General features: G+C 73.1%; 51 protein-coding genes, 1 tRNA gene and 1 pseudogene (2 of these 53 running past the window's edge). 34 read left to right on the forward strand and 19 right to left on the reverse strand.

Going from position 1 to position 57,157, the window contains the following annotated elements; translation table 11 throughout:
* The 5 genes from trpC to ACQUFX_RS03240 all read left to right on the forward strand — a co-directional run.
* A protein-coding gene (gene trpC / locus ACQUFX_RS03220; RefSeq protein WP_211271943.1) for an indole-3-glycerol phosphate synthase TrpC crosses the window boundary here: on the forward strand, positions 1-371 show its 3' portion. It extends 433 nt beyond the left edge of the window; the window shows 371 of its 804 coding nt (coding positions 434-804); its start codon lies beyond the left edge, outside the window; its stop codon occupies positions 369-371.
* A 43-nt stretch (positions 372-414) separates the two neighbouring features.
* Entirely contained in the window at positions 415-1,665 is a 1,251-nt protein-coding gene (gene trpB, locus ACQUFX_RS03225; protein ID WP_428964550.1) for a tryptophan synthase subunit beta, read from the forward strand.
* 138 nt (positions 1,666-1,803) lie between these two features.
* Entirely contained in the window at positions 1,804-2,607 is an 804-nt protein-coding gene (trpA, locus tag ACQUFX_RS03230; protein ID WP_428964551.1) for a tryptophan synthase subunit alpha, read from the forward strand.
* A gap of 248 nt (positions 2,608-2,855) precedes the next feature.
* On the forward strand, positions 2,856-4,028 hold the full coding sequence (lgt, locus tag ACQUFX_RS03235; protein WP_428964552.1) for a prolipoprotein diacylglyceryl transferase: 1,173 nt from the start codon (positions 2,856-2,858) through the stop codon (positions 4,026-4,028).
* 18 nt (positions 4,029-4,046) lie between these two features.
* Positions 4,047-5,228 (forward strand): FAD-dependent oxidoreductase, encoded by a 1,182-nt coding sequence (locus tag ACQUFX_RS03240; protein ID WP_428964553.1) that lies wholly within the window; start codon positions 4,047-4,049, stop codon positions 5,226-5,228.
* A gap of 30 nt (positions 5,229-5,258) precedes the next feature.
* Here the strand turns inward: ACQUFX_RS03240 and ACQUFX_RS03245 are convergent, their stop codons facing one another.
* A complete protein-coding gene (locus ACQUFX_RS03245; protein ID WP_428964554.1) occupies positions 5,259-6,104 on the reverse strand; it encodes a GNAT family N-acetyltransferase in 846 nt (281 codons plus the stop codon).
* Positions 6,105-6,248: 144 nt separating this feature from the next.
* Between ACQUFX_RS03245 and gltB the strand changes: the two genes are divergently transcribed.
* Positions 6,249-10,949 carry a glutamate synthase large subunit gene (gene gltB / locus ACQUFX_RS03250; RefSeq protein ID WP_428964555.1) on the forward strand — a complete coding sequence of 1,567 codons (4,701 nt, stop codon included), beginning with the start codon at positions 6,249-6,251 and terminating at the stop codon, positions 10,947-10,949.
* Positions 10,942-12,450, forward strand: coding sequence for a glutamate synthase subunit beta (locus ACQUFX_RS03255; protein WP_428964556.1), 1,509 nt, complete (start codon positions 10,942-10,944; stop codon positions 12,448-12,450). The genes gltB and ACQUFX_RS03255 overlap by 8 nt, the downstream gene beginning before the upstream one ends.
* A 563-nt stretch (positions 12,451-13,013) precedes the next feature.
* Here the strand turns inward: ACQUFX_RS03255 and ACQUFX_RS03260 are convergent.
* On the reverse strand, positions 13,014-13,559 hold the full coding sequence (locus ACQUFX_RS03260) for a pyridoxamine 5'-phosphate oxidase family protein (RefSeq protein WP_428964557.1): 546 nt from the start codon (positions 13,557-13,559) through the stop codon (positions 13,014-13,016).
* Positions 13,560-13,690: 131 nt separating this feature from the next.
* Here ACQUFX_RS03260 and ACQUFX_RS03265 point away from each other — a divergent pair, with 131 nt between their 5' ends.
* The 3 genes from ACQUFX_RS03265 to ACQUFX_RS03275 all read left to right on the forward strand — a co-directional run bounded on the left by ACQUFX_RS03265 (position 13,691) and on the right by ACQUFX_RS03275 (position 18,063).
* Entirely contained in the window at positions 13,691-14,491 is an 801-nt protein-coding gene (locus ACQUFX_RS03265) for an SGNH/GDSL hydrolase family protein (RefSeq protein ID WP_428964558.1), read from the forward strand.
* A gap of 126 nt (positions 14,492-14,617) precedes the next feature.
* A complete protein-coding gene (locus ACQUFX_RS03270; protein ID WP_428964559.1) occupies positions 14,618-17,155 on the forward strand; it encodes an FtsK/SpoIIIE domain-containing protein in 2,538 nt (845 codons plus the stop codon).
* A gap of 2 nt (positions 17,156-17,157) precedes the next feature.
* Positions 17,158-18,063 carry a hypothetical protein gene (locus ACQUFX_RS03275; RefSeq protein WP_428964560.1) on the forward strand — a complete coding sequence of 302 codons (906 nt, stop codon included), beginning with the start codon at positions 17,158-17,160 and terminating at the stop codon, positions 18,061-18,063.
* A 37-nt stretch (positions 18,064-18,100) separates the two neighbouring features.
* Here ACQUFX_RS03275 and ACQUFX_RS03280 read toward each other — a convergent pair whose 3' ends face one another.
* The 4 genes from ACQUFX_RS03280 to ACQUFX_RS03295 form a co-directional block, all read right to left on the reverse strand.
* A complete protein-coding gene (locus ACQUFX_RS03280; RefSeq protein WP_428964561.1) occupies positions 18,101-19,087 on the reverse strand; it encodes an FAD-dependent oxidoreductase in 987 nt (328 codons plus the stop codon).
* 130 nt (positions 19,088-19,217) lie between these two features.
* Entirely contained in the window at positions 19,218-19,718 is a 501-nt protein-coding gene (locus ACQUFX_RS03285; protein WP_428964562.1) for a hypothetical protein, read from the reverse strand.
* Entirely contained in the window at positions 19,718-20,590 is an 873-nt protein-coding gene (locus tag ACQUFX_RS03290; protein WP_428964563.1) for a hypothetical protein, read from the reverse strand. The genes ACQUFX_RS03285 and ACQUFX_RS03290 overlap by 1 nt, the downstream gene beginning before the upstream one ends.
* Positions 20,587-20,844, reverse strand: coding sequence for a hypothetical protein (locus ACQUFX_RS03295; RefSeq protein WP_428964564.1), 258 nt, complete (start codon positions 20,842-20,844; stop codon positions 20,587-20,589). Before ACQUFX_RS03295 ends, ACQUFX_RS03290 begins: the two co-directional genes overlap by 4 nt.
* Before the next feature lie 269 nt (positions 20,845-21,113).
* Here ACQUFX_RS03295 and ACQUFX_RS03300 point away from each other — a divergent pair, with 269 nt between their 5' ends.
* The 4 genes from ACQUFX_RS03300 (at position 21,114) to ACQUFX_RS03315 (ending at position 23,136) form a co-directional block, all read left to right on the forward strand.
* The gene (locus tag ACQUFX_RS03300; RefSeq protein WP_428964565.1) at positions 21,114-21,332 is read left to right on the forward strand and encodes a winged helix-turn-helix domain-containing protein; all 219 of its coding nucleotides are present in this window, start codon (positions 21,114-21,116) and stop codon (positions 21,330-21,332) included.
* 148 nt (positions 21,333-21,480) lie between these two features.
* Entirely contained in the window at positions 21,481-21,744 is a 264-nt protein-coding gene (locus ACQUFX_RS03305) for a DUF6244 family protein (protein WP_428964566.1), read from the forward strand.
* Between the two features lie 363 nt (positions 21,745-22,107).
* The gene (locus ACQUFX_RS03310) at positions 22,108-22,557 is read left to right on the forward strand and encodes a hypothetical protein (RefSeq protein WP_428964567.1); all 450 of its coding nucleotides are present in this window, start codon (positions 22,108-22,110) and stop codon (positions 22,555-22,557) included.
* A gap of 81 nt (positions 22,558-22,638) precedes the next feature.
* The gene (locus tag ACQUFX_RS03315) at positions 22,639-23,136 is read left to right on the forward strand and encodes a hypothetical protein (protein WP_428964568.1); all 498 of its coding nucleotides are present in this window, start codon (positions 22,639-22,641) and stop codon (positions 23,134-23,136) included.
* Between the two features lie 44 nt (positions 23,137-23,180).
* Here the strand turns inward: ACQUFX_RS03315 and ACQUFX_RS03320 are convergent, their stop codons facing one another.
* Positions 23,181-23,861 (reverse strand): hypothetical protein, encoded by a 681-nt coding sequence (locus ACQUFX_RS03320; protein WP_428964569.1) that lies wholly within the window; start codon positions 23,859-23,861, stop codon positions 23,181-23,183.
* A 373-nt stretch (positions 23,862-24,234) separates the two neighbouring features.
* Between ACQUFX_RS03320 and ACQUFX_RS03325 the strand changes: the two genes are divergently transcribed.
* From ACQUFX_RS03325 to ACQUFX_RS03335, 3 genes are all read left to right on the forward strand, one after another.
* Positions 24,235-25,029, forward strand: coding sequence for a TerC family protein (locus ACQUFX_RS03325; protein WP_428964570.1), 795 nt, complete (start codon positions 24,235-24,237; stop codon positions 25,027-25,029).
* Between the two features lie 489 nt (positions 25,030-25,518).
* The gene (locus ACQUFX_RS03330; protein WP_428964571.1) at positions 25,519-27,735 is read left to right on the forward strand and encodes a M48 family metalloprotease; all 2,217 of its coding nucleotides are present in this window, start codon (positions 25,519-25,521) and stop codon (positions 27,733-27,735) included.
* A gap of 44 nt (positions 27,736-27,779) precedes the next feature.
* Complete coding sequence (locus ACQUFX_RS03335) at positions 27,780-28,223, forward strand: effector-associated constant component EACC1 (RefSeq protein WP_428964572.1); 444 nt, start codon at positions 27,780-27,782, stop codon at positions 28,221-28,223.
* A gap of 100 nt (positions 28,224-28,323) precedes the next feature.
* Here ACQUFX_RS03335 and ACQUFX_RS03340 read toward each other — a convergent pair whose 3' ends face one another.
* Positions 28,324-29,319 carry an SEC-C domain-containing protein gene (locus ACQUFX_RS03340; RefSeq protein ID WP_428964573.1) on the reverse strand — a complete coding sequence of 332 codons (996 nt, stop codon included), beginning with the start codon at positions 29,317-29,319 and terminating at the stop codon, positions 28,324-28,326.
* 264 nt (positions 29,320-29,583) lie between these two features.
* Complete coding sequence (locus ACQUFX_RS03345) at positions 29,584-30,441, reverse strand: aldo/keto reductase (protein ID WP_428964574.1); 858 nt, start codon at positions 30,439-30,441, stop codon at positions 29,584-29,586.
* A gap of 242 nt (positions 30,442-30,683) precedes the next feature.
* Between ACQUFX_RS03345 and ACQUFX_RS03350 the strand changes: the two genes are divergently transcribed.
* The 4 genes from ACQUFX_RS03350 (at position 30,684) to ACQUFX_RS03365 (ending at position 34,534) form a co-directional block, all read left to right on the forward strand.
* Positions 30,684-31,049 carry a YciI family protein gene (locus tag ACQUFX_RS03350; protein ID WP_428964575.1) on the forward strand — a complete coding sequence of 122 codons (366 nt, stop codon included), beginning with the start codon at positions 30,684-30,686 and terminating at the stop codon, positions 31,047-31,049.
* Positions 31,050-31,601: 552 nt separating this feature from the next.
* Entirely contained in the window at positions 31,602-33,050 is a 1,449-nt protein-coding gene (pyk, locus tag ACQUFX_RS03355; protein ID WP_067369939.1) for a pyruvate kinase, read from the forward strand.
* Entirely contained in the window at positions 33,047-33,931 is an 885-nt protein-coding gene (locus ACQUFX_RS03360) for an acyl-CoA thioesterase (protein WP_067369942.1), read from the forward strand. Before pyk ends, ACQUFX_RS03360 begins: the two co-directional genes overlap by 4 nt.
* A gap of 132 nt (positions 33,932-34,063) precedes the next feature.
* Positions 34,064-34,534, forward strand: coding sequence for an RrF2 family transcriptional regulator (locus ACQUFX_RS03365; protein WP_428964576.1), 471 nt, complete (start codon positions 34,064-34,066; stop codon positions 34,532-34,534).
* Between the two features lie 78 nt (positions 34,535-34,612).
* On the opposite strand, the gene ACQUFX_RS03370 is transcribed toward ACQUFX_RS03365, so the two are convergent.
* Positions 34,613-36,061, reverse strand: coding sequence for a pyridoxal-dependent decarboxylase (locus ACQUFX_RS03370; protein ID WP_428964577.1), 1,449 nt, complete (start codon positions 36,059-36,061; stop codon positions 34,613-34,615).
* 220 nt (positions 36,062-36,281) lie between these two features.
* On the opposite strand from ACQUFX_RS03370, the gene ACQUFX_RS03375 reads away from it, so the two are divergent.
* On the forward strand, positions 36,282-38,600 hold the full coding sequence (locus ACQUFX_RS03375; RefSeq protein ID WP_428964578.1) for a rhamnogalacturonan lyase family protein: 2,319 nt from the start codon (positions 36,282-36,284) through the stop codon (positions 38,598-38,600).
* 339 nt (positions 38,601-38,939) lie between these two features.
* Here the strand turns inward: ACQUFX_RS03375 and ACQUFX_RS03380 are convergent, their stop codons facing one another.
* Both ACQUFX_RS03380 and ACQUFX_RS03385 read right to left on the reverse strand, forming a co-directional pair.
* Positions 38,940-39,962 carry an LLM class flavin-dependent oxidoreductase gene (locus tag ACQUFX_RS03380; protein WP_428964579.1) on the reverse strand — a complete coding sequence of 341 codons (1,023 nt, stop codon included), beginning with the start codon at positions 39,960-39,962 and terminating at the stop codon, positions 38,940-38,942.
* A 39-nt stretch (positions 39,963-40,001) separates the two neighbouring features.
* Positions 40,002-40,481 carry an Lrp/AsnC family transcriptional regulator gene (locus tag ACQUFX_RS03385; protein ID WP_428964580.1) on the reverse strand — a complete coding sequence of 160 codons (480 nt, stop codon included), beginning with the start codon at positions 40,479-40,481 and terminating at the stop codon, positions 40,002-40,004.
* Between the two features lie 102 nt (positions 40,482-40,583).
* Here ACQUFX_RS03385 and ACQUFX_RS03390 point away from each other — a divergent pair, with 102 nt between their 5' ends.
* Positions 40,584-41,744: a trans-sulfuration enzyme family protein gene (locus ACQUFX_RS03390; protein WP_428964581.1), complete on the forward strand. Its 1,161-nt coding sequence runs from the start codon at positions 40,584-40,586 to the stop codon at positions 41,742-41,744.
* A gap of 122 nt (positions 41,745-41,866) precedes the next feature.
* On the opposite strand, the gene ACQUFX_RS03395 is transcribed toward ACQUFX_RS03390, so the two are convergent.
* Positions 41,867-41,952, reverse strand: a tRNA-Leu gene (locus ACQUFX_RS03395).
* A gap of 81 nt (positions 41,953-42,033) precedes the next feature.
* Between ACQUFX_RS03395 and ACQUFX_RS03400 the strand changes: the two genes are divergently transcribed.
* From ACQUFX_RS03400 to polA, 8 genes are all read left to right on the forward strand, one after another.
* Positions 42,034-42,654, forward strand: a complete 621-nt coding sequence (locus tag ACQUFX_RS03400; protein WP_067372183.1) for an ANTAR domain-containing response regulator — start codon at positions 42,034-42,036, stop codon at positions 42,652-42,654.
* 99 nt (positions 42,655-42,753) lie between these two features.
* Complete coding sequence (locus tag ACQUFX_RS03405) at positions 42,754-44,007, forward strand: hypothetical protein (protein ID WP_428964582.1); 1,254 nt, start codon at positions 42,754-42,756, stop codon at positions 44,005-44,007.
* Positions 44,008-44,259: 252 nt separating this feature from the next.
* The gene (locus ACQUFX_RS03410) at positions 44,260-45,423 is read left to right on the forward strand and encodes a branched-chain amino acid ABC transporter substrate-binding protein (protein ID WP_428964583.1); all 1,164 of its coding nucleotides are present in this window, start codon (positions 44,260-44,262) and stop codon (positions 45,421-45,423) included.
* A gap of 97 nt (positions 45,424-45,520) precedes the next feature.
* A complete protein-coding gene (locus ACQUFX_RS03415; protein WP_067372176.1) occupies positions 45,521-46,471 on the forward strand; it encodes a branched-chain amino acid ABC transporter permease in 951 nt (316 codons plus the stop codon).
* Positions 46,472-46,503: 32 nt separating this feature from the next.
* Positions 46,504-47,622 (forward strand): branched-chain amino acid ABC transporter permease, encoded by a 1,119-nt coding sequence (locus tag ACQUFX_RS03420; RefSeq protein ID WP_428966845.1) that lies wholly within the window; start codon positions 46,504-46,506, stop codon positions 47,620-47,622.
* Complete coding sequence (locus ACQUFX_RS03425) at positions 47,615-48,550, forward strand: ABC transporter ATP-binding protein (RefSeq protein WP_428964584.1); 936 nt, start codon at positions 47,615-47,617, stop codon at positions 48,548-48,550. The genes ACQUFX_RS03420 and ACQUFX_RS03425 overlap by 8 nt, the downstream gene beginning before the upstream one ends.
* Entirely contained in the window at positions 48,540-49,250 is a 711-nt protein-coding gene (locus ACQUFX_RS03430; protein WP_428964585.1) for an ABC transporter ATP-binding protein, read from the forward strand. Before ACQUFX_RS03425 ends, ACQUFX_RS03430 begins: the two co-directional genes overlap by 11 nt.
* A gap of 146 nt (positions 49,251-49,396) precedes the next feature.
* Entirely contained in the window at positions 49,397-52,096 is a 2,700-nt protein-coding gene (gene polA, locus ACQUFX_RS03435) for a DNA polymerase I (protein ID WP_428964586.1), read from the forward strand.
* Positions 52,097-52,147: 51 nt separating this feature from the next.
* On the opposite strand, the gene ACQUFX_RS03440 is transcribed toward polA, so the two are convergent.
* From ACQUFX_RS03440 to ACQUFX_RS03460, 5 genes and pseudogenes are all read right to left on the reverse strand, one after another.
* Positions 52,148-52,612, reverse strand: a complete 465-nt coding sequence (locus tag ACQUFX_RS03440) for a MerR family transcriptional regulator (RefSeq protein WP_428964587.1) — start codon at positions 52,610-52,612, stop codon at positions 52,148-52,150.
* A gap of 53 nt (positions 52,613-52,665) precedes the next feature.
* Positions 52,666-53,415 carry an SDR family NAD(P)-dependent oxidoreductase gene (locus ACQUFX_RS03445; protein WP_428964588.1) on the reverse strand — a complete coding sequence of 250 codons (750 nt, stop codon included), beginning with the start codon at positions 53,413-53,415 and terminating at the stop codon, positions 52,666-52,668.
* Positions 53,416-53,478: 63 nt separating this feature from the next.
* Positions 53,479-53,820 (reverse strand): annotated as a pseudogene (locus ACQUFX_RS03450) (DUF3140 domain-containing protein); the annotation flags it as partial.
* Entirely contained in the window at positions 53,807-54,025 is a 219-nt protein-coding gene (locus ACQUFX_RS03455) for a hypervirulence associated TUDOR domain-containing protein (protein WP_428964589.1), read from the reverse strand. The gene ACQUFX_RS03455 and the pseudogene ACQUFX_RS03450, both read right to left, overlap by 14 nt.
* Positions 54,026-54,084: 59 nt before the next feature.
* Positions 54,085-54,393: a hypothetical protein gene (locus ACQUFX_RS03460; protein WP_428964590.1), complete on the reverse strand. Its 309-nt coding sequence runs from the start codon at positions 54,391-54,393 to the stop codon at positions 54,085-54,087.
* A gap of 406 nt (positions 54,394-54,799) precedes the next feature.
* On the opposite strand from ACQUFX_RS03460, the gene ACQUFX_RS03465 reads away from it, so the two are divergent.
* A complete protein-coding gene (locus ACQUFX_RS03465; RefSeq protein WP_428964591.1) occupies positions 54,800-55,393 on the forward strand; it encodes a hypothetical protein in 594 nt (197 codons plus the stop codon).
* 124 nt (positions 55,394-55,517) lie between these two features.
* Complete coding sequence (locus ACQUFX_RS03470) at positions 55,518-55,856, forward strand: hypothetical protein (RefSeq protein WP_428964592.1); 339 nt, start codon at positions 55,518-55,520, stop codon at positions 55,854-55,856.
* Between the two features lie 6 nt (positions 55,857-55,862).
* Here ACQUFX_RS03470 and ACQUFX_RS03475 read toward each other — a convergent pair whose 3' ends face one another.
* Positions 55,863-56,393, reverse strand: coding sequence for a helix-turn-helix domain-containing protein (locus ACQUFX_RS03475; RefSeq protein ID WP_428964593.1), 531 nt, complete (start codon positions 56,391-56,393; stop codon positions 55,863-55,865).
* A 569-nt stretch (positions 56,394-56,962) separates the two neighbouring features.
* Between ACQUFX_RS03475 and ACQUFX_RS03480 the strand changes: the two genes are divergently transcribed.
* Positions 56,963-57,157, forward strand: the beginning of a protein-coding gene (locus tag ACQUFX_RS03480; protein ID WP_428964594.1) for an IS701 family transposase. 1,038 nt of this gene lie beyond the right edge of the window; the window shows 195 of its 1,233 coding nt (coding positions 1-195); the start codon lies at positions 56,963-56,965; the stop codon falls past the right edge of the window.

Genomic DNA, 57,157 nt, shown 5'->3' on the forward strand with positions numbered 1-57,157 from the left:
TGCTGGTCGGCCTCCTGGAGCGGATCGAGTCGCTGGGCATGACCGCGCTGGTCGAGGTGCACACCGAGGAGGAGGCCGACCGGGCCCTGGAGGCCGGTGCCCAGGTCATCGGGGTCAACGCCCGTGACCTGCGTACCCTTCAGGTGGACCGGTCGGTGTTCGAGCGGATCGCGCCCGGCCTGCCGAGCAACGTCGTCAAGATCGCCGAGTCGGGCGTGCGGGGTCCGCACGACCTCATCCGGTACGCCTCGGCGGGCGCGGACGCGGTGCTCGTCGGCGAGGGTCTGGTCACCCAGAAGAGCCCCCGGGAGGCGGTGGCCGAGCTGGTCAACGCCGGCAACCACCCGGCCACGCCCCGGCCGGTGCGGTGAGCGTGCACCGGACCGCGACGACCGAGAGGATCAGGAGCACCCGATGAGCGCCGACGTGCCCGCCGCAGCAGCCGAGACCACCGCGCAGCCCGACGGCACCGGTCACTTCGGCCGCTTCGGCGGCCGGTTCGTGCCGGAGGCGCTGGTCGCGGCGCTGGACGAGCTGGGTGAGGCGCACCGGACGGCGATGGCCGACGAGTCCTTCCGGGCGCAGTTCGGCGCGCTGCTGCGGGACTACGCCGGCACCCCCTCGCTGCTCTACACCGCCGAGCGGCTCTCCGCCCGGGCCGGCGCGAAGGTCCTGCTCAAGCGGGAGGACCTGAACCACACCGGGGCGCACAAGGTGCGCAACGTCCTCGGCCAGGCGCTGCTCACCCGGCGGATGGGCAAGCGTCGGGTGATCGCCGAGACCGGGGCCGGGCAGCACGGCGTCGCCACCGCCACCGCCGCCGCCCTGTTCGACCTGGAGTGCGTCGTCTACATGGGCGAGGTGGACACCGAGCGGCAGGCGCTCAACGTGGCGCGGATGCGGATGCTCGGCGCCACCGTGGTGCCGGTCACCACCGGGTCCCGCACCCTCAAGGACGCGATGAACGAGGCGATGCGGGACTGGGTCGCCAACGTCGACGAGACCCACTACCTGATCGGCACGGCGGCCGGGCCGCACCCGTTCCCGGCGCTGGTCCGTGACTTCGTCCGGGGCATCGGTGACGAGGCGCGGCAGCAGTGCCTGGACCTGACCGGGGCGCTGCCGGACGCGGTGACCGCCTGCGTCGGTGGCGGCTCGAACGCGCTGGGCATCTTCCACGCCTTCGTCGGCGACCCCGACGTGCGGCTGTACGGCTTCGAGGCCGGCGGCGACGGGGTGGAGACCGGCCGGCACGCGGCCAGCATCACCGGTGGCACCTCCGGCGTGCTGCACGGCGCCCGGACGTACGTGCTCCAGGACGCCGACGGGCAGACCGTCGAGTCGCACTCGATCTCCGCCGGGCTGGACTACCCGGGGGTCGGGCCGGAGCACGCCTGGCTGCACGACACCGGCCGGGCCACGTACCTGCCGGTGACCGACGCCGAGGCGATGGCCGCGTTCGAGCTGCTCTGCCGGACCGAGGGGATCATCCCGGCGATCGAGAGCGCGCACGCCCTCGCCGGCACCCTGAAGATCGCTCCGAAACTCGCCGCCGACCTGGGCCGGGAGCCCACCATCGTGGTCAACCTCTCCGGCCGGGGCGACAAGGACGTGCACACCGCCGGCGAGTACTTCGGCATCCTCGACAAGGAGGAGAACGCGTGAGCGAGTCCGGCGAGCGGACCGTCGTGGTCGTTGTCCACGGCGACGCCGAACGCAGTGAGGTGGCGGCGTGAGCGAGTCTGGCGAGCGAACCGTCGTTGCCGTCGTCCACGACGACGCCGAACGCAGTGAGGTGGCGGCGTGAGCCGGATCGGGGTGGCGTTCGACAAGGCGCGGGCCGACGGGCGGGCGGTGCTGGTCGGCTGCATGCCGGCCGGGTTCCCGACGGTCGAGGGCAGCATCGCGGCGATGACCGCGATGGTCGAGGCCGGCGTCGACGTCATCGAGGTGGAGATCCCGTACTCCGACCCGGTGATGGACGGCCCGGTGATCCAGAAGGCCAGTGACATCGCCCTGGCCGGCGGGGTCCGGACCCGGGACACCCTGCGCATCGTTGAGGCGGTCGCGGCCACCGGCGCGCCGGTGGTGACGATGACCTACTGGAACCCGATCGAGCAGTACGGCGTGGACGCCTTCGCCCGGGACCTGGCCGCCGCCGGGGGCACGGGCCTGATCACCCCCGACCTGATCCCCGACGAGGCCGACGAGTGGCTGGCCGCCTCGGACGCCCACCAGCTCGACCGGACGTTCCTGGTCTCGCCCTCCTCCACCGACGCCCGCCTGGCGATGACCGTCGAGCACTGCCGGGGCTTCGTCTACGCGACCGCGGTCATGGGTGTCACCGGGGCCCGGACGCAGACCTCCTCCGCCGCGCCGACCCTGGTCTCCCGGGTCCGCGCCGTCACCGACCTGCCGGTCGGGGTGGGGTTGGGCGTCGGCACCGGCGCGCAGGCCGGCACGGTCGCCGGGTACGCCGACGGGGTGATCGTGGGCAGTGCCCTGATCCGCTGCCTGCTCGACGCCCCGGACCAGGCCAGCGGCGTGGCCGCGCTGCGGACGTTGAGCGCCGAGCTGGCCGAGGGCGTGCGCAACCCGCACCGCTGACCCGAAAGCCCTGCATCAGGGACGAGAACCCCGCGTCGGGCGGCATGCCACCGCATCGGGCAGTCCGTCCTGCCCTGGACAGGTGGGCCCGCACCGGCGGAGATCGCCGCGCTGTTCGCCGTCCGTTCGCCGTCCGGTCGCCGGCTGGACCTGCGGTGGTCGGCGGGGCGTCGGGGAGCGGTCGGTGGAAGACGAGCGGGCCTACCGGGGTGCCGCCGGGGCGTCGGGCGACGGTAGCGTGTTGACCCGTGACTCTCGCCTCGCTGACTCCCCAGGCGGCCCTGCCCAGCCCCAGCACCGCTGTCTGGCAGATCGGCCCTGTGCCGCTCCGGGCGTACGCGCTCTGCATCATCCTCGGCATCGTGGTGGCCTGCTGGGTCACCGAGCGGCGGCTGCGCCAGCGCGGCGTCGCGCCGGGCGCGGTGCTGGACATCGCGGTGTACGCGGTGCCCGCCGGCATCATCGGCGCCCGGATCTACCACGTGATCACCTCGCCGGACAAGTACTTCGGCGCCGGTGGGGAACTCATCAAGATCTTCTACATCCACGAGGGTGGGCTCGGCATCTGGGGCGCGGTCGCCGGTGGCGCGGTCGGCGCCTGGTTCGCCGCCCGCCAACTCGGCATCCCGTTCGCGGTGGTGGCCGACGCGCTCGCCCCCGGCCTGCCGCTGGCCCAGGCCGTCGGTCGGATCGGCAACTGGTTCAACAACGAGCTGTACGGCGGGCGGACCACGCTCCCGTGGGGCCTGGAGATCCACCGGATGGATCCGCAGAACCCGGGCCACGCGCTCCGCGACGACCAGGGGCAGCCGATCCTCGAACCGGGCCTGTACCACCCGACCTTCGCCTACGAGGCGCTGTGGAACGTCGGCGTCGCCGTCCTGGTGCTGCTGCTCGACCGGCGGCTGCGCCTCGGCCGGGGCCGGGCCTTCGCCCTGTACGTGATGGGCTACACCGTCGGCCGATTCTGGATCGAGATCATGCGGACTGACGAGGCCAACCGGATCCTCGGCGTCCGGCTCAACGTGTGGACCGCCGCCCTGGTCTTCCTCGGCGCGCTGATCTACTTCCTCCGGGTCCGCGGCCCCCGGGAGTACGTGATCCCGGTCGGCGCCGGCGCGGCGCCCGTGCCCACCGGCCCCAGCGGCGACGTCTCCCAGCTCGACCTCTCCCAGCGGGAGGAGAAGCCGTCCGCCGCCCCGGAGGGGTACCGGGTGGTCACCGAGGACGAGTTCCGCGCGTACCAGGAGACCGGCGCCGTGCCCGACGAACCGGACCGGGCGCGCGGGGCCGACCCGGCGTCGACCGGGCCGGACGCGCCGACGGAGAGCGGCGACGCGCCCGCCGCCGACGGGTCGACCGCCGACGCGGGGGCTCCCGCCGAGGGTGGCACCGGCCGGCGCGCCGAACGCGACAGCTGAGCGGGAGAGGCGGCAGCGATGCGTAGCGCGGTGGTGGTGGGGGCCGGACTCGGTGGCCTGGCGGTGGCCGGCGCGCTGGCCGGCTCCGGCTGGCGGGTCACCCTGCTGGAGCGGGCCGACCGGGTCCGCCCGGAGCCCACAGCCGTCGTGCTCTGGCCCAACGGGGTCCGCGCGCTGCGGGCGCTCGGCCTCGACACCGCCCTGGCGACGATCTCGACCCCGCTGGCCGACGGTGGGGTCCGCCGCCCCGACGGGCACTGGCTGGTCCAGCCCCGGCCGGCGGCGGCCGAACGCACCCCCGTGATCGTGCACCGGGAGGACCTGCACGACGCCCTGATCGCCGGCCTCGGCGACCGGGTGGAGCTGCGCACCGGCGTGACCATCCGGACGGTGCGGGCGACCCCCGACGACCGGCCGGCGGTCGGCGACGGCCGCCAGATGTTCGCCGCCGACCTGGTCGTCGCCGCCGACGGCACGGACAGCGTGGTCCGCCGGCACCTCGCCCCCACCTCCAGCGTGGTCAGCTCCGGCTGCGCCACCTGGGCGGCGGTGGTCCCCTGGTACCGGGCGCCGCAGGCGGCCGTGGACCACCCGAGCGGCGGGGAGGTGCTCGGCGCGGGGTACCGCTTCGTGGTGGCCCCGCTGGGCGAGCACGGCTCGACCCGGCGCGGCGGCGTCTACTGGGCCGCGACGGCGGCCGGCGCGCCCCGGCCGGAGCCCCCGGAGACCCAGCTCACGCTGCTGCGCCGCTGGTACGCGGGCTGGCCCAGCCCGATCGACGACCTGCTCGACGCCACCGACCCGAGTGCGCTGGTGCAGCACGAGATCCGTGAGCTGCGCCCGCTGCCCCGCACGTACGCCTTCCCGGCCGGCCCGGGGGGCGTGGTGTTGCTCGGTGACGCCGCCCACGCCATGCCGCCGCACCTCGGCCAGGGGGCGTGCCTCGCCTTCGAGGACGCGGCGACCCTGCAGAGCCTGGTCCGGGAGATCAGCCTGCCGGACGCCCTCGCCCGGTACGACCGGGCCCGGCGACCCCGGGCGGCGACGGTGGTCCGGCAGACCCGCCGGATGTCGGCGGTGCTGCGGACCCGGGGCCGGCTGGCGTTGCGGGCCCGGGACGCCGCGCTCGGCGCGATCACCCCGAGGCTGCTCGGCAACGCCGCCGAGGCCGCCGCCCGCTGGCAGCCGCCCACCCCCTGACCCGCCCCGCCGGCTCGCCGGGCGGGCGGGTCAGGGCCGGCCGGCGGTGGGCTCGGCGAGGCAGGCGGTGCCGATCCGGCGGAAGCCGACCCGCAGGTAGACCCGGGCGATCTCCGTGCTGCCGGCGGAGAGGAAGACCACCGAGGCGCCGGTGGCGAGCAGTTCGCGGGCCAGCGCGGCGGTGACCGCCGCGCCGAGCCCCCGTCGCCGGGCCGCCGGCAGGGTGGCCACCCCGGCGATCTCCGCCACGTCGCCCACCCGCATCGCCATGCCGCTGGCCAGGGCGCCCTGGCCGGGTACCTCCGCCAGGACGGAGAGCCGCCGGCCGTCGGCGACCCGGACCGCCTCCTCCTCCAGGGCGGCGACGTCCAGTTCGGTGACGGCGGCGTCACGGGCGGCCGGGCCGGCCTCGCCCCGGGCCGTTCCCGCCGCCGAGAATCCCACCGCCGCGACGGCGCGGCGCGCGGCCACGTCCCCGGCGAAGTCCGGCGCGTCGGGTGTGAGCAACCGCACCGGCACGTCGCTGAACACGCCCGGATCGGGCCGACTGTCCGGGTCCAGCACCAGCAGCGGCGCCTCCAGCACGGCCAGCCCCGCCGATCGGGCGACCGCGAGCAGCCCGGGATCGTGCTCGTGCACCCACTCGAACGCCTCCGGCAGTCCGAGGGCCCGCTGCCGGTGACGTACCGTGGTGATGTCGGCCGCCGACGGTGGCGCGGTGGCGTCCGGCGCCGGGCGGGCGTAGAACGGCCATCCGGGGCCTTCCCGGACGAACAACACCAGGCCACCGTGCTTCTCCGCACGGGCCGCGTCGCGGGGCACCGCGTCGTAGAACGACTCGATCCGGTCGAGCAGTCCCGCCTGTACCAAATCCACCGCGCGAGATTACCGTCTCAACTACTGGAAGTGTGATCAATCCGAACTGGCCTTGCGCGCCAGCCCCTACCGTAGACTCAATAGACCCTCTAGGGCCGACGTCGTCCCGACCGTGATCCAACCTGAGTGACGACAGGAGACCCGGTGGTTTTCCCGTACCCTCCCAATCCGCAGCTCGCCCCCGCCGCGACCGGGCTGTACGACCCGGCCCAGGAGCACGACGCCTGCGGCGTGGCCTTCGTGGCGGACCTGCACGGCCGGCGCTCCCACCAGGTCGTCGCGGGCGGTCTCGGGGCGCTCTGCCGGCTTGACCACCGGGGTGCCCGTGGCGCGGAGCCGAACACCGGCGACGGCGCCGGAATCATGATCCAGGTGCCGGACGCCTTCCTCCGCGCGGTGGTGGACTTCCCGCTGCCCCCGGCCGGGGAGTACGCCACCGGCCTGGTCTTCCTGCCCGACGACGACGCCGCCGAGGCGCAGGCGCGCCGGGTGGTCGACAAGTACGCCCTGGTCGAGGGGGCCGACCTGCTCGGCTGGCGGGACGTCCCGACCGACCCGAGCGGCCTCGGCGAGACCGCGCTGGCCGCGATGCCCCGGGTCCGGCAGGTCTTCGTCGCCGCGCACCGGCTCACCGACACCCCGGCCGGCCCGGCCGGCTCCCGGCTGACCGGCGTCGACCTGGACCGGGTGGCGTTCTGCCTGCGTAAGCAGGTCGAGCGGGAGACCGCCGAGCGGGGCGTGCCGGCGTACTTCCCGTCGCTGTCCGGCCGGACCATGGTGTACAAGGGGATGCTCACCCCGGACCAGCTCCCGGAGTTCTTCCCGGACCTGACCGACGAGCGGGTGGCCAGCGCGATCGCCCTGGTGCACTCCCGGTTCTCCACCAACACCTTCCCGTCCTGGCCGCTGGCCCACCCGTACCGGTTCATCGCGCACAACGGTGAGATCAACACCATCCGGGGCAACCGGAACTGGATGCAGGCCCGGGAGGCCCTGCTGCGCAGCCCGAACATCCCGGGCAACATCCGCCGCCTCTTCCCGGTCTGCACCCCGGCCGCCAGCGACTCGGCCAACTTCGACGAGGTGCTGGAGCTGCTGCACCTGGCCGGGCGGAGCCTGCCGCACGCGGTGCTGATGATGATCCCCGAGGCCTGGGAGAACGACCCGGGCATGCGGCCGGACAAGCGCGCCTTCTACCGCTTCCACGCCAGCCTGATGGAGCCCTGGGACGGCCCCGCCTCGGTCGCCTTCACCGACGGTGAGATCGTCGGCGCGGTGCTGGACCGCAACGGGCTGCGGCCGGGCCGCTGGTGGCGTACCGCCGACGGGCTCGTGGTGCTGGGCAGCGAGGCGGGCGTGCTCGACCTCGACCCGGCCACCGTGGTCGCCAAGGGGCGGCTCCAGCCCGGCCGGATGTTCCTGGTCGACACGGTCAACGGCCGGATCGTCCAGGACGAGGAGATCAAGGCCGAACTGGCCGCCGCGCAGCCGTACGCCGACTGGCTGCACGCCGGGTTGATCGAGCTGGACGACCTGCCCCGGCGCGAGCCCAGCGTCTACACCCACGACTCGGTGCGCCGCCGCCAGCAGACCTTCGGGTACACCGAGGAGGAGCTGAAGATCCTGCTCGCCCCGATGGCGCGGACCGGGGCGGAGCCGATCGGCTCGATGGGCACCGACACCCCGATCGCCGCGCTGTCGGAGCGCCCCCGGCTGCTCTACGACTACTTCCACCAGCTCTTCGCCCAGGTCACGAACCCGCCGCTGGACGCCATCCGCGAGGAGCTGGTGACCAGCCTGGCGTCGACCATCGGCCCGGAGGGCAACCTGCTCGACCCGGGTCCGGCGAGCTGCCGGCAGATCGTGCTGCCGTACCCCGTGATCGACAACGACGAGCTGGCCAAGATCCTCTCCATCGACGAGGACGGTGACCTGCCCGGCTTCAAGGCCGTCCGGGTCTCCGGGCTGTACCGGGTCCGCGACGGCGGCCCCGGCATCCGGGCCCGGCTGACCGAGATCTGCCGGCACGTCTCCGAGGCGATCGAGGACGGCGTCCGGATCCTGGTCCTGTCCGACCGGGACTCCAACGAGCGGCTCGCCCCGATCCCGTCGCTGCTGCTCACCGCCGCCGTGCACCAGCACCTGGTCCGGGAGCAGACCCGCACCCAGGTCGCGCTGGTCGTCGAGTCCGGTGACTGCCGCGAGGTGCACCACGCCGCCGTGCTCATCGGGTACGGCGCCGCCGCGGTCAACCCGTACCTGGCCTTCGAGTCGGTCGAGGACATGATCGCCACCGGGGCCCTGCCCGGCGTGGAGCCGGCCACGGCGGTGCGCAACTACGTCAAGGGGCTCGGCAAGGGCGTCCTGAAGATCATGTCGAAGATGGGCATCTCGACCGTCTCGTCGTACTGCGGGGCGCAGGTCTTCGAGGCCGTCGGCCTGGACAGCCGGCTGGTCGAGCGCTACTTCCGGGGCACCCCGAGCACCATCGGCGGGATCGGCCTGGCCGAGATCCACTCCGAGGTCGCCGCCCGGCACACCCGGGCCTGGCCCGCGCCGGGCGCCGAGGCCCCCACCCGGCTGGAGGTCGGCGGGGAGTACCAGTGGCGGCGCGAGGGCGAGCTGCACCTGTTCAACCCGCAGACGGTCTTCCTGCTCCAGCACGCCACCCGCAGCCGGCAGTACGACGTCTTCCGGGACTACACCGCCAAGGTCGACGAGCTGGCCGCGAAGACCGGCTCGCTGCGCGGGCTGTTCAGCCTGCGTACCGGCGTCCGGCCCCCGGTGCCGATCGACGAGGTCGAGCCGGTCAGCGAGATCGTCAAGCGGTTCGCCACCGGCGCCATGTCGTACGGCTCGATCTCGGCGGAGGCGCACGAGACCCTGGCCGTGGCGATGAACCGCCTCGGCGGCAAGTCCAACACCGGTGAGGGTGGCGAGGACGTCGAGCGGCTGCACGACCCGCAGCGGCGCAGCGCGGTCAAGCAGATCGCCAGCGGCCGGTTCGGGGTGACCAGCGAGTACCTGGTCAACGCCGACGACCTCCAGATCAAGATGGCCCAGGGCGCGAAGCCCGGCGAGGGTGGGCAGCTCCCCGGCAACAAGGTCTGGCCGTGGATCGCCCGGACCCGGCACGCCACCCCGGGCGTCGGTCTGATCTCCCCGCCGCCGCACCACGACATCTACTCCATCGAGGACCTCGCCCAGCTCGTGCACGACCTCAAGTGCGTCAACCCGGCCGCCCGGGTGCACGTCAAGCTGGTCAGCGAGGTCGGCGTGGGTACGGTCGCGGCCGGCGTGGCCAAGCTCAAGGCCGACGTCATCCTGATCTCCGGTCACGACGGCGGCACCGGCGCGTCCCCGCTGAACTCGCTCAAGCACGCCGGCACCCCGTGGGAGCTGGGGCTGGCCGAGGCGCAGCAGACCCTGCTGCTGAACAAGCTGCGCGACCGGGTCACCGTCCAGGTCGACGGGCAGCTCAAGACCGGCCGGGACGTGCTGGTCGCGGCCCTGCTCGGGGCCGAGGAGTTCGGCTTCGCCACCGCCCCGCTGATCGTCGCCGGCTGCGTCATGATGCGGGTCTGTCACCTGGACACCTGCCCGGTCGGCATCGCCACCCAGAACCCGGCGCTGCGCGAGCGCTTCACCGGCCAGCCGGAGTTCGTCGAGAACTTCTTCCTCTTCCTCGCCGAGGAGGTCCGGGGGTACCTGGCGGAGCTGGGGCTGCGCAGCATCGACGAGGCCATCGGCCGCACCGAGCTGCTCGACGTCGCCCCGGCGGTGGACCACTGGAAGGCCAAGGGCCTGGACCTGGCCCGGGTGCTGCACCTGCCGGAGCTGCCCGAGGGGGCGGCCCGGCGCGGGATCCGCGCCCAGGACCACGGCCTGGAGCTGGCCCTGGACAACGAGCTGATCGCGCTGGCCCAGCCGGCGCTGAGCGACCGGGAGCCGGTCCGGGTCGAGGTGGCGGTCCGCAACGAGCACCGCAGCGTCGGCGCGATGCTCGGCGGCGAGGTGACCCGCCGCTTCGGCGGCGCCGGCCTGCCCACCGACACCATCGAGTTCGTGCTGCGCGGCACCGCCGGGCAGTCGTTCGGCGCGTTCCTGCCCGCCGGGGTGACCCTGCGGCTGCACGGCGACGCCAACGACTACGTCGGCAAGGGCCTCTCCGGCGGCCGGCTGGTCGTCCGCCCGGACGCCGCCGCCCCGTTCGTCACCGGCGATGCCGGGCCGGGGGAGCGCGCCGAGGACCAGATCATCGCCGGCAACACCATCCTGTACGGCGCCACCGCCGGGGAGGTGTTCCTGCGCGGCCGGGTCGGCGAGCGGTTCGCCGTCCGTAACTCCGGCGCGGTGACCGTCGTGGAGGGCGTCGGTGACCACGGCTGCGAGTACATGACCGGCGGTACCGTGGTGGTGCTCGGCCCGACCGGGCGCAACTTCGCCGCCGGCATGTCCGGCGGCACCGCGTACGTCTGGCGGCTGGACCGGCACCGGGTCAACACCGAGCTGGTCGACCTGGCGCCGTTGCGCGACGAGGAGCGGGCACACCTGCACGAGCTGGTGCAGAAGCACTTCACCGAGACCGACTCCGCGGTCGCCGAGGACCTGCTCAAGCGCTGGCCTGACGCGGTGGAGGAGTTCACGGCGGTGGTCCCCCGGGACTACCGCCGGGTTATGGAGATCATGCGGGCCGCCGAAGCCGCCGGCCAGAACGTCGACGACGCGGTGATGGACGCCCTCGCGGCACCGGCCGCGTCGGCAACCCAGCCGGCGCCGGCCGCCCCGGCGGCGCCGGTGCCGCCCGCGCCGCGGGTGGTCGCCCAGGAGGTGGCTCGTGCCTGACCCGAACGGTTTTTTGCGCTACGACCGGCGGCTGCCCGCGCGCCGTCCGGTGCCGGTGCGGATCAGCGACTGGCGCGAGGTGTACCCGCCGGCCGGAGAGGAGCTGATCCGGGAGCAGGCGACCCGCTGCATGGACTGCGGCATCCCGTTCTGCCACGACGGCTGCCCGCTGGGCAACCGCATCCCGGACTGGAACGACCTGGTCCGCACCGGTTCCTGGGACTCGGCCGTGGACACGCTGCACGCGACCAACAACTTCCCGGAGTTCACCGGTCGGCTCTGCCCGGCGCCCTGCGAGGCGGCCTGCGTCCTGGGCATCGGCGGCGGTGACGCGGTCACCATCAAGCAGGTCGAGGTGGAGATCGCCGACGCGGCGGTGGCCCGGGGCGGACTCGCCCCGCAGCCGGTGCCGACCCCCACCGGCCGTACGGTCGCCGTGGTCGGCTCCGGCCCCGCCGGTCTCGCCGCCGCCCAGCAACTGGCCCGCGCCGGTCACGCCGTCACCGTGTACGAGCGCGACGACGCCATCGGTGGCCTGCTGCGCTACGGCATCCCGGACTTCAAGCTGGAGAAGGAGCACATCGACCGGCGGCTGGCCCAGCTCGCCGCCGAGGGGGTGCGGTTCCGGACCGGTGTCGAGGTCGGGGTCGACGTCACCGCCCGGCAGTTGCGCGCCGAGTACGACGCGGTGCTGCTGGCCTGTGGCGCGCTCGCCGGCCGGGACACCCCGGCCACCCCGGGCCGGGCCCTGCGCGGGGTGCACCAGGCGATGTCCCACCTGGTGGCCGCGAACCGGGCGGTCGCCGCCGCCGGTGACGGGAAGGTCCCCGGCGCCGTCCTGCCCGACGGCACCCCGATCGACGCCGCCGGCAAGCACGTGGTGATCATCGGTGGTGGCGACACCGCCGCCGACTGCCTCGGCGTCGCCCACCGCCAGGGCGCCGCCGGCGTGTACCAGCTCGACATGTACCCGGAGCCCCCGCACGCCCGGGACGCGGCCCGCGACCCGTGGCCGACCTGGCCCTGGGTGCTGCGCAGCTACGCGGCCCACGAGGAGGGCGGCGAGCGCCTCTTCGCCGCCGCGGTGCAGGAGTTCGTCGACGACGGCACCGGCCAGGTGCGGGCGGTCCGGATCGCCGAGGTCACCGTCGAGAAGCGCGACGGCCAGCGGATCGTCACCCCGGTACCCGGCTCGGAGCGGGAACTGCCGGCGGACCTGGTACTCCTGGCGATCGGCTTCGAGGGCACCGAGCAGCAGCCGCTGCTGGAGCAGCTCGGGGTGACCCGCAACGTCCGGGGCGCGGTCGACGCCCGCCCCGACTGGCAGACCAGCGTGGACGGGGTCTTCGTCGCCGGTGACATGCACCGGGGCGCCTCCCTGGTCGTCTGGGCCATCGCCGAGGGCCGCGCGGCAGCCGCCGCCATCCACGCCCACCTCGGTGGCCACGGCCGACTCCCGGCCCCGGTCGGCCCGGCCGCCCAGCCCCTCGCCGCCCGCTGACCCGTACCCCCGTCCTGCCCGACCGGCACACCGGCCCTCCGGCCGGTGTGCCGGTCCGCTTCCGGCCCCCACCGACCGCGCGACCACGTCGCGCCGGATCCGGAGGCCCTCCCACCGCGCCCGGCTGGCGGCCGGACGACGGCCGAGCGGCATCCTGTCCCGGGACCTCTTTCGGCCTCCCCGACCACCCGCCCTGGCCACCCGCCCTGAAGGCCCTTTCGACCTGCCCCGTCCACAGGACCACCGACACCGCGCCGTCTTCATGAGGCCACGGCCGGGCGGTCTTCATGGGCCACGGGGTCCTGCGGCCTTGGTGGGGCCACCGGCGGTGTGGTCTTCAGGGGGCCACGGGGCGTGCGGTCGGCGTTGCCGGCCCTCGGCGCGCCCGGTGCTGTAGCAACCGCGTGGGGTGGTGAGCGGGCGCCCCGTTCGTGGGGGCAGCTCGAAAGGACGGTCGACAGTACCGTCGCCCCTGCGCCGGCCCCGGACCTGCGGCACTCCACCCGCCGGTCCGGACCCGGCTGCTGCGGGGGACGGGGTCGTGCCGCCAGGGCGGACGGAGGTCAGTGCGCGCCGGTGACCGGGCCGGGGCCGGTGACCGGTCTGGTGGCCGGTGGGGTGGGCGGGAGGGGCAGGGGGAGGCCGGGCAGCCCGTCGAGGCTGGTCGCCACGTGGTCCTTGGCGGCGAAGTAGGCGCCCAGCGACTCGTCGTCCTCCCGGGCGAAGCGCCGGCCGTGCAGGTCGCGGTCGGCCTCGTAGGTCATCAGGGGGACGGCGAAGCCGCAGGTGTCGCGGATGAGGTCGGCCCGGACCACGATGATCGCCCGGAGCCCGTGCGGGCGGGGGTCGATGGTGGGGAAGTGGGCCAGCAGGTCGCTCCAGCGTGGATCGTCGCGGAAGACCGGCTCGCCCCGGCCGTGCACGCGCACGATGGTCGGTGGGCCGTCGAAGGCGCACCACATCAGCGTGATCCGGCCGTTCTCCCGCAGGTGGGCGATGGTCTCCGCGTTGCTGCCGGCGAAGTCGAGGTAGGCGACGGTGTGGTCGTCGAGGACGGCGAACGAGCCGGTGAGCCCCTTGGGAGAGAGGTTGACCGTCCCATTGTCCATCCTGCGGACTGCCGGGTGTTCCCTGGATGGAAATGTTTCGATAGCATTACCGACCAGTAACAACCCGTCTCCTTCCGGCCACGCGCGCGGCTGCCGAGGATCCACCACCCCCTGCCCGTGGAGGTCCGTCCATGCTCCACCGCCCGCTGGCCCGCGCCCTCTCCGCGCTGGTCGCCCTCGCCGCCGCCGCGTTCGGCGCGGTGCTCGTACCCGGCACCGCCCAGGCCGCCGCGCCCGTCCACTACGCCGCCCTCGGCGACTCGTACTCCTCCGGCGTCGGTGCCGGTCCCTACGACTTCTCCGGCTGTCTGCGCAGCGAGAAGTCGTACGCCCCGCTGTGGGCCGCCGCCAACGCGGTGGACAGCTTCCGCTTCGTCGCCTGCGGCGGCGCGGTCACCGACGACGTGCTCAACCGGCAGCTCGGCGCGTTGAGCACCAGCACCACCCTGGTCACCATCACCATCGGCGGCAACGACGCCGGCTTCGTCGACGTCATCACCAGTTGCCGGTTCGGCAGCACCACCTCCTGCACCAACGCGGTGAACGAGGCGAAGGCGTTCGCCACCGGCACCCTTCCCGGCAAGCTCGACCGCACGTACGCGGCGATCCGGGACCGGGCGCCGAACGCCCGGCTGATCGTGCTCGGGTACCCCCGGCTCTTCGAGACCGGCTCCTGCGGGGTGCTGGCGATGAGCGCCCACAAGCGCACCCTGCTCAACGAGGCCGCCGACGTGCTCGCCACGGTCACCGCCGGCCGGGCCGCCGCGGCCGGGGCCACTTTCGCCGACACCCGCTCCCACTTCGCCGGGCACGGCGTCTGCGGCGCCGACCCGTGGATCCGGGACGTCACCGGGGTCATCGAGGCGTACCACCCGAACGCCGCCGGGTACCGGGACGGCTACCTGCCCGCCCTCACCGCCGCCACCCGCTGACCCACCCCACCCGATTCCCCACCCCCTCGACGGACCGGCGCGGCGCGTCCCTTGCGGACTGTGCGCACCCGCGCCGGTCCGTTAGGGTTCGCTGGACCGGGTCAGCAGCGACGTGGGGGGCAGTGGGTGGGCAGGCTCGCTTCGGCGTACGGGCAGGCGGTCACCGCCCACCGGCAGGCCCGGGACCGGGTGGCCGCCGCCCGGCGGGTCCTCGACGACCGGCCACCGGCCACCCCCGACGGCAGCGCCGACCTGGTCGCCCGGCTGGCCCGGCTCGGTGCCGCGCTCGGTACCCCCGCCCCCGGCGCGACCGCGCTGACCAGCACCGCCGTCCCGGTCCGCGTCGGCGCGGCGGCCAGCCCCGACGGTGACTTCCCGGCGTTGGTACCCCTCGGCAGCGGGCACCACCTGGCGGTGGACGTCGACGCCCGGGACGCCCGGGTCGGCGGCCTGCTGCGCGCCCTCGTGCTGCGGCTGCTCGCCACCGCCCCACCCGGCTCGGTGCGGGTCTGGGGGATCGACACCGCCGCCCTCGGCGCCACGTTCGCCCCGCTGCGTCCCCTGGTCGACGCGGGCGTGCTGGCCCCACCGGCGACCACCGAGGCGGAGGTTTCCGCCGGGCTCGACGCGGCGGAACGGCACGCCCGCGACGCCCGGCACGCCGAGCCCGGCCGGGTGGAGCTGCTGCTGGTGGTCGCCGCCTCCGCACCGGCCCCCCGGGAACTGGCCCGGCTCGCCGCGCTCACCCACGCCGGCCCGGCCGCCGCGGTCTGCGTCCTGGTCGCCGGGTACCCGTACCGCACCGCCGGGGACCCGCCGGCCCCGCTGGGCAGCACCACCCAGGTCCGCCTCGACGACCGGTGGGCGTACGTGGGCGACCCGCCGGGCCGGCCGTACAGCGTGGACGGCAGCGGGCTGGCCGCGCCGGTGCTGCTCGACGGCGACCCACCGGCTGCCTCGGTGCAGGCCCTCGCCGAGCACCTCGCCGCGGCCACCCGCCGGCACGGCGCGCTCACCTTCTCCGACCTGCTGCCCGAGCGGCGCTGGGCCGAGTCGTCCGGCCCCGGCCTGCGCACCGTCATCGGCCGGCACGGGCGCTCCCCGGCGACCGTCGCGTTCGACGACGTCACCCCGCACTGGCTGGTGGGCGGCCGGACCGGGTCGGGCAAGACGGTCTTCCTCATCGACGTCCTCTACGGGCTCGCCGCCCGGTACCCGCCCGCCGAGTTGCAGCTCTACCTGCTCGACTTCAAGGAGGGCGTCAGCTTCACCGAGTTCGTGCCGACCGGCCGGGACCCGTCCTGGCTGCCGCACGCCCGCGCCGTCGGCATCGAGTCCGACCGGGAGTACGGCGTCGCCGTGCTGCGCGAGCTGCGCCGGGAACTGAACCGGCGGGCCGCCGCCCTCAAACGGCACGGCGTCACCAAGCTCGCCGACCTGCCCCGGGACACTCCGGTACCCCGGATCGTGGCGGTGGTCGACGAGTTCCACGTGCTGCTCGCCGGCAACGACGCGGTGGCCCGGGAGGCGGTCGACCTGCTGGAGGAGTTGGCCCGCAAGGGCCGCTCGTACGGCGTCCACCTGGTCCTGGCCAGCCAGAGCACCGGCGGCATCGAGGCACTCTACGGCCGGGCGGAGGCGATCTTCGGCCAGTTCCCGCTGCGGGTCGCGCTGCCCGGCGGCTCCGGGGTGCTCGACGCGATGAACGAGGCGGCCGGGGCGCTGCCGATCGGCTCGGCGGTGCTCAACACCGCCGCCGGGGAGGCCGGCGCGGACACCGTGATCCGGTTCCCCGACGCGCACGCCGACGCCGCCGCCCTCGCCGCGCTGCGCCACGAACTGTGGGACGCCCGGCCGTCGGGCGCGCGGCCACCCGCGGTCTTCCGGGGGTACGAGGCGGCGCACGTCGAGGACGATCCCACCTTTGCCGGGCTGCGCCCCGGTGGCCGCCGGCCGCTCGCCCTGGTCGGCCGGACCGTCGACGTGGACGGCACCACCGCGCTGTTCACCATGGACGCCACCCCGGGGCGGCACCTGGCCGTGGTCGGTACCGCCGCCCTCGGCGCGGACGTGCTGCGCGCGGCGACCCTGAGCCTCGCCCGGCAGCACGCCCCCGGCGAGGCCCGGTTCCTGCTCGTCCCGCTGGTCGCCGCCGCCGACGGGGCGGCCGACGAGACCGCCGCCGCGCTGGCCGCCGCCGGGCACCCCGTCGACCTGCTCGACGCCGCCGGGCTGCGCGACCGGATCCCCGCCCTCACCGAGCCCGCCGCTGCCGCCACCGGCCGCACGTACCTGGTGGTCTTCGGGGTGGACGCGGCCGGGGCGGCGCTGGGCCGCAGCGACCCCAGCACCTTCCGGTCCGGGTACGACGACCTGCGGACGCTGCTGCGGCACGGCCCCGGGCACGGGGTGCACCTGCTCGGCTGGTGGCGTGGGCTGCGCCGGCTCGCCGAGGACGTGGGCGGCGCGCAGAACCGCGACGACGTCGCCTGCCTGGTCGCGCTGAACGTCCCCGGCGCGGAACTCGGCCTGTACCTGGGCGTGCACAACCTCAGCTACACGCCCCGCCCGGACCGGGCCCTGCTGGTGGACCGGCACGACCAGCGGACCCGGCTGATCGTGCCGTTCGTCCGGGTCGGACACGAGCTGGACGAGGAGCAGTGACGGTGAGCAGCTACGACGACTACGTGGCGCTGGCCCGGCAGCTCTCCGAGCGGCGCCGGGCCGGGGAGCGCGACGCCGCCGCCGACACCGACCGCCGCCGGAGCCTGCTCGCCGCCGCCGACCAGCTCGACCACCGGCTCGCCGCGCAGGCCCAGCACCTGGACCAGCTCGGCCGCGCGTTCGGCGTGCCCCCGCCCCCGCACCCGTCCGCCGCCCCGGGTGGACCAGCACCGTCGACCGTCCCGCCGGTGTCGGGCCCCGGCGGGCCGCCCGGCCCGGTGGCGCCGGTACCCGGCCACGGGGCGGGCACCGGTGCGCCGGGATGGGGCGCGGGTGGCGGCCCGGGGCCGGGCAGCGGGCCCGACGGCGGCGCAGCCGCCGCGTCGGGGTGGCCGGGCGGCGAGGCGTACCCCCAGGTGACGGTGGGTCCGGCGGACCGGGCGCTGCCGGTGGCGGTGGGCCCGGGGGTGCCTGCGCAGCGCACGGCGGCGCTCGACCCGGCCGGCGAACTGGAGGTGGCGCGACGCCTCGCCGACGACGCCGACCGGCACGCCCAGCAGGCCGAGCGCTACGCCCACCAGCCGGTGCTGCTGCCCGGCTGGACGCCGCTGGCGCGGGCGCTGGCCGTGTACACCGGCTGCGCGGCGGTCGGCGTGCTGATGATGCTCGGCCTGGTGCTCGGCAACGGGATCGGCCTGGTCGACGGGTTCACCCTGGGCGCGTGGATGTGCGCCGGGCTGCCGGCGCTGTCGTTCTTCGGCGGGTACCTGATCCTCGGCCGGTGGGGGAAACCGGTGCTGGTCGCCGGCACCCCACCCCGGTACGTGCACGTCGGCTTCCTGGTCTGCTTCCTGCTCGTCCCGATCGCCTACTGCGCCTACCTGGTCCTGATCCGCACCTTCCGCTGAGCCGGCACACCCTCGCCGGTCACCGCGGGCCGCCCGGTCAGCCCGTGGCGAGGGCGGCGACCTCGTCGGCGCAGCCCCAGGCGAGGGTGACGCCCGCGCCGCCGTGGCCGTAGGCGTGCACCAGCCGCCGCCCCGGCACGCCGGTCGACTCCCGCTCCACCCGGGGGCCGCCGTGCCGGGCCGGCCGCAGCCCGATGCGCTCCCCGAGCACCGGCGCGTCGGCCAGCTCCGGGACCAGCTCCACGCAGCGGGCCCGGATCGCCTCGGCGGTCGCCGGATCGGGGTCGGTGTCCGACCGCTGCGGGTCGAAGGTGCCGCCGAGGACCACGTCGTGCCGGCGCGGGTGCACGTACGTGATGCCCCGGGGGTTGGCCTCGTCGCGGACCGAGGTGGTCAGGCCGGGGTTGGCCACCAGCACGATGTGCCCCCGGACCGGGTACACCGCCGGGTCGCCCGCGAGTTCCCGGGCGGCCAGCCCGGTCGCGTTGACCACCGTCGCCGCCCCACCGAACGTCTCCGTCGTGCCGGTCGTCGCGCCGGTGAAGGCGTCGTCGAGGTGGTCCAGGCGGTGTCGCACCACCCGGCCGCCCCCGGCGACCAGCCGGTCGTGCAGCCAGGCCAGGTACGGCGACATCTCCACCGTCGGCGCGGTGAACCGCAACTCCACCTCGTACGGCGGGTCGGCCGGGTGGACCACCAGGTCACCGGTCGCCTCGGCCCACCACGGCGGGCCGTCGAACCGGCCGCGCAGCAGCATCCGGGTGGGCCGCAGCACCACCCCCGGCACCCCCTCGGCGGCCTGCCGGGTCAGCACCGTGTACGTGTCCCGCGCCCAGCGCAGCACCCGGGGATCCTCGTCGGTGTGGGTCGGGTACCAGACGGCGGCGGCGACCGTGGAGACCGTCCGCTCGGGATCGTCGGCGGCCAGCACGGTCACCCGGAACCCCTGCTCCTGGAGCCGGACCGCCGCCGTCAACCCGACGATGCCGCCACCGACCACCACCGCGTCCGTCGTTCCTGTCATCGGGAGCCCCTTCCGGGTCGGGTGCCGCCCGTTCGACCCGGGGGCACGGGATCGGGTGCCGGGGGACGCGCACCCGCCACACGTCGCCCCCGACCCGCCCATCATTCCGCCGCCGCGCAACACTGCGCGATCAGCCCGTCACCGGTTTCGCTGCGGGCGGGACCGCTGCGGTCCCCTCCTCGGTGGCGGCGGGGTCGGGGCCGGCGAGGGCGGGCGGCCGGCGGACCGTCCGGGCGGCGGCGTCGAGCAGGTCGTCCCGTTCGGTGGCGGGCATCCCCTCGTCCTCCAGGAGACCGAGCAGGAGCACGGTCTGCGCGGTCACCGCCGCCGCGCTCACCGGCACCGGCGGCCGGTCGCCGAGCGCCGCCCAGACCAGGTCCTCGGCGACCAGCGGGTCGACGTCCCGCCCCGACCGGTCGTACCGCTCCCGGACGCCGGCCACGAACCGGATCACCGGGGCCCGGTCCTGCCCGGCGACGAACCGCCGTCGGGCGGCGAGCAGGAACACCCCGGCGAGCAGGTCGGCGTACCGCCCCCAGTCCGCCGCCCCGAAGCCGTCGAGTCGGCGGTCAGGTCCGCCGTCGCGCCCGCGTACCAGGTCCCGCAGCGCCCGCATCGGATCGTCACGCATCAGCCTGTCACCTCCCGGCGGACCCGGTTGCGCAGCCGGGCCCACCGCCCCGGGCGTACCCGTCGTCGCTCCGCGCCGACCAGCCGGCCCGCCGCCAGCGCCCCGGCCGCGATCACGGCGACCGGGCCGGCGACGCCCGTCCAGACCGGCCCCGGCATCGCCCGGCCCCGGGGAACGGCGGCAGAGGTCAGCGCGGCGGCGTACCGGTCGAGCGCGACCCCGCCCACCGCGAGTCGGGCGACGACCAGGCCGAGCCGCGCGTTCGCCGCCGCCCAGTGCCGGGCCGCCGCCAGCGCCGTCGGCCCACCGGTACGCCGGACCCAGTCCTCGGCCGCCGCCAGGGTCCGCCGCACCGTGGCGGCCTGCGCGGCGGCCCGGTCGGCGTCGGCGCGGGCGGCCCGCAGCCCGGCCAGGACGGTACCGGCGGTGGCGGCGGGCCGGTCGGGCAGCCGCCGGGCCTCGGTCAGCCCCGCGTGCACCAGGGCCAGCGCCTGCCAGCAGTCGGTCAACGCCTGCTGCCAGGTCGGCGTCCGGTACGCCGCCCGGTCCACCCCGGCGAGGTGTTCCCCGGCCCGGTCCACCGCCACCGCCATCGCCAGCCAGGCCGACCGCAGCTCGGCGACGTCGCCGGCGACCCGGTCCACCGGATCGGGCCAGGCCGGCGCGGGCCGGGCGATCGTCGCCAGCGCGGCCCGCTGCTCGTCGCACGGTCCCGGCCGCCCACAGCCCAGACACACCCCGGTGTACGCCGAGGTGACGTGCGTGTCGAGCACCTGGCGCGCGGTCGTGGCCGCCTCCTGCCGCCGTCCCGCCGGGGTCTGCCGGTACCGCCGCCCGGCGTTGGCCCGCTGTCGCCGCTGCGCCGGTGTCACGCCGCCCCCATCACCAGGTGGGCGAAGCGGACCTCGTCGCACGGGTACCACTCACCGCAGGCGCAGAGCAGCCGGCTGACCCGGCGTGGCGGATGGGCGAACAGGACGTCCTCGGCGTCCTCGGCGTCCTCGACGTCCCGCCGGGAGACGAACTCGTGCCGGAGCCGGGGCGGGGTCTGCTCGTCCGGGTGGGTGGGGCTGGTGTGCTCGGGCGGCCTCGGGCCGTCTTCGTTGTACTCGGGTTGGTCGTGCACAGGCGTCTCCCGTTCCGATCGGGTCTCGTGGCGTCGTGTGCTGGCCGGGCCCGCGTGCGGGCAGGCTCCGGCACGCCCGGCCGACCGAGGGGGATCCGGCCAGCCGGGCGCTCCGTGCGGGTGGGACGAACCAACTCCGGGTTTGCAGACCTGGGAGCTGGTCGAGGACAGGCTATATAACAGGTTATACACGCCAAGCACTGACCGTGCATTGCTTGCTATGCAAAGTGCTACGTGATCGAATGGCGGTGCAGACCTGGGAGTAACCAATGCCCGCCAAAGCCAAGTGGGCGCAGATCGCCGACGGCATCCGCGCCCAGATCCAGTCCGGCGATCTCGCGCCGGGCGACAAGTTGCCGTCCACAACTGAACTGTGCCGTCAACACGGGGTGTCGGCGATCGTCGTACGTCAGGCGATCAACGCCCTCAAGATCGAGGGCTTGGTGGAGGGTGTGGGTGGCGTCGGCGTGTTCGTCGCCGAGCGCTGAGGCTCGTTCCCCGTGTAGTCGTTCCGACAGGGCGGGGCGGGGCGTGGCCGGGTGGTCGCGCTGTGTGTTCATCTCTCGTACTCTCCCTTGTGGTCGTGCTGGTGCGGCGGCACGGCGGTGACTGTCGGGGCGAGACGGGGGAGGGCGTGTGAGCGCTGCTCAGATGCTGGCGAGGTTGGCGGCGGCGTCGCAGAAGCTGGACGAGGCCAAGGCCAAGACGGTGGCGGCGGCTCAGGACCTCGAGGAGGCGCGGTCCCTGGTCGCGGGCGCGTTGGAAGGTGTCGCCGCCGGCCAGTTGCGCGGGATCATCGACGCGTACCGCCAGGCGCTGGGCCAGGCCGCCCAGGGTGGTGAGCCGGCGAAGCACCAGGTCCAGCAGACGATGGCCCGGGTACAGGCGCTGGGAAACTGACCGGGGGAGGTGGCAGCGCAACCCGCCGACCACCCGTCAGGCTTCGTCCGGCCGTACCTACCCGGGATGCGGCAGAGACCGCGCCGCCTGGTGCGCGCCGATTGCACGGTGCGACGTCTGGTGTGCCGAGACGGCGGCGCAGTGATCGTCGCGAGCGAGCGCAGCCCCCGACCCAGGCGCGGAAAGGGGTCAGTTCGGAAACGATCGGCTGGTGGACCTCTGCTTCGGCTGCTGCGTACGCGACCTTCCAGGAGTTCCTGCCGGCGCTGCCGAAGACGGTTGCTGGCACGGTGCTCGCCGTAGCGGGGGCGACGGGTGCCTTCAAAGCGTGGAGAGAGAAGCGTCGACAGCAAAGGGCGGAAGATGAAGATAGACGACCGGACTGAGGCCCTGGTGAGGACGGTGCTTGACGCGGTGGTGCACCGCAACCCTGCCGGCTTCGAGAAGTCGGTTTCCGATCTCGAAGGAAAGGTCGGCCTCCGGGCTGGCATCGAACTCGCCGCAGCGATCTGCGCCTTCGTTCTCTTCGATGTATACGAAGGCTTGCCCTCTGAGGAGCAGATCGTTGATCTTGCTGTCGATATGGAGCGACAGGAGCAGTGGATGGCTCCTGACCGTGGTGAGATCGGCTCCTACGTCCGAGCGTTGGTCCATCGACAGCCACTGGAGGGGGCGCTGACCGAGGAGGGGGTCGTCGTCATTCCGTGGTTGGTCGCGGCCAATCTGCTCACCACTGCTTCTCAGCCCGAGCAGGGCGAGTGGTGGTTCAACTACCTCGACAAGGTGGAGGCGGCGATCGAGGCGGCCGGGTAGGCGGCAGCGGTCGACTCGGACGGTCGCGGGTTGCTGCTGACGGTAGGTGTCCACGGTGTGTAGGCATGGGGAGGCTGCGGGATGGTGGGTGCGGTGGCGGGGCGGTCCGGGGGTGAGCTGGACGGGTTCCGGATCGGGTACGTGCCGGACGGGGTCGGGGAGCTGGTGTCGGACTTCGCCAGTGAGTGGGCGGACGTACGGTTCACGACCCGCGTGTGGGAACGGCAGGTCGACGACGGGTACCGGGTCGACCTGCGCGTGCACGTGCTGCGGGGTGAGGGGCTGACCAGCCTCGACGCGGTGCGCGACGTGCTGGCGGGGTACCAGGAGCGGGATCCGGCGCAGTGGTCGTTGACCGAGTTCCGGCAGGCCCGCGTCGCCGACCCCGGGACCGGGCCGGACGCGGGCCCCGGGACGGATCCCGGGGCCGGTCCGGCGGAGGTCGTCGGGCTGGTCGGCGAGGGCGAGGCGTTCTGGTGGGCGGGGCCGGGCGTGGCCGGGTACGTGCTGGCCGATCCGGAGCGGGTCGGCACCGCGACGTTGCTCGCGATCGTGGCGTCGATCGTGCCGTCGTCCTGACCGGGCCCCTGCGGGGTCGACCCGGGCGCGCGGCGGGGAGGCCGTCAGTTCGCCTCCGGGCTGGTGGTGTCGAGTGGCGGGAGGGCCTGCCGGATGGCCGGTGGTGACCGGTCGAGGGGAACCGGCGGCCAGGTCGTCTCGATCGGACAGTCGGGCCGCTCCCGCGCCGCCTCGACCAGACAGGTCACCCAGATCTGGTACGCCTCGGGCACCTGCCGGGCCGCCCGGCGCGCCAACCGGTACGCGCTCATCGCCCGCTCGGCGTTGCCGTGTTCGGCGGCGACCCGGGCCAGGTCGAAGTACTCACCGACGAAGGCCACCAGTCGCCGGAGGTGATCCGCCGCGTCGGCGAGCAGGTCGGCCAGGATCGAGTCGCGCCCGGCCGGGTCGGTACCCGGGGGCGGCGGGTCGCCCATGGCCAGGGCGGGCAGGTCGGCGGTGACCGTACCGGTGCAGGCCGGGTCGGCGGGCGGGCCGTGCCGGATGGCCCCGAGCCCGACGAGCGCGGTGAGGTCGTTGGTGACCTGCGTGTTGAGGGTGCCCCGAACCCGGTCGACGACGGCGCGGACCTGCTCGTGGCCGTGTTCGGTGAGGTGGGTGTCGAGGCTGAACGCCAGGTCGGCGAGGCTGTCGGAGACGTCTCGAAGGTTGTCGACGAGAAACGTGATCTCGTCGTCGAGCCGCTCCAGCACGGCGTCTGCCGGGCTGGGCTCGCTGTCTGGCATGGGGCTCCCCAGGTGTGCTCCGGGCCGTGGTGATGACGATTCATGATCCGTACATCTATGGATCACCGTCGAAGGCTAGCCAATACGGGTATGTGTCGGATACCCGATACCCCGGCGGTCGGCGAAAGTAAAAATTTACTCATATCCTGCCCCCGGCTCGCCGGACCGTACCGCCGTCGGTCCCCGCCGTCCGGCTGGCCGGGTGGCGGTGCCGGCGGCCGGGTGCCGGTCCGGCGACCGGCCGTGGGTTGACCGCCCGGCGGTCGGGGTAAGAGTGGCCGCGCTCGATTCCCGGGCGCGGGTGACACTCCATGCAAGGATCAGCCGGCGGTCGGGGGCCGACCCGACGCTGGTCACGAAAGACGAGGATGAGATGGAGTTCTTAGCCAGTCCCGAGCTGTGGATCGCGTTCGCGACCCTGCTCCTGCTGGAGATCGTGCTGGGCATCGACAACGTCGTGTTCATCTCGATCCTGGCCGGCCGGCTGCCCGAGCACCAGCAGGCCCGAGCCCGCACGATCGGGCTGTCGCTCGCCCTGGTCACGCGGCTGCTGCTGCTGGCGTCGCTGTCCTGGATCATCGGCCTGACCGCACCGCTGTTCGAGGTGCTCGGGCAGGAGATATCCGGACGCGACCTGATCCTGTTGCTGGGTGGAGCGTTCCTGCTCGGCAAGGCGACCTACGAGATCCACGAGCACCTGGAGGGCAGTGACCACGCGCGGACCGGCAAGGCTGCCTCGTTCGGGGCGGTGATCGCCCAGATCCTGGTCCTCGACATCGTCTTCTCGCTCGACTCGGTGATCACCGCGGTGGGCATGGTCGACGAACTGTTCATCATGGTGGCGGCGGTGATCATCGCGATGGTGATCATGCTCGCCTCGGCCGGTGTGATCAGCGACTTCGTCAACAAACACCCGACGGTCAAGATGCTGGCCCTGTCGTTCCTGCTGCTCATCGGCGCCAGCCTGATCGCCGAGTCGTTCGACCAGCACATCCCGAAGGGCTACGTGTACGGCCCGATCGCGTTCTCGATCTTCGTCGAGGTCCTGAACCTGCGGGCCCGCTCCCGGCGTCGGCGCGCCGAGTCGCTACCGGTGCACCTGCACCCGACGTACGTGAAGAACCAGGAGGAGAAGCCGGCGGTCAAGCCGGCCGGTACCCCCTCCTGAGCCACCTCGGACGGTCCGCGCCGCACGCCACCACGACGGTGGCGTGCGGCGTTGCCGTTGCGGGCGACGAGCACGATCCGGTCGTCGTCCGGGCAGCCCGCATGATCGCCGTACCGGCGGCCCCCATGGTCGCTGTGCCGCCCGCGTCCACCCGCCCCGCCGACACCGATCCGCCGGGGTCGGCTGCCGATACCGGGGTGGTGAATCAGCGGTTACTGTCGGATCGCCGATAGCTCGACCCGTGTTCCCGGAGCCCTTTTCTGAAACGTTCTCGGGAATCATCCAAGGTGCTGTTACCCGCCGATTGTCGCTGGCGAGAATCATTCGGCACGGGTAATCTGCTGCGACGTCGATCCGGTGAACGGGCCGACGCATCTGCCGTACGTGCGCAATTCCTTTGACGGTCGGTCGCGCCGCCCGTTGATTCGTCGTGCCTCGAACCGTGTCCACTCGCCGCCGGCCGATGGCGGCTGAGCCGAGGAGCCCGCCGTGCGTGACCCGTACCCCTTACAGCAGGACAGACCCGACGACCCGGCCGGGCCGTCGACCAGCGCCAAAGAGCGGTTCGCGCACCGGCCACCCGGCTACCCCAACGCGCTGGTATGGCTGCGCGCCGGTGTGCTGCGCGACTGGCGTGGGGTGCTGGGCGCGTTCCTCGCCACCTGGTTCTACGTACCCCTCGGCCTGCTCCTGGCGTTCTGGGGCGCCATCGGCGGCGCGGTCGCCGGGTTGCTGTCCGGGGCGGACACCGCCGAGGCCGTGCCGGACGTGCTGCGGGACGCGCCGCTGCTCGGCGCGCTGCTCGACGGCTTTCTCGGTCGCACCGGCGGGGCACTGGGCGGCTTCACCGGGTTCGTCTTCGGTGCCCTGTCCGGCTTCCTGCTGGTGCTGGTGCTGCCCTGGCGGGCCGCCTTCGACGAGCCGGCCAACCTCCTCACCGGCCTGGCCGGGATGGTGGCGGCGGCTGCCCTGATCGGCGCGGTCTACACCGTCTACCGGGTGCTGTGGGAGCCGCGGTTGCTCGCGGTGTCCGGTGCGCGTCAGCTCAGCCGTCGGGAGGCCGAGCGGCTGGGCCCGATCCTGGCGGACTGCGCCCGCGCCCTCGACCTGCCCAGCCTGCCCCGGCTGCTCATCGAGGACGACCCGGTGCTCACCAACGCCCGCGCGTACGCCCGGCACGTGGTGGTGACCACCAGCCTGCTCACCGAGTCCGACGAGGAGATCGCGGCGCTGCTCAGCCACGAGTTGGTGCACTGGCGCACCGGCGACGAGGTGACCGGCGCCTTCGTCCGGGGGGTCGGGCTGCCCCTGGTGCTGGTGCACGCGGTGCCGACCTGGCTGATGCGGACCTTCCCGCACCCCGCGACCAACCTCGCGATGTTCCTCTTCTTCTGGCCGGTGCTGGTCACCATGCGGTACCTGGTGCTGCCGCTGCACGCCCGGGACGTCCGCGCCGCCGAGTACCGTGCCGACGCGGGCGCCGTGCTCGCCGGCCACGCCGAGGGCATGCGGGACATGCTGGAACGGCGCAAGTCGTTCGAGAGCGGGCGCAGCGGCTGGGACGAGGCGGTCTGCGCCACGCACCCCCCGTCCGAACTGCGGCTGGACCGGCTGGAGCGGCTCACCTCGGCAGCGCAGGCCGGCGCGGCGACGTCCGCCGGGGTCGCCGACGGGACCGACCGGAGCGTTGCGGAGGACGTCCCGGTCAGCGCGGCGGACCTGTTCGCGGGGCCGGGGGCGAAGATGTCCCCGCGTACCGTGCTGGTGGCCGGCGTGCTGGCCCTGGCCTGCGGCTTCGGGGGCACCGTGCTCACCCTGACGCAGTGGGTGTTCTTCCGGCCGGCCGCAGCCGTCGACGGCTACTTCTCCGCCCTCGCCGACCGGGACGCCCGCGCGGTCCTGGAGCTGGTGGGCTCGGCCGACGGGACGACCGACACCGACCTGCTCGCCCGCCTCGTGCGGGGACAGGGCTACCAGCCGCCCGAGGACGTGGCGGTGACCTCGATCCACCGGGACGGTGACCTGGCGACCGCCACGGTCGACGTCACCATCGCCGACCAGCGGCTGACCACCACTCTGTCGCTGCGCCGGGAGGACTCGGCCACGCTGGGACTCTTCCACCGCTGGCGGCTCGACGCCGCGCCGGGCACCCTGACCGTTCCCCCCGTCACGGACGGGCTGAGCATCAATGGCGTACCCGTGCCGGTCGCCCCGGAGGGGGCGAGCCTGGAACTGCTGCCCGGGGCGTACACCGTGGACGGTCAGCAGAACCCGCTCGCCACCACCGCCCCGCAGACCATCGTCGTCGTACCGGGTGAGCCCAGCGCGGGCACCGTGTTCCCGGAGCCGGTCCTCAACCCCGAGGCGCAGGCGACGGCCGAGGAACAGGTCCGCCGGTACCTGGACACCTGCGCCACGCTGAAGGTGGCGGCCCCACCGGGCTGCCCGTTCAGCCACTACGCCAGCGGTGAGGTGAGAAGCATCGCCTGGAAGATCGAGACGTACCCGCGGATCGCGCTCGAACTCACCAGTCCCACCACGGCCCGGGTCGTCACCCTGCCCCAGGGGCAGGGAACGGCGCAGGCGACCGGCACCGCCGTCGGGTTTGTCGGGACCACCCCGTTCACCGACGACGACGAGTTCGGCGTCGAGGGCTTCCTGTCGGTGGTCGACGGCACCCTGACCTTCCAGCCGAGCGACGAGTAGGACGGACGAGCAGTGATGACGGACGAGCAGTGGAGGACGACCCCGTGACCGCGACCCCCGACGGAGCCCGGCAGCCGGTCCGGCTGCTGCTGGCGCCGCGTACCACCGCACCGGCCCGGGTGCCGTTGCTGGACTGGATCCACCGACGGCCGGAGTACCGCGCCGGGGTGCGGCAGGCCGGCGGGCGCGGTGGCCGGGCCGGGTTCAGCGACGCGGTAATCATCGCGGTGGTGGCCCAGGCGCTGCTACCCGGGCTGTTCAACCTGTTGCAGAGCTGGGTCGACCAGCAGCGCACCGAGGTCAGCGTCCGGGTGCAGGCCGGCGAGACCGAGGTGGAGATCCAGGTCACCGGCCGGACCAACGCCGCCGCCCTGGTCGACCAGGCCAGCCGCGCTCTCCAGCAGGCGGCGGAGCAGTCCGGCCGCACGGTGGAAGCCGGCCCTGCGGGGACCTACGGTGCCGTGGAGGCCGGCCCCGCCGACGGGTGACGGGTCGCGCCAGCGGCTCGGTGGCGCGACCCGAGGGGCGCGGTGGCGCGGACCCATGGCACCCGCAGCCGGCCTGCGGGGCCCGCGACGTGCGTCGGCCTCAGTCGCGGGACCGGGGCAGGCAACACTTCTTGTACTTGCTCCCGGAGCCGCACCAGCACGGCTCGTTGCGCCCCGGCGGCCAGGGCTGCCCGTCGGCGTCGTCGGCGATCTCGTCGACGTAGCCGTCCATGGTGTCCGCGTCCAGCGGGTCGACATCGGCGTCGGTGACGTAGGTGCTGAACGCCTCGGCCGAGCCGGGGACCAGGACCAGGGCCGGCACCCCGTCCTCGGCCAGTTCCACGAGTTCCCGTTCGACGAGGGCGCGGTGGTCGTCCCAGGTCGTGCCGAGCTGTTCGGTCAGACCCGGCCAGCGCAGCAGCAGGTTGGTGAACTCGGCCCGGGGCCAGTACAGCAGCCCGTTGGCGGTGGCGGCGGCGCGGTCGGCGGCCCGGTCGGCGGCGACGTCGAGCCGGTCGGCCAGGTCGTCCAGGTCGTCGTGCGGGCGGTCCAGCTCGTGGCGCAGCCGGTGCCGCTGGCGGACCAGCCCGTACACCATCGCGGTGGCCTGGCCCTGGTCGTCGGAGCCCGGCCCCCGGGCGAGCAGGGCGCGGACCGCCTCGGTCAGCCACTGCTCGGCGAGTTCGGCCTGCCCGATCTCCTCCAGCACGTCGGTCAGGTATGTCGCGGTGGGGTCGGTCTCCAGCAGCGGACGCAGCTCGGTCAGCTCCGTCAGGGCCTCGTCGGGGCGGCCCGTCCGGTGCAGCAGCCGGGCCCGGTCCGCGCGGGCGGCCAGGTCCGACTGGCCGGCGGCCCGCTCCTCGGCGATGCTCCGCTCGATCAGCGTCATCGCGAGGTCGAGGTCGGCGAGCTGTCCCTCGGCGATGCCGGCGGCGAGCGAGAGGGCGTACCCCCGGTCCCGCTCGTCGGCGATCCGGCCGTCGTCCACCGCCCGGACGAGCCGGTCGACCAGCGCCGGCGGGTCCTTGCGGTCAGGATGGTCGTGGTGACCGATCTCGTCGAGGTCGTCGATGGTCAACATGTCGGTACTGGGCATGGAGACATCCCGGAGGCAGACGGACAAGGCCGCAAGGGTACTGCCCCCCACCCCACCGGAACGCACACGGTGTGCGCCCCCCACCCCCACCCCCACCCCCGCCCCACCCCCGCCCCCACCCCCACCCGCCCCCCGCCCGCCCCCACCCCCGTCCCGACGCGTTGATCATGGAGTTGACGGTTCCGCGGGAGATCATCCGAGCCGCCAACTCCATGATCAACGGGGGTGGGAGGGGGGTGGGAGGGGGAGGGGTGGGGGGTGGGGTTAGGTGGCGGTGGAGAGGGATTCGTACTCGGCGTCGGTGAGCTTGACCTCGGCGGCGGCCACGTTCTCCTCCAGGTGGGCAACGGAGGAGGTGCCCGGGATCGGGAGCATCACCGGGGAGCGGCGCAGCAGCCAGGCCAGGGCGAGTTGGGCGGGGGTCGCGCCGTGCCCGGTGGAGATCGCGTCCAGCGGGCCACCCGGCCGGGCCAGGTTGCCGGTGGCGATCGGGAACCAGGGGATGAACGCCAGGTCGTTGCGCTCGCAGTGGGTCAGCACGTCCTCAGCGGAGCGGTCGGCCAGGTTGTAGAGGTTCTGCACCGAGACGATCGGAGTGATCTTCCGGGCCGCCTCGATCTGCTCGACGGTCACCTCGGAGAGCCCGATGTGCCGGATCTTGCCCTCCTGCTTGAGCAGCGCCAGCTCGCCGAGCTGGTCCTCCAGCGGTACCTTCCGGTCGATCCGGTGCAACTGGTACAGCGGGATCGACTCCAGACCGAGGTGGCGCAGGCTCAGCTCGCACTGCTGGCGCAGGTACTCCGGCCGGCCCACCGGCCGCCACTCACCCTGGCCGGAGCGGGTCAGCCCGGCCTTCGTCGCGATCACCAGGTCGTCGGCGTACGGGTGCAGCGCCTCCTTGATCAGCATCTCGGAGACGAACGGCCCGTACGAGTCGGCGGTGTCGATGAACGTCACGCCCAGCTCGTACGCCCGGCGCAGCACCCGCAGCGCCTCGGCCGGGTCCTTCGGGTCGCCCCAGACCCCGGGGCCGGTGATCTGCATGGCCCCGTACCCGAGCCGGTCGACGGTCAGGTCGCCGCCGATCCGGTACGTGCCGGAGGCCTTCGCGGGCTGTGCCATCGGTGTACCCCATTCTGTCGCTGTCGTTGGTCCGTCGTCGGGTCGTGCGTCGTGCTGGCGTCCCCGGGGAAACATTCCCGGGTCGGGCCGCTGTCAACATTCCACCCGTCGCGGACGGGCCACGACATCCGGTCCGGACCGGTGCCGGGAGCCGGGGGAGTTGCGCCGAGCGGCGGGTACGGCGGGCCGACCCGTGCGACGCTGGGCCGAGGTGGGACGGTCCGCGCGACGGGAGGCGTGCCATGGCGCAGCAACCTCGGCTCGACCTGGCGCTCGACACGTACGAGTGCATCGTGCTGTACCCCGGGCCGGCCGGTCGGGACCTGCCGGAGGAGACGGTCCGCCGGCTCCAGGCCGACCACGCCGGGTACATGGGTGCGCTGCAACGCCGGGGGGTCGTACTGGTCGCCGGGTCGGTCGACGGCCCGGCCCGGGAACCGGACGCGCCGCTCGGCTTCGGCCTGGCCCGTACCGGCTCGGTCGACGACGTCCGGACCGTGCTGGAGGCCGACCCGGCGGTGCGCGCCGGGCTCTACCGGGTGGAGGTGCTGACCTTCCACTGCCCGGCCGGTTCGCTGGAGTTCCCGCTGGCCAAGGCGGCGAGCTGAGGGCGACGGGCACCGGGCCGGGGCGTCGGCCGAGCGGGCGCGGGGTGTCCGAGCGCGGGGCGTCGGGGCACGAGGGCAGCGCGGTGGCGGGGCGTGGGGTGGCCGGGGCGTGGGGTGCCGTGGCGGGCCCGGCGTGTCGGGTGGGTGACGGCGGGGGCCGGGCCGCCGGTGGTACCGTCGCCGCACCCCGGGGCCCCACGGGCCTGGTGGCCCCCGGAGCGCGCTGGTGACGTGGGCGGACGCGGCGGGCGGGGCCGGCCGAACGGCCCCGCCGGGGCGGGGCGATCCGGCCCACCGGGGCCGGGTGGTCGGGCCGGCCGGCCGGTCCGAGCCGGTAGCGCCGTCGGGCTGTCCCGGAGCCCGGCAGGCCGTTCGGGCTCCGGGCGAGTACGCTCTGCGTCGCGGTCGCCGATGCCCGCGTCCAGTGTCCCCCGCGCGAGCCGGACGACCATTAGTACGTTGGACAGGTCCAGGTACCCCGGGGTTGGACCGATGTTTCCGTTTCCGCAAAGGGGTCGGCCGGCGGGTCGATCCGGGGGAGAGACTAGCCTGATGGGCGTGACACGCCGCGCGAAGATTGTCTGCACTCTTGGCCCTGCCACCTCGTCCCCGGAGCGCATCCGGGGTCTGGTCGACGCGGGCATGAACGTGGCCCGGCTGAACTTCAGCCACGGCAGCCACGCCGACCACGAGGCGGTCTACCACCTCGTCCGGGAGGCGTCGGAGGCGGCCGGCCGGCCGGTGGCGGTCCTCGCCGACCTCCAGGGCCCCAAGATCCGCCTCGGCCGCTTCGCCGACGGCCCGCACGAGTGGCGCACCGGCGACTCCGTCGTGATCACCAGCGACGACGTCGTCGGCACCAAGGAGCGGGTCTCCTGCACGTACCGGAAGCTGCCGCAGGAGGTCAAGCCGGGTGACCGGCTGCTGATCGACGACGGCCGGGTGGCCGTCGAGGTCAGCGAGGTCACCGGCAACGACATTCGGGTCCTGGTCACCGAGGGTGGCCCGGTCTCCAACAACAAGGGCGTCTCGCTGCCGAACGTGGCGGTCAGCGTCCCGGCCCTGTCGGACAAGGACGCCGAGGACCTGCGCTTCGCCCTGCGCCTGGGCGCCGACATGATCGCCCTGTCCTTCGTCCGCTCGGCGGAGGACATCAAGCTCGTCCACGCGATCATGAGCGAGGTCGGGGTGCACCGGCCGGTCATGGCCAAGGTCGAGAAGCCCGAGGCGGTGGACCACCTGGAGGCCATCGTGCTGGCCTTCGACGGGGTCATGGTGGCCCGGGGCGACCTGGGCGTGGAGCTGCCGCTGGACCAGGTGCCGCTGGTGCAGAAGCGCGCCGTGCAGCTCTGCCGGGAGAACGCCAAGCCGGTCATCGTGGCCACCCAGATGCTCGACTCCATGATCGAGAACTCGCGCCCCACCCGGGCGGAGGCCTCCGACGTCGCCAACGCCGTGCTCGACGGCGCGGACGCGGTGATGCTCTCCGGCGAGACCAGCGTCGGCAAGTACCCGGTGCTCACCGTCAGCACCATGGCGAAGATCGTCACCACCACCGAGGCCGGCTCCATCGGGGTGCCCCGCCTCCAGCACGACCCGCGTACCCACGGCGGTGCGCTCACCGTGGCGGCATCGCAGATCGCGCGGGCCATCGGCGCCAAGGCGCTTGTCGCGTTCTCGCAGACCGGCGACACCGTGCGGCGGCTCAGCCGGCTGCACTGCGACCTGCCGCTGCTGGCCTTCACCCCGGTCCCCGAGGTCCGCGACCAGCTCGCCCTCTCCTGGGGGGTGGAGACCTTCCTGATGCCGTTCGTGCAGCACACCGACGACATGTTCCGCCAGGTCGACCAGGCGCTGCTGGGCCTGGACCGGGCCACCCCGGGCGACTACGTGGTGATCGTCGCCGGCAGCCCGCCCGGCACCCCCGGCTCCACCAACACCCTGCGGGTGCACCAGCTCGGATCGCTGGTCGACGCCGCCTCCGCGCGGGCGTTGCAGTGACCACCGGTGGCGTCGTGGTCGGCCAGGCCGCGGTCGACCAACTGCTGGAGGTCCTCGACCTCGACGCCACCGGATCGATGGCCTTCCGGGGGATGAGCCCCCCGGTCGGCCCCCAGCGGGTGTACGGCGGCCAGGTCGCCGGCCAGGCCCTGGTCGCCGCCGGTCGCACGGTGGCCCCGGAGCGGTTCGTGCACTCGCTGCACGGCTACTTCGTCCGCCCCGGCGACCCGGCCGAGCCGATCGACTACCGGGTGGAGGACGTCCGCGACGGGCGGTCGTTCTCCGTCCGGCGGTCCGTGGCGTACCAGCACGAGAAGCCGATCTTCTTCATGTCGGCCTCGTTCCAACGGATCGAGGAGGGGCTGGAGCACCAGGCTCCCACCCCGCCGGACGTGCCCGTACCGGACGAGGTGCCGACCATGGCCGAGCGGCTGGCCCGGTACCCGGACCGGCTCGGCATCTGGGGTCGCATCCCGCGCCCGATCGACGTCCGGTACGTCGGCGAGCCGGGCTGGGTGGCCCCCGGGGACCGGCCCGCCGACCCGCACCAGCGGGTCTGGATGCGTATCGACGGGAAGCTTCCCGACGATCCGCTGCTGCACGCCTGCGCCCTCACCTACGCCTCCGACCTCACCCTGCTGGACTCGGTGCTGTCGGTGCACGGCGAGGTGTGGGGGCCGGGCGGGGTGGTCGGCGCCAGCCTGGACCACGCGCTCTGGTTCCACCGGCCGTTCCGCGCCGACGAGTGGTTCCTCTACGACTGCTGGAGCCCGTCCGCCTCCGGGGCGCGCGGGCTGGCCACCGGCCGGATGTTCACCGCCGACGGCCGGCACATCGCCAGCGCCGTGCAGGAGGGGCTGCTGCGCCGGGTCGGCGCCTGACCGCCCGTCCCCGCGTCCGCCCCGCCCGCCCCCGCGTCCGTTGGCACGCGGTGCGTGCAGCGCGTGACCACCTGCTGGCACGGCGGTGGGGCGGCGGAGGCCGGTGGTTCGTAGCCGGTTAACCTTGCCGGCATGCGCCTCTCCGCCCGGGTCGACTACGCCCTTCGCGCGGCTGCCGAACTCGCCGCCGTCGCCGACGGGGCGGGGGCCGGGCGGGCCCGCCCGGTGACCGCGGAGCAGATCGCGCGGGCGCAGGAGATTCCGCCGAAGTTCCTGGAGAGCATTCTGCTGCAACTGCGCCGGGGCGGCATCGTGCACGCCCAGCGCGGTCCCGAGGGCGGGTACTGGCTGGCCCGCCCGGCGGGGGAGATCTCCCTCGCCGAGGTGATCCGGGTGATCGACGGCCCGCTCGCGCACGTGCGGGGACAGCGGCCGGAGCAGCTCGGGTACCAGGGGGCGGCGCGGGCGTTGCAGGAGGTGTGGATTGCCCTGCGGGCCAACGAGCGGCAGATCCTGGAGCTGGTCTCGATCGCCGACGTGGCCACCGGCAAGCTCCCGGAGCGGGTGAGCGAACTGGTCGCCGACCCGAACGCCTGGATCTGACCCCGGCCCGTCGTGTGCCCGCGCGGCCAGCCCGGCCCGGTCGACGCCGGAGCGGTCGACCCGGCCCGGTCGGGCTGGTCAGGCCGGGGGCGGCAGGTCGGCGAGCACCTCGGTCGCGGTGCGCGCCAGCAGCTGCCAGGCCTCGTCGACGTGCTCCGGCCGGGTCTGCGGCGAGCCGACCGCCAGCCGCAGGGTGTACCGGCCGGCGACCCGGGTGTGGGTCAGCAGCACCCGCCCGGTGCCGTTGACCCGGGCCAGCAGTTCGGCGCTGGCCTCGTCGCCGGCCACCAACCGGAAGCAGACCAGCGCGAACGGGTGCGGCGCCACCACCTCGAACCGGTCGTCGGCGCGGACCCGGTCGGCGAACCCGCCGGCCAGGGCCACCCCGGACCGGATGTGCGCCCGTAGCCCCTCCGTGCCGTACCAGCGCAGCACGAACCACAGCTTCAGCGCCCGGAACCGGCGACCGAGCGGCACCTGCCAGTCCCGGTAGTCGACCACCGCCCCGGTCTCGGAGGCCGTGTTGCGCAGGTACTCCGGCAGCACCGTCAGCGCCTCGACCAGTTCCCCGGCGTCGGCCACCCAGAACGCGTCGCAGTCGAAGCCGGTGAGCAGCCACTTGTGCGGGTCGAAGCAGTACGAGTCGGCGTACTCCAGGCCGGCGTGCGTCCAGCGCAGCTCCGGGCAGATCGCGGCGGAGCCCGCGTACGCGGCGTCGACGTGCAGCCAGACGCCGTACTCGGCGCAGATCGCGCCGATCTCGGGCAGCGGGTCCACGGCGGTGGTCGAGGTGGTCCCGATGGTGGCGACCACGATCGCCGGCACCTCCCCGGCGGCCAGGTCGGCCCGGATCGCCGCGCGCAGCGCCGCCGGGTCCAGCGCCCGGGTACGCGGATCCACCTCGACGGTGCGGACCCCGTCGCTGCCCAGGCCGGCGATCCGGGCGGCCTTCTCGATCGACGAGTGCCCCTCGGTCGACGTGTACGCGCGGTACCGGCGGTCCAGGCCGGTCGAACGCCAGCGTCCCCGGCTCGCCCGGTGCAGCGCGGCGAGGGTGGCGACCAGCGTCGCCGACGAGGCCGAGTCCTGGATGACCCCACCCCCGGTGCCGGTGGAGCGGAACCGCTCGGGCAGGCCCAGCAGGTCGACCAGCCAGTCCAGCAGCACCGTCTCCAGTTCGGTGGCGGCCGGGCTGGTGGACCAGAGCATCCCCTGCACCCCCAGCCCCGCGCTGACCAGATCCCCGAGCACGCTGGGTCCGCTGGTGTTCGCCGGGAAGTACCCGAAGAAGGCGGGGTGCTGCCAGTGGGTCACCTGGGGCAGGACCAGACGGTCCAGGTCGGCCAGCACCGCCGCGACCGGTTCCCCCTCCGGCGGGGCAGCGTCGGGCAGGGCGGCGGCGACCGTACCGGGCGGGTCCTGGGTGGTCACCGGTCGCTGCCCGAGAGTGGCCCAGTACTCGGCGATCCAGTCGATCACCGCGTACCCGGCCCGGCGGAACTCCTCGGGGTCCATGTGCTCGGCCATCTGACCAGTTGATCACTATCACTCCTGGTGATCAAGGGGTGGCCGCCGCGGGACGACTGTTGTGCCGGCTGCCCGGGGGGCCTAACATTCGCAGGGCGCGGACAATCACGGGCTTGAATGAAACGTTTCACCGCGACAGTGCGGCGGCTCCCGTGTCGGCCCTGGGCAGGCCGACCCCGTCCCTACCGCCGTACCCACCCACCTCCTGTGGAGGCACCTCATGCAACCCGTACCACCCCACTCAGCCCTGCCCTCCCACCGGCCGCCACCCGCCCGGCGGGCCCGGCGGCGCCGGACCCTGCTGCTCGCCGCGACGGCCACCACCGGTCTGCTCGCGGCCACCCTCACCACCGTGAACGCGGCGGCGGCCGCTCCCGGCTGCCGGGTCGACTACCGGATCACCAACCAGTGGGGAGGTGGTTTCGGGGCCGAGGTCGGCATCACCAACCTGGGCGACCCGGTCAACGGCTGGGCCCTCACCTGGAGCTTCCCCGCCGCGGGGCAGCAGGTCACCCAGGCGTGGAACGCCACGGTGACCTCTGCCGGGGCCCAGGTCACCGCCCGCAACGTCGACCACAACGCGGCCATCGGCACCGGGGCCACCACCTCCTTCGGGTTCAACGGCTCCTGGACCGGCAGCAACCCCGTGCCGACCAGCTTCGCCCTCAACGGCACCACCTGCACCGGCACCGTCACCCCGACCACCGGGCCTCCGACCACCCCACCCACCACGACCCCACCGCCCACGACCCCGCCCCCCACGACCCCACCCCCCACCAACCCGCCGGCCGGGTCCCGGCAGGCCGAGAACCTGGACCGGGGCCTGGTCAGCGTCCGCTCCGGCACCGGGAACCTGGTCTCCTGGCGGCTGCTCGGCACCGAGACCAGCGGGGTCTCCTTCAACCTGTACCGGGGCGGCACCCGGGTCAACGCCACCCCCATCACCGGGGCCACCAACCACCTGGACAGCGGGGCACCCGCCGGGGCGGCCTACACCGTCCGGGCCGTGGTGGGCGGCGTCGAGCAGGCACCCAGCGCCCCCGCCCTCCAGTTCGGCTCCGGGTACCTGGACGTGCCGATCCAGCCCCCGGCCGGGGGCAGCACCCCCAGCGGGGAGGCGTACACCTACTCGGCCAACGACGCCAGCGTCGGGGACCTGGACGGGGACGGCCGGTACGACCTCGTCGTCAAGTGGGACCCCTCCAACGCCAAGGACAACGCCCAGTCCGGGTACACCGGCCCGGTCTACCTGGACGGGTACACCCTCACCGGCACCCGGCTGTGGCGCATCGACCTCGGCCGCAACATCCGGGCCGGGGCCCACTACACCCAGTTCCAGGTCTACGACTTCGACGGTGACGGGGACGCCGAGGTGGCCGTCAAGACCGCCGACGGCACCCGTTCCGGCACCGGCCAGGTGATCGGTTCGGCCAGCGCCGACCACCGCAACTCCAGCGGGTACGTGCTGGCCGGACCGGAGTTCCTGACCATGTTCGACGGTCGGACCGGGGCCGTGGCCTCCACCGTCAACTACGACCCCCCGCGCGGCACCGTCTCCTCTTGGGGGGACAACTACGGCAACCGGGTGGACCGGTTCCTGGCCGGCACCGCCTACCTGGACGGCCAGCGCCCCTCCCTGATCTCGGCCCGGGGCTACTACACCCGGGCGGTCGTCGCCGCCTGGGACTTCCGCAACGGCACCCTGACCAAGCGGTGGACCTTCGACTCCAACGCCTCCGGCAACGGAGCCGCCCACGGCCAGGGCAGCCACAGCCTCTCGATCGCCGACGTGGACGCCGACGGCCGGGACGAGATCGTGTACGGGGCGGCCACCATCGACGACAACGGGCGGCTGCTCTGGAGCGCGGGCACCGGGCACGGGGACGCCCAGCACGTCGGTGACCTGGACCCGAGCCGTCCCGGCCTGGAGGTCTTCAAGGTCAGCGAGTCGGCCAGCCAGCCCGGCTCCCTGCTCCTGGACGCCCGGACCGGTCAGCGACTCTGGTCCACTCCCTCGGGTTCGGACAACGGCCGGGGGGTGGCCGGGGACATCTGGGCCGGCAGCCCCGGGGCGGAGTCCTGGTCCTCGGCGGTCGGCAACCTGCTGAACACCCGGGGGCAGAACGTCGGCCGCAAGCCCTCCTCCACCAACTTCCTGATCTGGTGGGACGGGGACCCGGTCCGGGAACTGCTCGACGCCACCCGGATCGACAAGTACGGCCCCAACGGGGACACCCGGCTGCTCACCGGCTCGGGGGTGTCCTCCAACAACGGCACCAAGTCCACCCCGGCCCTGTCGGCCGACATCCTGGGTGACTGGCGGGAGGAGGTCATCTGGCGGACCTCGGACAACCGGGCCCTGCGCATCTACAGCACGCCGACCCCGACCGCCGTGCGGCTGCCCACCCTGATGCACGACACCCAGTACCGGGTCTCCGTGGCCTGGCAGAACACCGCCTACAACCAGCCCCCGCACCCGGGCTTCTTCCTCGGGGACGGAATGTCCACCCCGCCCGCGCCGCGCATCTACCTGCGCTGAGGGATCTACCCGCGCTGAGCGGATCACCCGCGCCGAGCCGGGGAATTCCCTGAGAGGGAGAAAGGTGGTGCAGCCCGGGTCCGCCGCAACCAGCGGACCCGGGACAGGCACCGGGCCGACGAGTGAACCCGCACGTCGACGGCCCGGTGCCCCACACCGCAGCACCCCCGACCCGTCCCGACCGGGAATGCCGTACCACCACCGGGGATAAAACTAGGCGGGGTCGGAGACAGTGGGGTGACGCGACTATGAAGACCGTGTTTCAGCGTGCCCGGAAACCGTTCGTACCGCCCGTCTGAGCTGCGCGAACGTCACCCGGGAACGGTCAGGTGCCCTCCGTCACACGGCCCGGCGCAGCCCACCCGCCACCTGCTCGGCGATCAGCTCGTACGACCGGACCCGGTCCGTCACGTCGTACACCAACGTGGTCAGCATCAGCTCGTCCGCGCCGGTACGGGCGAGCAACTCCGTCAACTGCCGGCGGACCGTCTCCGGCGACCCCAGCGCCTGCCCCTCCCGCCGGGACAGCACGAACTCCCGCTCCACCTCCGTGTACGGGTAGGCCGCCGCCTCGTCCGGGCTCACCAGCGGCTCCGGCCGCCCCGACCGCAGCCGCAGGAACGACAACGCGCTCGGCCCGGCCAGCCACTCGGCCCGCCCGTCGGTCTCCGCGCACACCGCGTTCACCGCCACCATCGCGTACGGCTCCGCCAGCCAGCGCGACGGCCGGAAGTGCTGCCGGTACAACGCCAGCGCCGGCAGCGTGTGCTGCGCGCTGAAGTGGTGCGCGAAGGAGAACGGCAACCCCAGCAGCCCGGCCAGTTGCGCGCTGAACCCGCTCGACCCCAGCAGCCACACCGCCGGCATGTCACCCCGCCCCGGCGTCGCCACGATCGGCCCCGGCTGCTCCCCGGTGAAGTAGTTGACCAGGTCCGCCAACTCCTGCGGGAACCCTTCCGCCGACAGGCCCTGCATCGTCCGGCGCAACGCCAGCGCGGTCACCTGGTCGGTCCCCGGCGCCCGGCCGATGCCCAGGTCGATCCGGCCCGGGTGCAGCGCCTCCAGGGTGCCGAACTGCTCGGCCACCACCAGCGGCGCGTGGTTGGGCAGCATCACCCCGCCGGAGCCCAACCGGATCGTCGAGGTCGCCGCCCCCAGGTGCGCGAGCAGCACCGCCGGCGCGGAACTCGCGATCGCCGGCATGTTGTGGTGCTCGGCCACCCAGAAGCGGTGGTAGCCCAGCTCCTCCGTGCGCCGGGCCAGTTCGGTGGTGTGCCGCAAGGCGGCGCCCACGGTGGTCCCGGCCGCGACCGGGGCAAGGTCAAGAACAGACAACGGTACGTCGATCACACCGGGGTGCAACCCGCCGCGACCGGCCCCTGTTCCGCCCTGTCGAAAGGGTCACCCCGCCCCGCGTACCTGCTCGAAGATCAGACTGGTCTGGGTGTGCTGCACCGCCGGGTCCACCGCCAGGTGGTCCAGCACGAAGTCCCGCAGCGCGTCCCCCGACGCGGCCCGTACGTGCAGCACGTAGTCCTCCGCCCCGGCCACGTGGAACACCGACACCACCCCCGGCAGCCGCGCCGACCGGGCCCGGAACGCGTCGACCGCCGCCCGCTCGTGCGCGGTCAACCGGACCGACACCAGCGCCTGCAACGGCAACCCCACCGCCGCCGGGTCCACGTCGGCGTGGAACCCCCGGATCGCCCCGGCCTCCCGCAACGCCCGGGTCCGGGCCAGGCACGTCGACGGCGCCACCCCCACCCGCTGCGCCAGGGCGTTGTTCGGCAGCCGGCCGTCGGCGGCCAGCTCGGTCAGGATCGCGCGGTCGACGTCGTCCAGGGCCGCGAACGGCCGCAGATCATTCGGTGCGGCAGGCATCCGCCCATCTTTCCCCGAACATCACCATCACAGAAGAGGCGTGGAAAAAATTTTCTGCTGTTGTCTTGCTTCTCAGTGCTCTGATGTTCGACCCTTCCGGCCATGACGACCGTGGACACCAGAGCCGTGCACGCCGGGCGCGCCGACCTCGCCGCCCTCGGCGTCCACGTCCCGCCGATCGACCTCTCCACCACCAACCCGCTGCCCGGCGTCGCCGACGGCGGCCACGCGTACGAGACCCTCGCCGGCGGCGATCCCCTCCCGCCCGGCGCCACCGCCGTCTACCAGCGCCTCTGGAACCCCACCGTGGCCCGCTTCGAGACCGCCCTCGCCGACCTCGAGGGGACCACCGACGCCGTCGCCTTCGCCAGCGGCATGGCCGCCCTCACCGCCACCCTCCTCGCCGCCACCCGCGACGGTCGCCGCCACGTCGTGGCCGTCCGTCCCCTCTACGGCGGCACCGACCACGTCCTCGCCACCGGGCTGCTCGGCACCACCGTCACCTGGGCCCATTCCGACCGGGTCGCCGCCGCCGTCCGCCCCGACACCGCCCTGGTCGTCGCCGAGACCCCGGCCAACCCCACCCTCGACCTGGTCGACATCGCCGCACTCGCCGCCGCCGCCGGTGACGTGCCGCTGCTCGTCGACAACACCGTCGCCACGCCCGTCCTCCAGCAGCCCACCCGGCACGGCGCCACCCTCGTGCTGCACAGCGCCACCAAGAGCATCGGGGGCCACGGCGACGTCCTCGCCGGCGTCGTCGCCTGCGACGCCGACTGGGCCGCCCGGCTGCGCCAGGTCCGTGCCCTCACCGGCGCGGTCCTGCACCCCCTCGGCGGGTACCTGCTGCACCGTGGCCTGCAGACGCTGCCCCTGCGGGTCCGCGCCCAACAGGCCGGCGCCGAGAAGATCGCCGGCTGGCTCGCCGACCACCCCGCCGTCACCCGGGTCCACCACCCCAGCCTGCACGACCCGGCCGGACTGGTCGGCCGCCAGATGTCCGGCCCCGGCAGCCTGCTCGCCTTCGAGGTACGCGGCGGCGTCCGCGCCGCCACGGCCGTCGCCGACGCCTGCCGGTTGATCACCCACGCGGTCTCCCTCGGCGGCGTGGACACCCTCGTCCAGCACCCCGCCTCGCTCACCCACCGCCCGGTCGAGGGCGACGCCCGGCCGGCCGCCGGGCTGCTGCGGATCTCCGTCGGCCTGGAGGACCCCGAGGACCTGCGCCTCGACCTGGCCCGCGCGCTCGCCGCGCTCGGCTGAATCACCACGCGGGCGGCCGCAGCGCGGGCGGCCCGCAGCCGGGAGGGATCGACCAGGGGCTTCGGGACGAGGGCCCGCGCCCCCGCGGCGTCGAACAGATGTGTGTCGAACAGGTGTGTGCGTGGTGCCGGGAGCGGGATTCGAACCCGCAAGCCCTTTCGGGCAGAAGTGTTTGAGACTTCCGTGTATGCCGTTCCACCATCCCGGCGGGTGTGCACAACTGTACCGGACTAGGCTTCTGCGGGAACATGGGTGGCAGTGGTTCGAAGATCGATGGTGGGAGTGGCTCGTGGGCGAGATGCAGACGGATGCCGAGCGCAGGCGGGTACTGATCGCCGAGGACGAGGCGCTCATCCGGCTGGACCTGGCCGAGATGCTGGTCGAGGAGGGCTACCAGGTCGTCGGCGAGGCCGGTGACGGGGAGACCGCCGTCCGGCTGGCCGAGGAGCTCAAGCCCGACCTGGTCATCCTCGACATCAAGATGCCGATCATGGACGGGCTGGCCGCGGCCGAGCGGATCGCCGGCGCCCGGATCGCCCCGGTGATCATCCTGACCGCGTTCAGCCAGCGGGACCTGGTCGAGCGGGCCCGCGCCGCCGGTGCGATGGCGTACCTGGTCAAGCCGTTCCAGAAGAGCGACCTGGTGCCGGCGGTGGAGATCGCGCTGTCCCGGTACTCGGAGATCGCCGCGCTGGAGTCGGAGGTCGCCGGGCTGACCGACCGGCTGGAGGTCCGCAAGACGGTCGAGCGCGCCAAGGGCGCCCTGATGACCACGTACGGGATGACCGAGCCGCAGGCGTTCAAGTGGATCCAGCGGACGGCGATGGACCACCGGATGACCATGAAGGAGGTCGCCGAGCGGATCCTCGCCGAGACCGCCGGCGGTGAGGTGGCCCAGCCGGCGCCCTGACCGACCCGGTCGGCCGGCTCCGGTCGGCCCGGTCGAGGCCCGCGTCGGCGGGCCGTCCGGGGCTGCCGGGCGGTGGTCCGGATCGATACCATCGCCCTCGTGCGTGCGCGGCGTGCGGTCGCGGCCCTGGTGGGTACGGTCCTGCTGGTGGCCGGCTGCGACGCGGCCGGGGTCGGGGACGAGCCCGGTGCCCGGCACGAGCCGGCCCCGCTGCGGCCCCGCTGGGTGGCCGGGGCGCTGCCGGTGCCGGCCGGTGGACCGGGCCGGGTGCTGGTGCGCGACGTGGTGGCCTGCGGTGGCCGTTGGTACGCGGTGGGCGCGGTCGCCGATCCCGGCGGGGCGACCCGGCCGGCCTTCTGGGCGAGCGCCGACGGCCGGTCCTGGGTGGCGCGGCCGGTGCGGGCGGAGTCGTTCTACGGTGCGCAGAACGTGGTGTCGGCGGTGGGCTGCCGGGGCGCGGCGGTGGCCGCGCTGGGGGCCAAGTCCGGTGGGGCGCACGGCAATCCCCGGGTGAGTTCCTGGCGGCAACCTGCCGACGGCGGGCTGGTGGAGGTGCCGGCGGAGTTCGAGGTGTTCGGTGGGCCGCGGGCGGTGGACGTGGCCCGGATCGCGGGTGGCCCACCGGGATGGCTGATCGCCGGGGGCCGGGTCGCCGGCGCGGCGGTCTGGACCGCCGCGCCGGACGCGGCGGCGTTCACCCTGCTGGAGGGGGCACCGGAGTTGGCCGGGGACGCGCGCGGGCGGACCTTCGGCCGGGACGCGGTGGCGGTGGGAGAGGGCTGGCTGGTGGCGGGTGTGCTGCTGCCGGCCGGTGGTACGGGTTTCCTGCCGCTGGTCTGGACGTCGCTGGACGGCCGGGCGTGGCACCGCGCGGTGTTGCCGGTCGCGGGCCGGGCCGCCGGGGCGACCGGTGCGGACGAGCCGGTGGCCGCCGGGGGCGGGTCGGCGGAGCGGGTGGCGCTGGCGGCGGGGGAGCCGGTGGTGCTGGGCCGGGTCGGCGAGGAGTTCGTGCTCTGGCGGCGGGCGGCCGGGCAGTGGCGGCTGGCCGGTGGGTTCGGTGTCGCCCTGGGGAGCCCGGCGGCGGCCGGCGGGTCGGGGGTCCGGTCGGTGGCGGGGTTCGCGGCGGAGGGTTCGTCGCTGGTGGCGGCGGTCGGGGCCGGTACCGAGCGCTCGGTGTGGTGGTCCGGGGACGCCGGTGCCTCGTGGCGACGGCTGGTGCTGCCGGTGCCGGTGTCGTCGGGCGGGGACGCGGCGGTGGCGGTGGCCCAGGCCGACGGGGTGCTGCTGGTGGCGCTGGACGACGGCCGGTCGTCCGGGGTCTGGTCCGTTCGGGTGGCCGATCTCGTCCGGTGAGGGGTGCCCGGCCCGCCGGTTTCCGTTGCCGAAACGGGCTCGAAAAACGTTCGGAACACGGCTTTCTTACAGCGATCGCGCCCGATCGGCCATGGCGTGTAACGGTTCGGTCAATCCCCACTCTCGGGCCTTACGCCATCACTCGGCGGTGGGATAACGTCCGGCCCCAGACCGGGATCGCGGTCAGCCTGGTCCACCTCGCAGGGTCCTGTCGGTGGCGGGTCGGGCCATCGAACAAGGAGGGTACGAGCCGTGAGGCAGAAGCTCGCACGGGTGCTCGGTGGTGTGGCCATCAGCGCGCTCGTCATCAGCGGCGCGGCCGCGTGTAAGGCCGACAGTGGCAGCGAGAGCAGCGGCAGCTCCGCCGCCTGCGACCTTAAGATCGGTTTCTTCGGGCCGCTGACCGGCGACGCCGCGGGTCTCGGTATCCACATGCGTAACGGCACCAAGCTGGCCATCGACCAGTACAACACCGAGAACGCGGACTGCAAGGTCACCCTCACCGAGTACGACTCGCAGGGTGACCCGGCCAAGGCTCCGGCGCTGGCCCAGCAGGCGGTCGGTGACCCCAAGGTCGTGGGCATCGTCGGCCCGGCGTTCTCGGGTGAGTCCGAGGTCGCGGACCCGATCTTCGACCAGGCCGGTCTGCCGATCATCACCCCGTCGGCGACCCGTCCGAGCCTGAGCGAGAAGAACTGGAAGATCTTCCACCGGGGCGTCGGTAACGACACCTCGCAGGGCCCGGCCGCCGGTCGGTACATCAAGAACGTGCTGAAGGCCGAGAAGGTCTACGTCGTCGACGACCAGTCGGCGTACGGCGCGGGTCTGGTGGACGAGGTCAAGAAGGTCCTCGGCTCCGTGGCCGGTGAGGACAAGGTCCAGGTCAAGCAGACCAACTTCTCCGCCGTCGTCAGCAAGATCGTCGGCAGTGGCGCGACCGCGCTCTTCTTCGGTGGCTACTACACCGAGGCGGGCCTGCTGCTCAAGCAGCTCAAGGAGGCCGGCTGGAAGGGCACGATGGTCGCCGGTGACGGCGTCAACGACGCCAACTTCATCAAGGTCGCCGGCAACGCCGTCGCCGAGGGCACCATCCTGACCTGCCCCTGCGCCCCGGCCACCGAGGCCGAGGGTTCCTTCGTGAACGACTACAAGGCCGCGTTCAACGCCGACCCGGGCACCTACGGCGACGTGTCGTACGACATCACGAAGATCTTCCTCGAGGGCATCAAGGACGGGAAGTCGAGCCGTGAGGACATGCTCGCCTTCATCAAGGCCTACAACAAGGCCGGCACCGCGACCGGTGTGACCTACAAGTTCGAGTCCAACGGCGAGCTGGACCCGGCGCAGGTCGTGGTCTGGGCCTTCAAGGTCGCTGGCGGCCAGGTCGTGCCGGACGTCGAGATCCCCAAGGCCTGACCGGAGCATCCGGTCCCGCCTTACCGGGACGCCTGACGATGCGGCCGGGAGTTCTGCTCCCGGCCGCGCCGTTTGGCCGCACACTTGGAGCCCCCACGTGAACTTCGCTGAGTTCTTCGGGAACTTTCCCGCACTCACCATAACCGGGTTGGAGCAGGGCGCGATCTACGCGCTCGTCGCCCTCGGCTACACCCTGGTCTACGGCGTTCTCCGCCTGATCAACTTCGCCCACTCCGAGGTCTTCATGGTCGGTACCTTCACCGCCCTGTGGACCTGGGAGGCCCTCGGGTACAACCAGAACACCGCCGCGCCGGCGTTCGGCGCCATGCTGGTGGCGGTGCTCGTCGGCCTGGGAGCCGCGATGGCCGCCTCGGCGCTCACCGCGGTCACCGTCGAGGTGGTCGCGTACCGTCCGCTGCGTAAGCGTAACGCTCCGCCGCTGGCCTTCCTCATCACCGCCATCGGCGCGTCGTTCGTGATCGCCGAGGCCTTCGGCGTCGGTACCCACCGGGCGCCGTTCGGTATGCCGGTGATGATCCCCTCGGAGACCCTGTTCACCGTCTTCGGCGCGGCGGTCACCAACATCCAGCTGCTGGTCCTCGGCGTCACCCTGGTGATGATGGCCGCGCTGGACCAGTTCGTGAACCGCAGCCGGCTCGGTCGCGGTATCCGGGCGGTCGCCCAGGACGCCGACACGGCGGCCCTGATGGGCGTCAACAAGAACCGGGTCATCATGCTGGTCTTCGTCCTCGGCGGCCTGATGGCCGGCGTCGCGGCGTTGCTGTGGAGCGTCCGGTACGGCTACACCAAGTTCAACGTCGGTTTCCTCATCGGGCTGAAGGCGTTCTCCGCCGCCGTCCTCGGTGGTATCGGCAACCTGCGCGGTGCGCTGCTCGGTGGTCTCCTGCTCGGTATCGCGGAGAACTACGCCGCCGGCCTGTTCGGTGGTGACTGGAAGGACTTCACCGGTTTCGTGCTGCTGGTTGTGCTGCTGATGTTCCGGCCGACCGGTCTGCTCGGTGAGTCGCTGGGGAGGGCACGCGCATGACGGCGACCGCGCACAAGGGAAAGCTCGCCCAGATGAGGCAGCGCTGGTCGGACATGCCCAAGCAGGTCCGCTGGGCCGGGCTGGCGGCGTTGGTCGCCTTCTTCTACATCCTGCCCAACCGGTGGTTCTACGAGTACCTGGGCTTCCCGATCGGCAGCGAGTACTTCGCGTTCTACACCACCCGCTCCGACTTCGCGGCCGTGCTGTTCGACACGGCGGTGTTCGTCCTGCTGGCGGTCGGCCTGAACGTGGTGGTGGGCTTCACCGGTCTGCTCGACCTGGGGTACTTCGGCTTCTACGCCGTGGGCGCGTACACGGTGGCGTTGTTGACCTCGCCGGCGAGCCGGCTGGAGCTGACCTGGCCGTGGCTGGCGGCGGTGCCGGTGGCGATCGTGGTCACGATGATCTCCGGTGTCATCCTCGGTACACCGACCCTGCGGCTGCGGGGCGACTACCTGGCGATCGTGACGCTCGGCTTCGCCGAGATGATCCGGCTCTACGCCGCCCGTAACGACGGCCTGTTGCAGGGCCAGCGGGGCATCCCGGAGGTGCAGCACCCGCCGGGCCCCATGGTGGACGGCAAGCCGCTGTTCGGGGTGGTGGACTCCAAGCCCTACTACTGGCTGATCCTCACCGTGATCATCGTGATCATCTTCGCGATGCGGAACCTGGAGCGCAGCCGGGTGGGTCGGGCCTGGGTGGCCATCCGGGAGGACGAGGACGCGGCCGAGATCATGGGCGTGCCCACGTTCAAGTACAAGCTGTGGGCGTTCGCGATCGGCGCGGCGGTGGGTGGTCTGACCGGGGCGATCTTCGCCGGCAAGCAGACCTTCATCAACTCGGACAGCTTCCTGCTGGAAAGCTCGATCCTGGTGCTGGCGGCGGTCATCCTCGGTGGCGCCGGCGGGATCAAGGGTGCCATCATCGGTGGTGCGCTGACCTGGTACCTGCCGGAGTGGTTCCGGGGCTTCGGCCAGATCATCGGGCTGGACTTCGACACCGCCGAGTACCGCATCCTGATCTTCGGTCTGATCATCATCGTGATGATGATCTTCCGGCCGCAGGGTCTGGTGCCGAACCGGCGGCGGGCGGCCGAGTTCGCCGACCGGCGTAAGGAAGCGGTTCCCCAGGAGACGGTGCCCAGTGAGTGACCCGAAGATGAACACGGAGCGGGACGAGACCAGCGACCGCGACATCGTCGCCGACGGCCGGACCCCGGTCGGTGTGCCGCCCGAGCCGCCGGCGAAGTCGGCAGAGTCGGCGAAGTCGGCAGAGCCGACCCCGGCGACGCCGGACCCGGCCGGCCGGGAGCCGCTGCTGGAGGTCGACCACGTCACCCTCCGCTTCGGCGGTGTGGTCGCCCTCAACGACGTCAACTTCACCCTGTACAAGGGGGAGATCCTCGGTCTGATCGGCCCGAACGGTGCCGGGAAGACGACCTGTTTCAACGCCATGACCGGCGTCTACCGCCCGACCGAGGGCGAGATCCGGTTCAAGGGGGAGCGGGTCAGCGGCAAGCGCCGGTCGTGGATCACCAAGGCGGGCATCGCCCGGACGTTCCAGAACATCCGGCTCTTCCCGGAGATGACCGCGCTGGAGAACGTGATGGTGGGCGCGGACGCCCACCACAAGACCAGCGTCATCTCCGCCATGCTGCGCCTGCCGCGGCACTGGAAGGAGGAGAAGCACGGTCGGGAGAAGGCCCACGACCTGCTGCGCTTCGTCGGTATCCAGCGACGCGCGGGGGACCTGGCCCGGAACCTCTCCTACGGCGAGCAGCGCCGGCTGGAGATCGCGCGGGCGTTGGCGACCGACCCGACCCTGCTCTGCCTGGACGAGCCGGCTGCCGGCTTCACCCCGGCGGAGAAGGAGGAGCTGCTCGTCCTCATCCGCAAGATCCGTGACAGCGGCACCACCGTGCTGCTGATCGAGCACGACATGCGGCTGGTCATGGGTGTGACCGACCGGATCGTCGTGCTGGAGTTCGGCAAGAAGATCGCCGACGGGCTGCCCGCCGACGTGCGGGAGGACCCGAAGGTGATCGCCGCGTACCTGGGGGTGCCGACCGATGCTGCTTGAGATCAAGGACCTGACCCTGCTCTACGGGCGGATCCAGGCACTGCACGGGATCAGCCTCGTGGTCAACGAGGGTGAGGTGGTGGCCCTGATCGGCGCGAACGGCGCCGGGAAGACCACCACCATGCGGGCCATCTCCGGGCTGCGGCCGGTGGCCGCCGGCACCATCACCTTCGACGGCACCGACGTCACCCGGATGCGCGCGGACCTGCGGGTCGTCCGGGGCATCGGCCAGGCGCCCGAGGGTCGGGGGGTCTTCCCCGGCATGACGGTGATGGAGAACCTGGAGATGGGGGCCTACACCCGCAAGGACCGGTCGGAGATCAACAAGGACCTGGACATGGTCATGGATCTCTTCCCCCGGTTGAAGGAGCGCCGCAAGCAGGCCGGCGGCACGCTCTCCGGCGGTGAGCAGCAGATGCTGGCGGTGGGCCGGGCCCTGATGGCCCGTCCCAAGCTGCTGCTGCTCGACGAGCCCTCGATGGGGCTGGCCCCGATGCTGATCCAGCAGATCTTCGAGATCATCACGCGGATCAACGAGCAGGGGACGACCATCCTGCTGGTGGAGCAGAACGCCCAGCAGGCGCTCTCCCGGGCCCACCGGGGGTACGTGCTGGAGACCGGTCGGATCGTCAAGGAGGGCTCCGGCCAGGAACTCCTGCACGACCCGGCGGTCAAGGAGGCGTACCTCGGCGTGGCCTGACCGATTCGGGCCCGACGACCGGCCGGTGGCACGCCCACCGGCCGGTCGTCGCGTGTCGGGCCCGGTCGTCGCGTCCCGGGGCCGGCCCCCGGCGCGCGGCCACGCCGGGGCCGGGAATGTCGGGCGTACGGACTAGAGTCGCCTGCGTGACAGCTACGACCCCGCGCCTGCTTCTCGTCGACGGACACTCCCTGGCATACCGGGCGTTCTTCGCCCTGCCGGTGGAGAACTTCTCCACCACGACGGGGCAGCCCACCAACGCGGTGTACGGCTTCACCTCGATGCTGATCAACGTGTTGCGCGACGAGCGGCCCACCCACATCGCCGTCGCCTTCGACGTCTCCCGCCGCTCCTTCCGCACCGAGAAGTACGCGGAGTACAAGGCCGGCCGCAGCGAGACCCCGACCGACTTCAAGGGCCAGGTCAGCCTGGTCAAGGAGGTCCTCGCCGCGCTGCGCATCCCGGTGGTGGAGAAGGAGGGGTACGAGGCCGACGACGTCATCGCCACCCTCGCCTGCCGGGCCCGCGACGAGGGCATGTCGGTGCTGATCAGCACCGGAGACCGGGACGCCTTCCAGCTCGTCGACGACAACATCACCGTCCTCTACCCGCGCAAGGGCGTCTCCGACCTGGCCCGGATGGACGCCGCCGCGGTCGAGGCGAAGTACGGCGTCGGCCCGCAGCGCTACCGCGACCTGGCCGCGCTGGTCGGCGAGACCAGTGACAACCTGCCCGGGGTCCCCGGTGTCGGCCCGAAGACCGCGGCCAAGTGGATCACCCTCTACGGCGGGGTCGAGGGCGTCATCGCGCGGGCCGACGAGATCAAGGGCAAGGCCGGCGACAACCTGCGGGAGCGGCTCGCCGACGTGATCCGCAACTACGACCTCAACTGCCTGGTCGCCGACCTCGACCTGCCGCTGACCCCCGCCGACACGCACTGGACCGGGTGGGACCGGGAGGCCGTGCACCAGGTCTTCGACACCCTGGAGTTCCGCATCCTGCGCGACCGCCTCTACCAGTACCTGGAGGCCGTGGAGCCGGAGGCCGAGTCCGGCTTCGAGCTGGCCGGTCAGGTGCTCACCGAGCCGGGCGCGGTGAGCGGCTGGCTGGAGACGCACGCCCCCGCCGGGGTCCCGGTCGGGGTGGCGGTCAAGCTCGACACCGGCCCGAACCGGCGGCACACCGCCACCGTCCTCGGCATGGCGCTGGCCACCGGCGACGGGGCGGCGGCGTGGTTCGACCCGGCTCCGCTGGAGCCGGGCGACGAGAACGCCCTCGCCGCCTGGCTGGCCGACCCGGCCCGGCCGAAGGTGCTGCACGACAGCAAGCCGGCGGTGCTGGCCTGCGCCGCCCGGGGCTGGGAGCTGGCCGGCATCGTCCGGGACACCCAGATCGCCGCCTACCTGGCCCGTCCCGACCAGCGCTCCTACGACCTGACCGACCTGGCCCTGCGCTACCTGCACCGGGAGCTGCGGGTGGACGCCCCGGAGACCGGTCAGCTCACCCTGGAGGGGCTCGGCAACGACGGGGAGGCCGAGGAGAATCTCATGCTCCAGGCCCGGGCGACCCTCGACCTGGCCGACGCGATCGACGCCGAGCTGTCCCGCGACGGCGAGCAGTCGGCCCGGCTGATGGCCGAGGTGGAGCTGCCCCTGATGCGGGTCCTCGCCGGGATGGAACGGATCGGCATCGCCGCCGACACCGACTACCTCACCGAGCTGGAGGCGCACTTCGCCGCCGAGGTGAAGGCCGCCGCGCAGCAGGCGTACGCGGTGGTCGACCGGGAGTTCAACCTGGGCTCGCCGAAACAGCTCCAGGAGATCCTCTTCGGGGAGCTGGGGCTGCCCAAGACCAAGAAGATCAAGACCGGGTACACCACCGACGCCGACGCCCTGCAGTGGCTGTACGCGCAGACCGAGCACCCGCTCCTGCACCACCTGCTGCGCCACCGGGACGTGGCCAAGCTGAAGTCCACCGTCGACGGCCTGCTCAAGTCGGTCTCCGACGACGGCCGGATCCACACCACCTTCAACCAGACGGTGGCGGCCACCGGCCGGCTCTCCTCCACCGAGCCCAACCTCCAGAACATCCCGATCCGGACCGAGGAGGGGCGGCGGATCCGCCGCGCCTTCGTGGTGGGCGAGGGGTACGACTGCCTGCTCACCGCCGACTACAGCCAGATCGAGATGCGGATCATGGCGGACCTGTCGGGGGACGCGGCGCTGATCGAGGCCTTCAACTCCGGCGCCGACTTCCACGCCGCCACCGCCTCGTCGGTCTTCGAGGTCGAGGTCGGCGCGGTCACCGCCGACCAGCGTCGCAAGATCAAGGCGATGAACTACGGCCTGGCGTACGGGCTGAGCGCGTTCGGCCTGTCCCAGCAGCTCGGCATCAGCGCCGAGGAGGCGCGTGGCCTGATGGAGAACTACTTCGCCGGCTTCGGCGGGGTGCGCGACTACCTGCACGAGGTGGTCGCCAGGGCCCGTCACGACGGGTACACCTCCACCATCCTGGGCCGCCGGCGGTACCTTCCCGACCTGGTCAGCGACAACCGGCAGCGGCGGGAGATGGCCGAGCGGATGGCGCTCAACGCTCCCATCCAGGGCTCGGCGGCGGACATCATCAAGGTGGCGATGCTGCACGTCGACGCCGCGCTGCGCGACTCGGGGCTGCGCTCGCGGATGCTGTTGCAGGTGCACGACGAGCTGGTCTTCGAGGTCGCCCCGGGGGAGCGGGAGCCGCTGGAGGAGCTGGTCCGGCGGGAGATGGGCGGCGCGCACCCGCTGGCGGTGCCGCTGGAGGTCTCCGTCGGCGAGGGCCGCGACTGGAACAGCGCCGACCACTGACCCGCCCGCGCCGCACCGGCCGGCCCCGGGCCACACCGGCGGGTGGCGGGCTCACCGGCCGGTGGTGGGTGCCGACGGCCGGCCGTCGCGCTCGGTGAGGGGGCCGGCCGCGGCACGCAGGGCGGCGGCCAGCCGGTCCCGGACCGCCGTCTGGGCCGCGATCCGGGCGTCGAGCACCGCCAGGCGGGCCAGCCCGACCCGGATGCCCTCCGGTGCCGGTGCGGCGCTGGTCAGGTCACCGTCCAGGCAGGGCAGGAACGCCCGGACGTCGTCGAGGGTGAGCCCGGCGACGAGCAGGTGCCGGATGTTGCGGACCCGGGTCACCGTGGCCTCCGGATAGCTGCGGTACCCGTTGGCCGACCGGTGCGCCTCGATCAGTCCGTGCTGCTCGTAGTGGCGCAGCGCGCGGGGCGTGCTGCCGGTGCGGCGGGCCAGCTCCCCGATCCGCAGCCAGCGCACCGGGGCGCCGCCGGTCCCGTCCGCTTCCGCCCTGCCGATGATCCGCCCCGATCCCACCCGGTGGTGTCTCCGCCCCGGGCCCCGGCCACCGAGGTCCGGTCGCGCCCCGCTCAGGCGACCACCGCGCCGCCGTCGACCGGCAGCACCACGCCGGTGACGAAGGCGGCCTCCGGGGCGCAGAGCTGCCGGATCGCCCACGCTACCTCCTCGGGGCGGCCGATCCGCCCGGCCGGGGTGTGCGCGAGCTGCCACCGGCGCAGGCCGTCCCGCTGCTGCGGGGTGAGCCCCTGGTGCTCGCCGATCGGGGTGTCCACCGCGCCGGGTGCCACCGCCACCACCCGTACCCCGCGGGCGGCCAGCTCCACCGCCCAGCTCCGGGTCAGCGAGTCGAGGGCGGCCTTGGTGGCCGCGTACACCGAGCTGCCCGGCCAGCCGCGCTGCCCGACGGCGGTGGTGACGTTCACCAGTACGCCCCGGGCGGCGGTCAGCGCCGGGAGCGCCGCCCCGGCCAGCCGCACCGGCGCGACCAGGTTCGTGGCGACCTGCCGGTCGACCTGGTCGGCCGGGAGGGCGTCGAGCGGGGTGGCACCGGCCACGCCGGCGTTGTTGACCAGGACGTCGAGCCGGCCGAACCGGTCCAGCGCGTACCGGACGATCCGGTCGGGGCCGTCGACCGCGGTGACGTCCGCGACCAGCGGGGTGACCAGCGGGTGACCGGCGGCGGTCGCGGCGAGGGGCGCGTCCCGGCGGCCGACCGCGACGACCCGCGCGCCGTCGCGGCCGAACCCCCGGGCGGTGGCGCGTCCGATGCCGGTGCCCGCGCCGGTGACCACGACGACGCGTGGTGGCGTGTTTTCCATGCGCCGATCGTCCGACCCTGCCGTCAGCGGCAGGGTCAAGCCGGGGCGGCCCGGACCGGCTCACTTCAGCGGGTCGTGCCCCCAGTTCATCAACGACCAGCGCCACCGGGTGTCCCGGACGTCGCCGGAGGGGCGCTGCGCCATGTGCCGGTGCACGTACCCGACGACCTTGCGCATGTGCTTGTAGTCGTTGTCGGTCAACTCGTCGCGCTTGCGCCGCAACAGGTCGATGATCCGCCGACCGGAGGCGTGCCCGACCGACTCGCCGCCCCGGGTGCCCTTCTTCAGCCAGCCGACGTGCTTGGACTCGTCGCTCTCCAACCACCGGGACAGCTCACCCGGGGTCATGTTCACCGCCTCGGTGAACTCGCGGTAGGTGTCCCGACCCTGGTCACGAGGGCTCATGGCGCAGCGCCTCCGGCCGGTGGGCGACGTCGCGGCCCGAGTGGTCGTTGCGGATGCGGTACTGCGGCTGCTCCGGGGACGCGTCCACCACCCGCCCCCGGACATGGGTGCGCTCGGTCAACTCCTCTTTGATGACGCCGTGTCCCCGGCCGCTGTGGCTGGCCCAGGAGACGTGGTCGCCCTTGCGGAACCTCTGCTCGGCCATGTCCCGCGGGTACCCGGCACGGCGGGGCGGAAACGGTCGCCGGCTACGGGCGAGCGTGGCTACGGGGCGATCGCGGCGACCGGCAGCTTGAGTTCGAACGGCTCGGCCAGCTCGATGACGTCGGCGCTGTCGGCGACCAGCTCGTACTGCGGCACCCCGGCGGGGCCGGGCTGCCGACCCAGCCGGAAACGCGACCGCGTCCGGACACCAGGGATCAGGTGTCGGGATTGGCTCGGCGCAACGGTCAGGGTGTGGCCGACGAGGTGGACGGGGTGTTGGCAGCCGCCGATGTGGCGGATGCGGGCAAGCCATGCCCGGAAGTCAGGGTGGGTGGCGGTGGCCAGGATCTCTCGGTCGGTGAAGGTCAACGCACATGGGAATCCTCGTTCAGATAATCCCGGTCATGGGTGTCGCTGAAATTGTCGGAGTCGAACTCCGACAATCGATAGGCTTGCGTGTTGGGCAGGTTCAGCAATAGCGTCCACGTGAGGCACGGGGACATCTTTCGATTAAGGGCCTGGATTTCCCTTATGCCCATCCCCTGAGGTCAAGGTGAATGGCGATCGGCCGAACGGCTATTGCCGAACACCGTCGAAGGAAGAAGAGGCGATGGTCAAACGGTTCGCAAGACTGCTACTCGCCGCAATGCTGGTGGCTGGCGGTGGGCTCACCGCGAGCGCCGCTCCCGCAGTCGCAGACTCCCGATCGAGCACGACGACGAAGGCGTACACCGAAGCCGCGACCGCAACCGGGGTGGACCAGTGCTCCAGTCCGGTGAGCGCACGGAAGGGCGCATGGGTCTGCCCGGACACGTCGAAGGTCCGGACCAGCGGCGGAACGTGCTCGGTGCTCGGGTGCTGGTACTACGTCGCGAACTACTGGGCCGAGTTCAGCGGCGATGGCATATACGGCTACAACGGCACCACGCTGGGAAGTACCGAGTTCTTCATCGAGGTGAAGTTCAGCGGGGGCTCGTCCACGTCGAAGCCCTTCCAGTTCGAGTCGACGCGTGGCACCAAGCAGGTCCGGGCGTCAGGTGAGCGGCTGTACTTCAGCACCGCCCATCCCGAAGGCTACCCGGTCAGCGGGGGCTCGACCTATCGGACGTGGAGCGGCGGCCCGTACGGGGCCGGAGCTTTGGTCAACGGCTTCGGCTCGGGTGGCTACAGCGCCTATGAGGGCACGGTCGCCCACGCCGGGGTGGCCCACCAGTTCGACTGGACGGACCCGTCCAGCTCGTACCCGGGCCGCTGGTACACCTTCATCAAGAGCCCGAAGTTCCACCGCAACTCCGCCGGGGCGTACAACCTGGACGACCCGCCGCAGTTGGGCAGCGCCTGGTACGGCTCCGGCTGGAGCCCTTCCTGACAGATCCAAGGCGAGATCGATCTGAATAGCCTCTGAAGGTCGAGCGCCGCGTGATCAAGAGTGATCACGCGGCGCTCGATCCGCTTTCCGGCCCGAACCTGCGCCAGTCGGGTAGCATCCGCTTATGGAGGACTCCCGCCGCCGCACGAACGCCTTCTACTTGCCTGCGGAGATGCGCAACAGCGAAATTGCGCCCCAACAGGTCATGCCTGCCCCCCGCCCCGGTTTCGGCACCGTCTATATCCACAAGGGCCGCAACCTGGACCGGCGGATCGTGTGGGCCGCGAAATGGATAGACGAACTGCCGGGCGGCCAATCGGCCGGCGTCGAGGAGATCGAAGGCACCCGCGACGAGGTTCTGAGGTGGGCGAGGTCGCGTCCGGCAGCGGCGCTCGTTGTGCCGGTTGAACGGGAACCGTACTGGGTTCCGGCACCCGACAATGACGACGAGATTGACCTTTAGGTTCGGTCAGCCTCGGCGCGTATCTCCCTTTACGGATTCGGCGGGGTCAGCCCTGGTAGTCGCGGTGCCAGGTGGACTGTCGCGTTGATGACGGTGGTCAGGGTTTCCGGTGGTAGGTGGACCGGGCTGCGCCGACGCAGCCACTTCACTGAGCAGGCGTTGAAGATCGCGGCACACGCACCTTGGCGGCGACTCAGACAAGCGCAGCCGAATCCGCTCCATCGCTATCTGATCGCGCAAGCGGCTCGACAGCGCGTTGGTCTCCGCCCACCCGGCCACCAACAGCCCGCCGGCACCCAGAGCAAGATCACACGCCAACCAGAACTCCCGTGGAGTTGACTGCCGTCCCGTCTCGACGTTGGCGACCGTGCTGCGAGACCACCGCACCATCCGGGCGAGGCCCACCTGTCTGACACCGGCAGCCCTGCGCGTGTCCGCTAACCGAGCCCCCAGCAGCCGACGAGCATCCGCGACCGTTTCCGGTGTCACCCGCTCCGCAGCAGGCAGGGGGATCAGCGCAGCGGTGGTAACAGCCATGACGACCACCTACCGTGCCGCGAGCAGCATGGGCACACCGACACGACGCGCGCCGATCAGTTCTGGGCGAGTAGCCCCGGGCCGCCGGCTGGGCAGACGCAGTGATCGCGTGAAGACCAGAATCGCCGCTTCCCGGGAAGCGCACGGCCCCGCCGTTCCGCAGCTCAGACACCTACCATCCGCGCTCGACACCGCGTGCCGCTCAAGCGCAACCTGCGCGGCATCGACCTGTTCGCCGCCGGGGTACATGGCCATCTTTAACCGCCTTTCATGCTGCGTGGCCGTACGCGCTGCGAGCGGAAGACCGGGTGTTGTCCGGCCTAGCGCACCGTGCCGACCGCCTGCCTGCGCGGACTGAGCAGCGCAAGCAGGAGCCGCAGCGCCGTAATCGACTTGTCGCTTATCGTTAGTACTCCAACGTCACTTGGCTTCGGCGTTGGGCGTGGCGTAGGCATGAGGACGGCCACCGCGTTGATCATCGATGGTTTGTGAGGACAATCGAAGATCGTGCGGTGGCCGCGGGCCACAGCGTAGACCCCGCCGGGTGGCGGGTCATCCTGGACGAGGCGATGAGGCGTGTCGCTGACCGGTTCGTGCGGGCCGAGCCGCGGGCGACGGCCGGGCAGTTCGTAGCAGGGCTGCTGTCGGAGGCCGAACGAAAGACCTGCTGGTCGCTTGCGGAGCGGGCGGGTCACGGGGATCCACAGGCGATGCAGCGGCTGCTGCGCACGGCGGTGTGGGACGCCGACGCCGTCCGCGATGAC

The organism is Micromonospora fluostatini, assembly GCF_050410825.1.
In the GTDB taxonomy this organism is placed as follows: domain Bacteria; phylum Actinomycetota; class Actinomycetes; order Mycobacteriales; family Micromonosporaceae; genus Micromonospora; species Micromonospora rosaria.

What these genes read in the sequence shown, in the direction of transcription:
- ACQUFX_RS03280 (WP_428964561.1), bottom strand. Translation starts at nt 19,087, where the DNA reads ATGACAGGAACGACGGACGCGGTGGTGGTCGGTGGCGGCATCGTCGGG.
- ACQUFX_RS03310 (WP_428964567.1), top strand. Translation starts at nt 22,108, where the DNA reads ATGAAGATAGACGACCGGACTGAGGCCCTGGTGAGGACGGTGCTTGAC.
- ACQUFX_RS03315 (WP_428964568.1), top strand. Translation starts at nt 22,639, where the DNA reads ATGGTGGGTGCGGTGGCGGGGCGGTCCGGGGGTGAGCTGGACGGGTTC.
- pyk (WP_067369939.1), top strand. Translation starts at nt 31,602, where the DNA reads ATGGGCGTGACACGCCGCGCGAAGATTGTCTGCACTCTTGGCCCTGCC.
- ACQUFX_RS03320 (WP_428964569.1), bottom strand. Translation starts at nt 23,861, where the DNA reads ATGCCAGACAGCGAGCCCAGCCCGGCAGACGCCGTGCTGGAGCGGCTC.
- ACQUFX_RS03285 (WP_428964562.1), bottom strand. Translation starts at nt 19,718, where the DNA reads ATGCGTGACGATCCGATGCGGGCGCTGCGGGACCTGGTACGCGGGCGC.
- ACQUFX_RS03455 (WP_428964589.1), bottom strand. Translation starts at nt 54,025, where the DNA reads ATGGCCGAGCAGAGGTTCCGCAAGGGCGACCACGTCTCCTGGGCCAGC.
- ACQUFX_RS03390 (WP_428964581.1), top strand. Translation starts at nt 40,584, where the DNA reads ATGACGACCGTGGACACCAGAGCCGTGCACGCCGGGCGCGCCGACCTC.
- ACQUFX_RS03340 (WP_428964573.1), bottom strand. Translation starts at nt 29,319, where the DNA reads ATGCCCAGTACCGACATGTTGACCATCGACGACCTCGACGAGATCGGT.
- ACQUFX_RS03240 (WP_428964553.1), top strand. Translation starts at nt 4,047, where the DNA reads ATGCGTAGCGCGGTGGTGGTGGGGGCCGGACTCGGTGGCCTGGCGGTG.
- ACQUFX_RS03265 (WP_428964558.1), top strand. Translation starts at nt 13,691, where the DNA reads ATGCTCCACCGCCCGCTGGCCCGCGCCCTCTCCGCGCTGGTCGCCCTC.
- ACQUFX_RS03325 (WP_428964570.1), top strand. Translation starts at nt 24,235, where the DNA reads ATGGAGTTCTTAGCCAGTCCCGAGCTGTGGATCGCGTTCGCGACCCTG.
- ACQUFX_RS03365 (WP_428964576.1), top strand. Translation starts at nt 34,064, where the DNA reads ATGCGCCTCTCCGCCCGGGTCGACTACGCCCTTCGCGCGGCTGCCGAA.
- ACQUFX_RS03430 (WP_428964585.1), top strand. Translation starts at nt 48,540, where the DNA reads ATGCTGCTTGAGATCAAGGACCTGACCCTGCTCTACGGGCGGATCCAG.
- trpB (WP_428964550.1), top strand. Translation starts at nt 415, where the DNA reads ATGAGCGCCGACGTGCCCGCCGCAGCAGCCGAGACCACCGCGCAGCCC.
- ACQUFX_RS03300 (WP_428964565.1), top strand. Translation starts at nt 21,114, where the DNA reads ATGCCCGCCAAAGCCAAGTGGGCGCAGATCGCCGACGGCATCCGCGCC.
- ACQUFX_RS03260 (WP_428964557.1), bottom strand. Translation starts at nt 13,559, where the DNA reads ATGGACAATGGGACGGTCAACCTCTCTCCCAAGGGGCTCACCGGCTCG.
- ACQUFX_RS03375 (WP_428964578.1), top strand. Translation starts at nt 36,282, where the DNA reads ATGCAACCCGTACCACCCCACTCAGCCCTGCCCTCCCACCGGCCGCCA.
- ACQUFX_RS03345 (WP_428964574.1), bottom strand. Translation starts at nt 30,441, where the DNA reads ATGGCACAGCCCGCGAAGGCCTCCGGCACGTACCGGATCGGCGGCGAC.
- ACQUFX_RS03470 (WP_428964592.1), top strand. Translation starts at nt 55,518, where the DNA reads ATGGAGGACTCCCGCCGCCGCACGAACGCCTTCTACTTGCCTGCGGAG.
- ACQUFX_RS03350 (WP_428964575.1), top strand. Translation starts at nt 30,684, where the DNA reads ATGGCGCAGCAACCTCGGCTCGACCTGGCGCTCGACACGTACGAGTGC.
- ACQUFX_RS03420 (WP_428966845.1), top strand. Translation starts at nt 46,504, where the DNA reads ATGAGGCAGCGCTGGTCGGACATGCCCAAGCAGGTCCGCTGGGCCGGG.
- ACQUFX_RS03385 (WP_428964580.1), bottom strand. Translation starts at nt 40,481, where the DNA reads ATGCCTGCCGCACCGAATGATCTGCGGCCGTTCGCGGCCCTGGACGAC.
- ACQUFX_RS03475 (WP_428964593.1), bottom strand. Translation starts at nt 56,393, where the DNA reads ATGGCTGTTACCACCGCTGCGCTGATCCCCCTGCCTGCTGCGGAGCGG.
- ACQUFX_RS03445 (WP_428964588.1), bottom strand. Translation starts at nt 53,415, where the DNA reads ATGGAAAACACGCCACCACGCGTCGTCGTGGTCACCGGCGCGGGCACC.
- ACQUFX_RS03370 (WP_428964577.1), bottom strand. Translation starts at nt 36,061, where the DNA reads ATGGCCGAGCACATGGACCCCGAGGAGTTCCGCCGGGCCGGGTACGCG.